The sequence below is a fragment of the Kitasatospora sp. NPDC127111 genome, assembly GCF_042677465.1.
Classification (GTDB): Bacteria; Actinomycetota; Actinomycetes; order Streptomycetales; family Streptomycetaceae; genus Kitasatospora.
The window spans coordinates 1-45,186 of record NZ_JBHXTG010000077.1; the positions used below are offsets into that span (position 1 = coordinate 1).

A 45,186-nucleotide genomic window follows, 5' to 3' on the forward strand; every position below is an offset into this window, starting at 1 on the left:
GCTGTTGAGTTCTCAAGGAACGGACACTTCCTTCGGACCGCCTTCCAGCGGGCCCTCCGGGCGCTTCGTTCTTTCGTGTTCCCAGCTTATCAGATCCTCGCGGCCGTTCTTACCGGCCTTTGTTTCTCTGAATTCCCGCTGGAGGGATTTCCTTCACTTCGCTCCGAAGCTTATCAAAGCTTTCGGTGTGCTCAGTTCCGGGGTTTTACCTCGTCGGAGGGTGCGCATTTCGTGAAACGCACTCGCCCTCGATTCGGCGGTGTCGTAGACACTAACGCCTGGGACCGGTCGTTGTCCAACCTGTCTCAACCGTTCAAACCTACTAGCCCACCCCTACCACGTCAATGGTTTGGCCGGGATGCGAGAAGAGTAGCAGGTCAGAGGCCTGTCGATCACATCGGCTCAGGCCGCGACCGGCTGCAGGTCCGCCCGGTCGGCCGCGTCCAGGTCGCCGGTTTCGCCGTCGGCCGCCGCCTTCCGGCCCAACACCAGGGCGTAGAGCAGAAAGGCCACCTCGGCCAGCACGCCGATCGAGATCCGGGCCCAGGTGGGCAGCCCGGACGGAGTCACGAAGGCTTCCAGTACGCCGGAGACGGCGAGGACCGTCGCGAGGCCGATGCCCATGCCGATGATGGCGCGGCCCTGTTCCGCGAGTGCGGTCCCGCGGGTGCGCGGGCCGGGATCGATGATCGTCCAGCCGAGGCGCAGGCCGAGGCCGCCGGCCACGAAGACGGCGGTCAGCTCCAGCAGGCCGTGCGGGATGAGCAGGCCGAGGAACACGTCCAACCGGCCTGCCGAGGCCATCAGACCCACGCCGAGGCCCAGATTGAGGACGTTGGTCCACAGCACGAAGAGGACGGGGATGCCCAGGGCGATGCCGTAGAGCAGGCACTGCACGGCGATCCAGGCGTTGTTCGTCCAGACCTGGGCCGCGAACGAGCTCGCCGGGCGGTCCGAGTAGTAGGCCTCGTAGTCACCGCCGGGCCTGGTCATCTCGCGGAGCGTCTCCGGCGTGGCGAGGCTGTTCCGGACCTCGGGGTGGGTCGCCACCCACCAGGCGATCAGGGCGGTGCCGAGCAGGGAGAGCACGGCGACCGGCAGCCACCAGCGGCGGGACCGGTAGAGCGCGGCCGGGAAGCTGACGGTGTAGTAGCGCCCGACGTCCCGCCAGCCGCTGGTCCGGCTACCGGTGACCGCGTCCCGGGCGCGGGACACCAGGCTGGTGAGCCGGCCCTCCAGCGTGGGGTCGGGGGCGGCGGCCTGGACCTTGGCGAGGTGACCGGTCACGCGCTGGTAGAGGGTGACCAGCTCGTCCGCCTCCTCGCCGCTGAGCCGGCGGTTCCGGGCGAGGGCGTCCAGCCGTGCCCACTCCCCCTGGTGGGTGGCGACGAAGACGTCCAGGTCCATTCGGCAGCTCCATGGTCGGCGCGGCGCGCGCGGGCAGGCGGGTGCGGACAGGTGGGCCCAGCATGCCAGGGGTACGAGGCGCCCGGGCGGTCGGGACCTCCCTTCCCGAGTGACGGCGCGGCCCCGTATGTTGACGACTGCAGATCACGGGATCGTGGGGGCCGATCCGACGGACGCTCCCGCCCTCGCGATGCGCGAACCACCACAACCACCGACGGAAACGGACGGGTGTCTTGAGCGACCTGGTGACGGGCGAGGCGGTCGTCCTCGGCCTGCGCACGGCGAAGCTTCCCAGCCGGGCACTGGCGATCGCGCTGGACCTGGCCGTGGAGAGCGCCGCGCTCGTGGTGTTCTCGCTGATGCTGAGTGTCGCCCTGGTCGACCTCGACCCCGCCGGCCTCGCCGCCCTCATGATCGGGCTGACGGTGTTCTTCCTGGTGGCCGTGCCCGTCATGGTCGAGACCTTCACCCGCGGCCGCTCGCTCGGAAAGGCCGCCCTCGGTCTGCGGGCGGTCCGCACCGACGGCGGTCCGATCCGGTTCCGGCACGCGCTGGTGCGCGGGCTGGTCGGCTTCTTCGAACTCATCGTGCTGAGCGGTGTGCCGGCGGCGATCTGCTCGGCGGTCTCCCCGGACGGCAAGCGGCTGGGTGACGTCTTCGCCGGGACGCTCGTGGTCCGCGAGCGCGTACCGGGTGGCGGCAGCGCCGCCAACGCGCTCCCGCCGGTGCACCCGCAGCTGCTGCAGGCGATCGGTGGCGAGCTGGTCGCGCTGGACCTCTCCGCCGTGCCGGAGCCGCTGTGGCTGGCGATCCGGCAGCTGCTCGGCCGGATCGGCCAGCTGGACCCGGCCGTGGCGCACCAGATGTCCGCCCGGCTCGCGGACGACCTCGCGGCCCGCACCGGCCACCCCGTCCCGTACGGGCTGCACCCGGCGGCGTACCTCGGGGCGGTGCTGACCGAGCGCCAGCGGCGCGAGTGGACCCGCGCCCAGAGCCACGCGTTCCAGCAGCAGCTCCAGGCGCCCCCGACGGCCCCCGCGGCCCCGTTCCAGGCGGCTCCGGCCGCTCCGGCTGCCCCGGCCGCCCCCGCAGCACCGCCGGCCGCGGCCCCCGCTCCGGCCCCGGCCCCGCAGCCGGCCCCCGGCACCGGCTTCGCCCCGCCCGCCTGACGCCGACCTCCCGACGCCGGACCCCGGACGCCGAACCCTCCAGCGGCGGACCGCCCGACCGACGACCGCCCGACCGGCGACCGCCCGGCCGCCCGGCCGCCGGAGACGGGCCCTACTCCCCGAACTCCGCCGGCCAGGCGTTCGGCGGCGACTCCAGCTCCTCCAGCTCCACCCCCGCCGCGGCCAGCACCACGTCCCCGGCGAGGTGCACCACCTGCTGCTCGCCCGTCTCCAGGTCCGCGACCTGGTACCGCTCGACCAGCAGCGGACCGGAGTCCGTCTCGTGGGTGTCCACGCCCTCCAGCAGCCACCCCTGGTCGAAGGTGCGCGGCGCCAGCACCGGCTCGGTGAACGCCACCAGTCGCACCTTCGCGCTCGCCCCCTCCCGCAGCCGCAGCAGCCGCGCGGTGGCGACCAGGAAGGCCGGCGAGCGCCCGGCGAAGCCGTGGGCCCGGTCGTACCCCTCCACCGCGTGCTCCCCGCCCGGGTCGGCGGCGTCGGTGCGCACCCACGCCACGCCGTCGACGGCGCCGCCCCGGACCTGCCAGCCGCCCGCCCGCAGCTCCATCCGCAGCGGCCGGGCGCGCGAGTCCAGCGTCAGGTCCACCGTGCCGAGGACGCGGCCGTCCGGCGCGTAGGTCTTGGAGACGTACCGCCAGCCGGCCGGGCCGGGCGCGCAGCTGAAGCGCTCCTCGCCGAGCAGCACGTGGTCATGGGCGTCGTGGAGCGAGTACCGGCCGTTGGGCATGCCCGAAAGCCTACGTCGGCGATCCACCGCGACCGGCGTGCAACGTTCGGGGCGGGTCCGCGCATTAGGGGGTGGACGGCGCCGAGCGGCGCCTCGGGTTCGAGGGGAAGGGGGCAGGGATGGCGAGGCACACGCGCGACGCGGAGTTCACCGAGTACGTGGCGTCCCGGAGCGGCTGGTTACGCAAGGTCGCCTATCTGCTGTGCGGCGACTGGCACCGCGCGGACGACCTGGTCCAGGAGAGCGTCACCAGGCTCTACGTGCACTGGTCGAGGGCCGGCCGGGTCGAGAACGTGGACGGCTACGCCCGCAAGGTGCTGGTCAACGTGTTCCTGGCCGAGCAGCGCTCGCCCTGGTGGCGGCGGACGACCCGCAGCGGCATCGAGACGGACGGGGTGAGCCCGAGCGTCGACCTCGACGCCTCGCTCGACCTGCGGCAGGCGCTGGCCGCGCTGCCGCCCCGCCAACGCGCCACCGTGGTGCTGCGCTACTACTGCGACCTGACGATCGACCAGGCCGCCGAGGCACTGGGCTGTTCGCCGGGCAACGTCAAGAGCCAGACCTCGCGCGGTCTGGACACCCTCCGCAGCAGCCTCACCGCCCGCCCCGTCGCCGCAGAGAGGACGTCATGACCAGCAACGAGTTCCGCGACCTCGCCGAGCAGCTGGCCGCCCTGGCGGAGGAGCCGGCACCACCGGCCGCCCTGGACACCGCCTGGGCGCTGCGGAAGGGGCGGGCCCGGCTGCGCCGCCGAAGGGGGGCCGTGGTCGGCGCGGTGGCGGCCGCGACCGCGGTGGTCCTGGCGGGCACCTCGCTGCTCCAGCCGGGCGGGGGTGCCGCCGCACCCGCCGTACTTCCCCCGCCGACGGTCACGGCGAGTCCGGCCCCGAGCGCCACCCCGACCCGGGCCGGAGTGGACCCGCTGACCACGGAGGTCCGGTTCGGCTGGCTGCCGGACTGGGTGGGCGGCCAGAGCGGCGTCGGCTACCACACCGGGTACCACGGCATCTTCGCCCAGGCCTTGGGCAGGGGCGAGAACGCCCCGCGGATCATCCTCACGCTGTACCCGGCCGGTCCCGAGCCGGAGGCCGAGGGGTTCAGCGGACGCCCGGAGAAGACTCCGGCACCCCCGGTCAACGGGCAGCCGGCCTTCTGGCTGACCGACTCGGACCCCACCACCCACGTGAACGACCGCCTGCTGCGCTGGCAGACCCCGTCGGGCCGGTGGGCCCAGATCCGGGCCTACGGCGGCCGCCCCGCCGACATCGCCGACGACGTGCTGGTCCGGGTGGCGAACGGCGCCGAGTACGGGAAGTGGAACGTTCCGCTGCCCGTGCGGTTCGCCCCCCTGCCCGAGGTGTTCAAGGCCAGCGACGTGAGCCTGTCGAAGCCGTCGCCGCTCGGGGGCGCCTGGGACCTGTGGCTGATGTTCCAGTTCGAGGGCAAGAACGTCTCGGTGACCATGGAGCCGGACGGCCGCGTGCCCAGCGCCTTCCCCACCGGCACGGACGGCGCGACCTACACCGACCCGAACGCGCCGACCTGTCAGGTGAAGAACGGTGTGAAGGTCTGCGTGGGCGTGGGCATGGGCATCGCGCCGTCGCTGGAGCAGATCGGTGGCCTGGAGGGCCTGCTCGCCCGGACCGAGGCGCTCGGCGTGGACGAGAGCCGCTGGACCACCGACGTCCTGAACTGAAGCCGGACGCGCCGGTGGCCGGCCCCCCGCCCGGGGCGCCGGCCACCGGCGTCAGCGTCGGCGTCTGCCTCCGCGTCCGCGTCCGCGGATCAGCGGATCAGTAGCGGTACTGCTCCGACTTGTACGGGCCCTCGACCGGGACGCCGATGTAGTCGGCCTGGTCCTGGGTCAGCGTGGTCAGCTTCACGCCCAGCGCGTCCAGGTGCAGGCGGGCGACCTTCTCGTCCAGGTGCTTGGGCAGCACGTAGACGCCGATCGGGTACTGCTCGGTCTTCGTGAACAGCTCGATCTGCGCGATCGTCTGGTTCGCGAAGGAGTTGGACATCACGAACGACGGGTGGCCGGTCGCGTTGCCCAGGTTCAGCAGGCGGCCCTCGGAGAGGACGATGATGGTGCGGCCGTCGGCCTTGCGCCACTCGTGGACCTGCGGCTTCACCTCGGTCTTCACGACACCCGGCAGCTGGGCCAGGCCGGCCATGTCGATCTCGTTGTCGAAGTGGCCGATGTTGCCGACGATGGCCTGGTGCTTCATCCGCTCCATGTGGGAGGCCAGGATGATGTCCTTGTTGCCGGTGGTGGTGATGAAGATGTCGGCCGTCTCGACGACCTCGTCCAGGGTGGTGACCTGGTAGCCGTCCATCGCCGCCTGGAGCGCGCAGATCGGGTCGATCTCGGTGACGATGACGCGGGCGCCCTGGCCGCGCAGCGACTCGGCGCAGCCCTTGCCGACGTCGCCGTAGCCGCAGACGACCGCGACCTTGCCGCCGATCAGCACGTCGGTGGCGCGGTTGATGCCGTCGATCAGCGAGTGGCGGCAGCCGTACTTGTTGTCGAACTTCGACTTGGTGACCGAGTCGTTGACGTTGATGGCCGGGAACAGCAGCTTGCCGTCACGGTGCATCTCGTACAGGCGGTGGACACCGGTGGTGGTCTCCTCGGTCACGCCCTTGATGGTGGCGGCGACCTCGGTCCACTTGTTCGGGGTGTCCTTCAGGGTGCGGTTGAGCAGCTCCAGGATGATCCGGAACTCGTCGTTGTCCGCGGTGGACGGGTCCGGAGCGGCACCGGCCTTCTCGAACTCGACGCCCTTGTGGATCAGCAGGGTGGCGTCACCGCCGTCGTCCAGGATCATGTTCGGGGTCTGGCCGTTCGGCCAGGTGAGCGCCTGCTCGGTGCACCACCAGTACTCCTCCAGGGTCTCGCCCTTCCAGGCGAAGACCGGCACGCCCTGGGGGTTCTCCGGGGTGCCCTCCGGGCCGACCGCGATGGCGGCGGCGGCGTGGTCCTGGGTGGAGAAGATGTTGCAGGAGCACCAGCGGACCTCGGCACCGAGGGCCGTCAGGGTCTCGATCAGGACGGCGGTCTGCACGGTCATGTGCAGCGAGCCGGTGATCCGGGCGCCGGCCAGCGGCTGGGAGGCGGCGTACTCGGCGCGGATCGCCATCAGGCCGGGCATCTCGTGCTCGGCCAGCTGGATCTCCTTGCGGCCGAACGGCGCCAGGGAAAGGTCGGCGACCTTGAAGTCACCGGTGATGTCGGTCGACATGCGTCTGCTCCTCGCGGATGGGGTGGGGCAATGGCCAAGGTCCTGTGGGTGCGTCGCAGCACGGCGAGGCGCACGGGTGCGCGGCAACGCCGGGTCGGTCCCGGTCCACGGGGTGGGCCGGCTCCCTGCTGCTCAGCACAAACCGTCGGAGGACCTCTCTCCCTCGACCGGCGCGCGCCCTCGTGGGCACGACCGCCGATCGACCGCCATCAGCAGCGACGTTCTGGCTCTGGTGACGAATCTACACCGGCGGCCCCGGGGGCCGGCTCGGTATGACCGATTTCGGCCGCGGCCGGTCGGCGCGCACGGGCCCGGTACGTGACGGGCCCGGCGCCCCGGCCTCAGTGCGCGCGCGGCACCGGACCGCCGGGGGTGGCGAACGGGTCGTCGCCCGCGGCCTCCTTCTCGGCGCTGTAGATGTCGGGCTCCAGGTAGATGACGCGGGCGATCGGGACGGCCCGGCGCACCCGCACCTCGGCGGCGTCGATCGCCTCGGCGACCTGCGCCGCGGTGTCCTCCGCGTTGACCGCGATCTTGGCGGCGACCAGCAGCTCCTCCGGGCCGAGGTGCATGGTCCGCATGTGGATGACGCGGGTGACGTTGTCGTGGTCCACCAGGGCGTCGCGGATCTCGGCGACCACCTCCAGGTGGGCGGATTCGCCGATCAGCAGCGACCTGGTCTCCATGGCCAGCACGAGCGCGATGGCGATCAGCAGCAGGCCGATCGCGAGGGTGCCGACGCCGTCCCAGACGCCGTCCCCGGTGATCGCGGTCAGGCCGACGCCGAACAGCGCCAGCACCAGGCCGATCAGCGCACCGGTGTCCTCCAGCAGGACGACCGGCAGCTCCGGCGCCTTGGCCCGGCGGATGTACGCGGGCCAGCCGTGCGCGCCCTTGTCCTTGACGGCCTCGCGGTAAGCCGTGAAGAAGGACCAGGCCTCCAGCACGATGGCGAAGACCAGCACGCCGATCGGCCAGTACCAGTTGTCCAGCTCGTGCGGGTGGGCGATCTTCTCGTAGCCCTCGTAGACGGCGAACATGCCGCCGACGCTGAACAGCACGATCGAGACCAGGAAGGCGTAGATGTAGCGCTCGCGCCCGTACCCGAAGGGGTGTTCGGGGGTGGCCTTCCGCTCGGAGCGCTTGCCGCCGACCAGCAGCAGCACCTGGTTGCCGGAGTCGGCCAGCGAGTGGACGCCCTCCGCCAGCATCGAGGACGACCCGGAGAACGCGAAGGCCACGAACTTGCTGGCCGCGATGCCCAGGTTCGCGGACAGAGCCGCGACCAGGGCCTTGGTACCGCCTTCGGTGCTCATGCTCGGGAGGGTCCCTCCGCCGGGGGCCGTACAGCCCGCGCTCAGTCCTTGTCGAGCGCATACGGTACCGGGCCGCCGCGGCGCGATCAGGACTGTGCGGCCGCGAGCCCCAGGTAGACGGCGGCGAAGTCGGTGAGCGCGACCAGGTCCGCGAGGGCGTGCAGCGGCTCGGTCCGGGTGCTGGCGTACTCGGTGAGCCGGACGTCGTGCGCGGCGGCCAGCCGGTGGGCCCGGGCGGCGCCGAAGCCGCGCGGGCCCTCGTCGGCCGGCACCTCGGCCGGGCCCGCGTCCTCCTCGGCGGGCGCGGGGCTGCCGGGCGTCGCCGGGGCGTGCCGCAGCAGCAGCACCTGGAGGTGCAGCGGGTCCGGCTCCTCGACCCGGTCGCGGAAGAAGTCGTCGGGGTCGGCGCCGGCGCCGAGCTGTCCGGGGAACATGCCCCGGTGCGCGGTGAGCACCTGGGGCAGCCGGCCGGCCAGCGCCGGGCGGCCGGCCCGGTCGGCGAGCTGGGCGGCGAACCGGACGGCGGCGGCCTCGGCCACCGGGCCCTCGGCCCAGAGCAGCGGGACGGTGCCGGCCAGCCGGGCGGCGAGGCCCTTGGCCGGATTGGTGTACGCGGCGGCGTCCGGCCGGCAGCGGACGGCGGTCGCGTCCAGCAGGTCGGCGGTGGCGGCCGGCGCGTCGTACGGCAACTGGGTGACGCCGAGCTTCTGGGTGAGGGCGAGCAGCGGGGTGAGGTGGGCCCAGAGGGCGGCCGGGTCCTCGGCCGGCAGGTCGGGCTCGGCAGCCCGGCCGGCCGGTGCCGTGCCGTCGTCGGGCAGGTTCGGCGGCACGTACGGCAGCGGCAGGGCGCGCACCTGGAGGGCGGCCTCGGCCAGCGGGCTGCCGGCCGGGGCGGTGACCACGATGGCGCAGCCGCGGGCGTACGCCTGCTCGGCGAGGGAGACCAGGCCCTGCTCGCCGCCGTCGGCGGAGCTGATCACCAGCAGGTCGAGCGGTCCGGCCCAGCCGGGGAGCTGCCAGGCCAGCCCGGCGGTGAAGGCGGGCGGGGCGGCGGCCCGGTCGGTGTGCGGGACGGCGGCGACGTCGGCCGGCGGCAGCGGGACGACCAGGACGGAGGTGCCGGCGAGGGCGGCGAGGATCTCGCCCGCCGTCAGGGCGCTGCCGTGGCCGGCGACCAGCACCGCGCGGGGGCGGCCGTCGGGGCGCAGCCGGTCGATCCCGGCCGCGTCGGCGAGCCGCAGGGCGGTGCGGACCCGGGCGCCGGCGCCCGCCAGGGCGAGCAGGGCACGGTCGTGGTCGGCGCGCTGGAGGGCGGCCGGGTCGTCGAGCAGGGTGTCGTCGAGCATGCGGCGGGCCTCCGGCTCCGGCTGGGCGCTGCGGACGGGGCGGGTGTCCGCGGGCGCGGTGTCCGCCCCCAAGGATCAGGCCGGGCGGCGGGCCTCGTCCACCAGCAGCACCGGAATGCCGTCCCGGACGGGGTAGGCGAGGCCGCAGCTCTCGCCGGAGCAGACCAGCTCGGGGTGGTCCTCGCTGCCGCCCTCGGTGAGCGCGGCCCGGCACTGCGGGCAGACCAGGATCTCCAGCAGGAAGGATTCGAGCTTCATGGTGTTCGGGCTCCCAGGTTCGGGTGGCAGGGGTCTCAGGGGTGACGCGGCGGTGCCCCGGCCGAGAGGAAACCCTACCGGCCGGGGCACCCCGGGCGTGCGTCAGGCGCAGGCGGTTCAGGCGCGCACGATGGCGAGGACGCCGTCGCGCAGCTCGGCCATCCTGGCCGGGTCCTTGGCCTCGACGTTGAGGCGCAGCAGCGGCTCGGTGTTGGAGGCGCGCAGGTTGAACCACCAGTCGGGGCCGGCCACGGTGAGGCCGTCCAGCTCGTCCACGGTGGTGCCCTCCAGGCCGGCGTAGGCGGCGCGGACGGCGGCGGAGCGGTCGGCCTGGTCGGCGACGGTGCTGTTGATCTCGCCGGAGGCGGCGTAGCGGTCGTACTCGGCGGTGAGCGCGGAGAGGGTGCCCTGCTGCCCGCCGAGGGCGGCCAGCACGTGCAGCGCGGCGAGCATGCCGGTGTCGGCGCGCCAGAAGTCGCGGAAGTAGTAGTGGGCGGAGTGCTCGCCGCCGAAGACCGCGTCGGTCTCGGCCATCTCCTGCTTGATGAAGGAGTGGCCGACCCGGGTGCGGACCGGCTTGCCGCCGAGCTCGCGGACCACCTCGGGGACGGTCCAGGAGGTGATCAGGTTGTGGATGACGGTCGGCTCGGCCTCGCCGGCGGCCCTGGCCCGGGCGATCTCGCGGGCGGCGACCAGCGCGGTGATGGCGGACGGGGAGACCGGCTCGCCGCGCTCGTCGACGACGAAGCAGCGGTCGGCGTCGCCGTCGAAGGCCAGGCCGAGGTCGGCGCCGGTCTCGCGGACCTTGGCCTGCAGGTCGACCAGGTTCTTCGGGTCGAGCGGGTTGGCCTCGTGGTTGGGGAAGGTGCCGTCCAGCTCGAAGTACATCGGGACGAGCTCGATCGGCAGTCCGTCGAAGACGGTCGGCACGGTGTGGCCGCCCATGCCGTTGCCGGCGTCGACGGCGACCTTGAGCGGGCGGATCGCGGTGAGGTCGACCAGGCCGAGCAGGTGGTCGGCGTAGCCGCGCAGGGTCTCCTGGGTGGAGAGGGCGCCGGGCTTCACGTCGCGGGCGGGGACGGTCACGGTGTCGTCCTCGGCGGTCCAGGACTCGACCAGCTCGCGGATCTCGGCGAGGCCGGTGTCCTGGCCGACGGGGGCGGCGCCGGCCCGGCAGAGCTTGATGCCGTTGTACTGGGCCGGGTTGTGGCTGGCGGTGAACATCGCGCCGGGCAGGTCGAGCTTGCCGCTGGCGTAGTACAGCTGGTCGGTCGAGCAGAGGCCGATCTCGACCACGTCGGAGCCGTAGGCCGCGGCGCCCTCGGCGAAGGCCCGGCTGAGCGACGGCGAGGAGGGCCGCATGTCGTGGCCGACCACGATCGCGGTCGCTCCGGTGACCTGCACGAACGCGGCGCCGAAGGCCCGCGCGAGGTTCTCGTCCCACTGGTCCGGGACCACGCCTCGTACGTCGTACGCCTTCACGAGCTGCTTGAGGTCGCGCACTGCGGCTCCACCCTGGTTCTCTGTCTGATCGGCGGGCTGGTCGCCCATGGTCACGATACGTCCGAGGACGGCACCTGTCGGTACCCGGACAGGGGGGCAGCGTACCGGGAGGCGGCGAAGGGGCGGATTCCGGTGCGGGCGGGCGCCGGATCAGTTGTCCGGCGAGCGCAGTACGCGCAGGTGCCCGCGGCGGCCGGCCTCGGTGGACTCGCCCTCGGGGCCGCGGCCCTGACGGGGGGTCTGCGGGCGGGCGGCCTCGCGGACGGCGTTGGCGAGCGCTTCGAGGTCGTCGCTGCTGCGGCGCAGCGGTCCGGCCTCGGCGGCGAGCCGGACGACCTCCCAGCCGCGCGGGGCGGTGAGGCGCTCGGCGTGTTCGGCGCACAGGTCGTAGCAGTGCGGCTCGGCGTAGGTCGCGAGCGGACCGAGGACGGCGGTGGAGTCCGCGTAGACGTACGTCAGCGTCGCGACGGCCGGTCGGCCGCACGCGGTCCGCGAACAACGACGTACAGAGCTCACGAGGGTGGACGGTACAGCACTCCTCGCCGGGGAGCGAAGACCGCCTGTACGGAGGGTGTGCCGTGTCGCGGTCCGCGCGCCTCGCACGCCCCCCGTCACCCGCTCGTGTGCGCCTGCCGCCCCGGGCGATTCGCGGCCGGAGTGGTCCACTTCCGACCGTCCAAGGACTACCCTCGGCAGTGATATGGACAGCTCTGCACCGCAGTCATCGACGGGACCTTCGCGCCGTCCCCGGCACCGCGACCGGCACGGCAGGGGGCTGCGCGGCCCGCTGGCGCCGCCGCAGGTGCCGATCTCGCTCACCCGCTCCGAACTGTTCGACGACTACGTGCGCGAGTCGGTGGAACGGCTCGAACGGCGTTGGCCGCAGTTGATCGAGGTGGAGTTCGCCGTCCAGGAGGTGCCGCTGCACGAGGCGGACGGACCGGACGCGGACGGCGGGGTGCCGCTGGGGCGGGTGTCGCCGGGGCGGCAGGGCCGGAAGAGCCAGATCGTGGTGTACCGGCGGCCGGTGGAGATCCGGGCGAAGTCGCGCGAGGACCGCGCGGCGCTGGTGCACGAGATCCTGATCGAGCAGGTGGCGGAGCTGCTGGGGCTGTCGCCGGACGCCATCGACCCGCGGTACGACGAGGACTGAATCCGGAACGTCGGGGTGCCCGGGGCGTCGGCCGCCGGAAGCGAACGGAAAGGGGCGGTACCCGGCCGGGTACCGCCCCTCGTCCCGTCGTCGGGGGTCAGCGCAGCACGACGCCCGGGTTCTGGGCGGCCTGCGGCACCTTGACGCTGCTGCGGTCGTCGCGCAGCCCCTGGATGGTGAACATCGGGACGTCCTTGGCGGGGAGGGCGAGCATCCGGGCGGCCGTCACGGGGCCGCCGGAGACGGTCTCCACGGTGAGCGCGTAGCTGCCGTTGAGCCCGCCGGGCTCGGGCGCCGGGAAGGCGACCGTGCCGCCGGCCGGCAGCTGGACCTCCTTGCTGACCGGGGTGCCGCCGCCGGTGCCGGCCGAGGCGGTGACCTTGACGGTGGCGGCCTCGCCGGCGGAGGTGAGGAACAGCGTGCTCGCGCCGCCGCCGCGGTTGTCGGCCACCGTGGCGCGGGCGCCGACCGGGACGGTCCCGGTCAGCCAGGCGGCGTCGGACTTGCCGTTCTGGCCGGCCCGGTCGACCCGCAGGCCGACCACCACCGGGGTGGGGTGCTTGTCGTCGCTGGGCGACAGCCGCAGGCCGGCCACCTCGTCGCGGGTGACCTTGCCGAGGTCGACGGCGGCCACCATGCCGGCCTTGACGTGGATGGACTCGTTGCCGGCCGGGGTGAACCAGCCGTTCTTGCCGGAGAGCTGGATCTTCAGGTCGGCGTCGTCCTCCGGCGGCGCCCAGACCACCAGGCGGGCGCCGGCGGTGTCGGCGGGCAGACCGGGCAGCACCTGGGTGGGCGCCGGGTCGGCCGAGGCGGGCACCCAGTCGGCGCCCTTGCTGCCGTCGGCCGCGTGCAGGGCGGCGCCGACCCGGCCGGTGCGGACGACGACGTGCACGGCGAGGTCGGTGACCTGGCCCTTGCTGATGGTCGGCAGCAGGACGGACTGGGAGCTGCCGGGGGCGACGGAGATGCCGTTGGCGGCGTCGTTCTCGATCAGGCCCTTGTCGCCGTACAGCTTGATGTCGACGACGGCGGCGGTGGCCTCGGTGTTGACCAGGCTGACGTAGTCGGTGCGGTCGCCGGCCGTGCTGGCCCCGGCGAACCAGAAGCTGGTGCCGGCCGGGGTGCAGGTGATGCCGGACAGGCCGATCCCGCGCTGCTCGGTGACGGTGGTGGTCTGGGAGACCGTGAAGCCGGGTGCCAGGGCGCCGGTGGCGACGGCCCCGGTGCCGGGGGCGGTGTCGCCGTTCGCGGCGGGGCCGGTGACCGGGGTGCCGGGCTTGGCCAGGGTCAGCCGGGCGTCGGCGGGCGCGCCGCTCTTGGCCGGGGCGGGCGCACCGGTGGCGGGCGCACCCGGGGCGGACGGCGCCGGGGTGGCCGGGGCCGACGGCGCGGCCGCGGAGGGCGTCGCCGAGGGCGCGGCGGTGGGCGGGGTGGCGGGGGCCGCCGCGTCGGAGATCCAGCCGGCGCCGCCGGCCGCGGCGCCGTCCCCGGCCGCACCGCCGGGCGGGGTGTACGCCGTGAGGATGGTCGAGCCGGTCAGGCTCTGCAACGGCTGCGGGCAGACCACCGCCGTCCGCTCGACCTGCGCCGTGGTGGCCGTGCCGGCGTCGCCGGCGGCCGGGGTGGCCGGCGGGCGCAGCTCGGCGATGCCGAACACCACCGCGAGCACCGCGGCGGCGGCCAGCAGCGACTGGGTGGTCTTCGTCCCGCCGCCGGAGGGGGCGGCGTCGGCGGCGAACCCGGTGGTGCCGTCCAGCGGCGCGGGAGCGTCCTGGGCCTTCGGCTTCTTCTTGAACGCGGGCTTCTTCATCGCGGGTCAGCTCCCCGATCCGTGGTGGTGCGGGTACCGGCCCGGCCCGTTGGGGTGGTTGGGATCATGCGGGTCATTCGGGTCGTAGTACGCCTCGCCCTGCGGCTGCCCCGGCACCCACGGCTGCTGCCCGTCCTGCTGGTAGGGGTCGAAGCCGTACTGCGGGTCCTGCGGGTACTGCTCGTAGCCCGGACCGCCGTCCTGCGGGTAGGCCGGCTGCTGGTAGCCGTCGGAACCGTAGCCCTGGCCGCCGCCGTAGGGCGCGGCCATCGGCTGCTGGGCGGTGTACGGGTCGTAGCTGTACGGGTCGGCCTGCTGGTAGCCCTGGTACGGGTCGGCGTACGGCTCGGCCTCCTGGACGGCGGCGGCCGCCCGGACCGCCTCCACCGGCGGCTCGCCGACGGGCTGCGCCGGGACGGGACCCGGCCGGCCCTCGTAGACGCCGCCGTCCGCGTCGCCGGCCTCGCCGCCCTCGCGCTCGGCCATCCGGCGGGCCCGGCGGCTGCCCGGGGCGGGCGCCTGCGCCTGGGCGGCGGCGGCCAGCGCGGCGGCGGCGACCACCTCCTCGGGCAGGTCGTCGTCGTTGTGGTTGCGGCGGCCGGGCAGGGCCAGCACCAGGACGGTCAGGCCGAGCAGCAGCTGCGCCCAGATCCAGCCGGTGTGCAGCAGGCTGCCCTCGCGGGTGACGACCAGCGTGCCGCCGCCGGCCGGGAGCTTGAAGCCCTGCGCCCAGCCGTCGACGGTGGTGGCCTCCAGCGCGGTGCCGTCCAGGGTGGCCTTCCACTCGGGGGCGGCGGCCTCGGCGAGGCGGAGCACCCGGCCCTCGGGGCCGGCCGGGACGGCCGTGTCGATGTCGCGCTCGCCGGACGGGACCACCACCGGGGCGGCGCCGGGGGCGGTGATCAGGGCGCGGGTCGCCGGGGTGCCGTTGACCTGCCAGAGCGCGGCGCCGCCGTCCTGGTTGGCCTTGACCAGGCCGGGGGTGGTGTCCAGGACGTCCTTGAAGGCGCCGATGGCCGGCTTGTCCACCAGGACGTAGGCGATGCCGTAGCCGGCCAGCGCGCCGGCCTGGTCCGCGCCGGAGCCGGCCAGCAGGCTGCCGACCACCTTGTTCAGGCCCTCGGTGGTGCCGGTGGCCGGGTCCACGGTGGACTCGGCCTGGCCGAGCGTCAGGCCGGCGCCGCGCACCAGGGTGTACGTGACCGAGCCGCCCTTCGGGTCGCCGGTGACGACCAGGGTGCGGGCCCGGTCGGTGGTCCCGGCCTCCTCGGCGATGAAGGCGGGCACCTGGGCGGAGCGGTCGCGGTGCAGCGGGCCGTCGGCGCCGGTGACGGCCCACCAGATCCCGGTGCCCAGCGGGGCCAGCACGGCGGCGGCCACCACCAGGGCGGCGACCGGCTGGCGCCAGCCGAAGGCGATGCCGGCCACGCGGGCGTTGGCGCCGTCGGCACCGATCGCGGCGGCGGCCAGCAGGGCGATGCCGGCGAGCAGCGAGGCCGGGCCGGCCCAGGCGGGCACGCCCGGGCCCCCGGAGGCCGGGGTCACCGTGGTGCCGGCCACCGCGACCGCGAAGACCATGCCGGCGCCGGCGGCGCCCCAGGCGGCGAGCACCGCGCGGCGGCGGTCGGCGCGCAGCAGGGCGGCCAGCGCGGCGAGCACCACGCCCGCCGAGAGCCAGACCGGCGGCACCCCGGCGCCGCCGGGGTTGACCAGCACCAGCCCGAGCGCGCTCGCACCGCCGCCGTGCAGGCCGGGCAGGCCGGCCTCCAGCAGCAGCCGCTGCGGGTGCGCGAGCACCTGCAGCGACCAGGGCGCGAGCACCCCCACCGGCACCGCGAGGATCACCAGGACGCGCAGCCCGAGCAGGCGCAGCGCCTCCCCGCCGGAGCCGAACGCCCCGCCGCGCACCACCGCGGCGGCCAGCGCGGCCAGGCAGAGCGGCACGGCCAGCGCCCAGACCAGCGGGACGAAGGCGGTGGCCAGGGTGAGCAGCAGGACGGTCATCCAGACCGGCCGCCAGCCGGGCCGGGCGCCCTTGGCCGCGCTCTCGGCGCGGATGCCGAGGCCGGCGCCGATCGCGGCGGCGCGGGCCAGCGGCGGCAGCAGCACGGCCAGCACGGCGGTGCCGATCCGGCCCTGGGCGAGCGCGCCGGTGGCGGCGGGCAGCAGCGCGTAGGTGGCGCTGGCCCAGGCGCGGACCAGCTTGGAGTCGATCAGCGGCCGGGAGACCAGGTAGGCGCTGACGGCGGAGAGCGGCACGGCGAGGACGACCAGCAGGGTGACCGCGAGGTCGGCGTGGTCGAACAGCATCCAGGAGAGCACCGACAGCACGCCGAGGTACGGCGGCGCGGCGGCGGTGGAGCCGGTGCCGACGGGGTGCCAGGCGTCCGCGTACATCGACCAGAGGCCGCCGGCGCCGTCGGTGGCGGGCAGCAGGGCACCGCCGAAGAGGTCGCCGCCGCCGAGCAGGCCGCGGCAGGCGGCCAGGGCGAAGAGCAGCAGGGCGGTGAAGAGCACCGGTGCCGGGCGCCGGGCCAGCTTCTTGATCAGCGCGAACTGCTCGACGACCAGGTCCTCGGCGTCCTCGTCGCCCGGACCGGCCTCGACCGAGCCGTGCCGGCCGGCGCCGGAGTCGTCGGCTCCCCCTATGCCGAGGGAGCTGATCGCGCCCTCGACGGCGAGCCGGGCGGTGGCGCCGGGTGCGGGGAAGAGCGTGCGGTCGTCCAGGGCGTCGGCGGCCCTGGTCCGGGCCCGGCGCTTGCGGGCGAGCAGCAGCCGGGGCAGCCGGACCAGCTCGTGGCCGAGGCCGGCGAGTTCGTCGAAGGCCTGCTTCGGGTCCTTGCCGAGCAGGTTGGTGACGACCCGCAGCAGGGTGCCGAGCACCAGGCGGAGCAGGACGTAGGGGAAGAGCGCGCCCTTGGAGTTGGCGAGCAGGGTGTAGACGGCGCCGGCCTTGTCCACCCGGTGCGGGTGGGACGAGGCGCAGTCGATCGAGCGGCGCTCGCGGCTGGCCGCCTCGGCGTGCCGCAGCACGGCGTCGGGGGCGACCACGACGCGGTGGCCGGCGGCGTTGACCCGCCAGCAGAAGTCGGTGTCGTCGCGCATCAGCGGCAGCGCCCGGTCGAAGCCGCCGAGCTCCTCGAAGACGTCGCGGCGCACCAGCATGCCGGCGGTGGAGACGGCGAGCACCGGGCGGACCTGGTCGTGCTGGCCCTGGTCCTGCTCGCGGCGGTCGAGGCCGGTCCAGCGGCGGCCGGAGCGGGCGATGGTGACGCCGACCTCCAGCAGCTGGCGGCGGTCGTACCAGCTGCGCAGCTTGGGGCCGACGACGGCGGCGCTGGGCGTGGAGTCGGCGACCTGGAGCAGCCGGCGCAGGGCGTCGGTCTGCGGTTCGCAGTCGTCGTGCAGCAGCCAGAGCCACTCGACCGGCTGGGTCTCGCGCGGGCCGCCGCGGCCGAGGTCGTCCTCGTGGCCGAGCGGGTCGCCGAAGTCGTCCCAGCCGCCGGTGACCGGGTCGTACCCGGAGGGGTCGAGCCGGTAGGGGAGGTCCTCCGGGCGCAGCGGCGGGCTGTTGAAGACGGCCTCGCCGACGGCGGTGCCGAAGCCGGCCCGGCGGCTCAGGATGGTCGGGCCGCTCTCGGGCAGCCAGTCGGCGAGGGTGTCGGCGAGCAGCTGCGGCGAGTTGTCGGTGGAGCCGGTGTCGACGGCGAGCACCCGCTGGACCTGGCGGTCCTGGCCGAGCAGGCCGGCCAGGGCCTGCGGCAGCCAGCGGGCGCCGTCGTGCGAGACGATCACGGCGGTGACCAGGTGGCGCGGGTAGGCGGGCGGCCTGGCAGCGGTGAAGCCGCTCTGGTGGCTGTAGACGGTCATCGAGTGCGCGGGCCCCAGTTCTCGGTGGACACAGCCGGTGAACGGCAACCGGATGGCGCACCACACTAACGGCTCCGGATGGCCTCTTCGTCCGCGGTGCCGTGGAGAGGCTGTGGACGGGGGACGCCCGGCGGGCCCGCCCCGGCCGCGGAATCACGAATGCGGCCGCGCGAACAGGAGAGCGGGCCGCAATCACGAGATCGGGCGCGGAAATGGCGGAAACGGGCCGGGAACACGAAAGCGCCCCACCACGGCGGTGAGGCGCCCGTACGAATGTGTGACTGTCGAAAGGTCGGCTGGGCCAGGGGCCGACCCGTTCAGACCGCGCTCTTCTTGAGCCGCCGGCGCTCACGCTCGGAGAGACCGCCCCAGATGCCGAAACGCTCGTCGTTGGCGAGGGCGTACTCCAGGCACTCGGAGCGGACCTCGCAGGCGAGGCAGACCTTCTTGGCCTCGCGGGTGGAGCCGCCCTTCTCCGGGAAGAAGGACTCGGGGTCGGTCTGGGCGCACAGTGCGCGCTCCTGCCAGCCGAGTTCCTCTTCGTCCTCCTCGATGCCGTCACCGATCAACAGCTCAAAGAGCTCGCTCATGTGGCGCGCCTCCTCTGCCCCTATTTGGCGTCCCCGTGGTTGCCGTTGCCTCGTGCGGCCGACGACACGAGTGAAATTACAGTTGCGTCACTCTGGCCCAGTCAAGCCGAGCTCTGGTATTGGGGTCGGGATTCACTCCCCGGCACCAAGCTGTTACGAATAGTGTACATATTCGGACAGATCGGACTTGTCGCCCGAACGCCGTCGAACCATCCGCAACCTTGCGCCGAGTGACACGCAGTCACCATCACAGGCCGGTCATCGGCCTCCTTCCCGGCGATCTTCTCATCGAAACATAGAGGGTGATTTATCACCCCATCGGGTACTTCTGACCCAAGTCGCCCGAATGCCCCAGATCCCCGCTTGACACCGGGCCGCCGGGTGCGGTCTCCTTTCTCCCATGTCAGAGTTCACCAGCCCCCGGAGCGGTTCCGCGCTCCGCCGTGCCGTGAACCCTTGTTGTCGCCTCTGTTCCTGCTGTAGCTAGGCGCCCGCGTCCCACCGCGCGCCGCCCAGGAAGCACAGAGGCCGCCCGCGATTCCCGCCCCAGGACATCCCGGATCCGGCTGATCCCCGACGAACCAGCCGTACTCCGAGGACGACCCCGTGCGAATGCCCCGCCTCCGCCACCGGAACCGCGACCGCAACAAGACCGCCCGCCGCACCCTCGCGCCGAGCACCCCTCCCCCGGCCACCGCCACCCCCGGCCGCACCTGGACCGACGGCCTGAGCGACGTCTCCATCGCCGGCGACCCGCTCGCCTTCCCGCACCTGGCCCGCACCGACCTGCCCACCCACCCCACCACCGTCGCCGACCACGCCCGGCTGGTCCGCGAGATCGCCGCGGACCGGGCGCGCTGGGAACCGCTGGTCCGCTACGACGCGCTCACCCGCTGGTACGCCCGACTGGAGACCGGGCCCGGCTACGAGGTCTGGCTGCTCAGCTGGCTGCCCGGCCAGAGCAGCGGCTTCCACGACCACGGCACCTCCTCCGGCGTGCTGACCGTCGTCCGGGGCGAGCTGATCGAGCGCTCCCTCACGCACGCGGGCGAGGGTGCGCGCACCCTGCGCCCCGGCGGCCAGCGGGTGTTCTCCCCCGGCTACCTGCACGAGGTGGTCAACGGCGCGCTGGAACCGGCCGTCTCCATCCACCTCTACACGCCGGGCCTGACCGAGATGAACCAGTACGGCGGCGGCGCCGTCCCCGAGCAGCACCCGCAGCAGCAGGCCGAGGTCCGCTGACGGCGGGCGGTGGCGGCACCGGTCGACGGCAGGTCGACGGTCGGGCCGACGACCTGACGGTCCGTGGCAGGATGGGCGCATGCGCATCGTGGCACTGGCAGGCGGGATCGGCGGAGCGCGTTTCCTGCGCGGACTCCGGGAGGCCATCGGTCCGGAGGACGAGATCACCGTCATCGGCAACACCGGTGACGACATCCACCTCTACGGCCTGAAGGTCTGCCCCGACCTCGACACCGTCATGTACACCCTCGGCGGCGGCATCCACGAGGAGCAGGGCTGGGGCCGCGCCGACGAGACCTGGTCGATCAAGGCCGAGATGAAGGAGTACGGCGTCGGGCCCGAGTGGTTCGGCCTCGGCGACCGCGACTTCGCCACCCACCTCGTCCGCAGCCAGATGCTCACCGCCGGGTACACCCTCAGCCAGGTCACCGAGGCGCTCTGCGTGCGCTGGCAGCCGGGTGTGCGGCTGCTGCCGATGAGCGACGACCGGGTCGAGACGCACGTGAGGATCACGGACGAGGCCGGCACCCGGGCGGTCCACTTCCAGGAGTACTGGGTCAGGCTGCACGCCGCCGTCGACGCCGAGGCGATCATCCCGGTCGGCGCGGACACCGCCAAGCCCGCGCCCGGCGTGTTGGAGGCCATCGCGGCCGCCGACGTGATCCTCTTCCCGCCGTCCAACCCGGTCGTCTCGATCGGCACCATCCTCGCTGTCCCCGGCATCCGGGCCGCGATCGCCGCGGCCTCCGCGCCGGTGGTCGGGCTCTCGCCGATCATCGGCGGGGCGCCGGTGCGCGGCATGGCCGACAAGGTGCTCGCCGCCGTCGGCGTCGAGGCCACCGCCGAGGCGGTCGCACTCGACTACGGCGGCAGGGCCGCGCTGCGGAGCAGCACGGGCGAGGACGGTGGCGGGCGACGGGAGGGCCTGCTGGACGGGTGGCTGGTGGACACCGCCGACGAGGCCGCGGTCGCCGCCGTCGAGGCCGGGGGGATCGCCTGCCGGGCCGTCCCGCTGCTGATGACCGACGTCGCGGCCACCGCCGAGATGGCCCGGGCCGCACTGGCGCTCGCCGAGCAGGTCCGGGCGTGAACCCGGCCGCCCTGCAGGTCATCCCGGTCGGCGGCCTGCCGGAGATCGACCCCGGCTCCGACCTCGGCGCGCTGATCGCCAAGGCCGGCGACTACCAGGACGGCGACATCCTGCTCGTCACCTCGAAGATCGTCAGCAAGGCCGAGGGCCGGGTGCTGCACGCCGTCGACCGCGAGGCCGCGATCGACGCCGAGACCGTCCGGGTGGTCGCCCGGCGCGGCCCGGCCCGGATCGTCGAGAACCGCAACGGCTTCGTCATGGCCTCCGCCGGCGTCGACGCCTCCAACACCGCCCCCGGCACCGTGCTGCTGCTGCCCGAGGACCCGGACGCCTCCGCGCGCGCCCTGCGCGCCCGCCTCCAGCAGCTCACCGGGCGCCGGCTCGCCGTCGTCGTCACCGACACCTTCGGCCGGCCCTGGCGCAACGGGCTCACCGACGTCGCCATCGGCGCCGCCGGACTCCCCGTCCTGGAGGACCACCGCGGCCGCAGCGACAGCCACGGCAACGAGCTGACGCTCACCGTCACCGCCACCGCCGACGAGCTGGCCGCCGCCGCCGACCTCGTCAAGGGCAAGGCCACCGGCACCCCGGTCGCCGTGGTCCGCGGCCTCGGCCACCTGGTCACCGCCGAGGACGGCGACGGCGCCCGGCCGCTGGTCCGCCCCGCCGCCGAGGACATGTTCCGGCTCGGCACCTCGGAGGCCCTGCGCCGGGCCGTCACGCTGCGGCGCACCATCCGCGCCTTCGGCCCCGACCCGGTCGACCCCGGTGCCGTCCGCCGCGCGGTCGCCGCCGCCGTCACCGCGCCCGCCCCGCACCACACCACGCCCTGGCGGTTCGTGCTGCTGGAGTCCCCCGGGACCCGGACCGCGCTGCTGGACGCGATGCTCGCCGCCTGGCAGCGCGACCTTCGCGAACTCGACGGCTGGGACGACGCCCGGATCGCCCGGCGCACCGCCCGCGGCGACGTCCTGCGCGCCGCGCCGTACCTGGTCGTCCCCTGCCTGGTGATGGACGGCTCGCACGACTACCCCGACGAGCGCCGCGCCACCGCCGAACGGGAGATGTTCACCGTCGCCATCGGCGCCGCCGTGCAGAACTTCCTGGTCGCCCTCACCGGCGAGGGCTACGGCTCCGCCTGGGTCTCCTCCACGATGTTCTGCCGCGACACCGTCCGCGCCGCCCTCGACCTCCCCGCCCACTGGGACCCGATGGGCGCCGTCGCGGTCGGCCGCCCCGCCGAGCCGCCCCGCGACCGCCCGGCCCGCAGCGCCGACGCCTTCATCGAGGTGCGGTAGGGCCCGCCCGGCGGCTCACCTGCCACGGTGGTCGTTGGGGGTGAGGCGGGGGCCGTAGCGGGGGGCGTGGGTGCCGGTGCTCAGCAGGAGGCGGCAGAGGCGGTGGCGGTGGGGGCGGTAGGGCTCCAGCAGGGCGAGCATCTGCGCGTCGTCGCTGCGGGGGCGGCCGGCCAGGGCCCAGCCGACCAGGTTGGGGAGGTGGTAGTCGCCGACCGAGACCGCGTCCGGGTCACCGTTGCTGCGCTGGAGCGTCTCGGCGGCCGTCCAGACGCCGACGCCCGGGACGGCGGTCAGCCGGGCGAAGGCCTCGGCCTGGTCCATCGCCGACGCCTCCTCCAGCCGGGGGGCCAGCCGGACGGCACGCTGGACGGTCGCCGAGCGCTTGGGGTCGACGCCCGCGCGGTGCCACTCCCAGCTGGGGATCAGCGACCACTCCCGGGCCGAGGGCGCCACCCGCATCCCCTCGGCCGGCCCGGGTGCCGGGGTGCCGAAGTCGCGCAGCAGGATCCGCCAGGCGCGGTACGCCTCGGAGGTGGTGACCTTCTGCTCCAGGATCGCGGGCACCAGTGACTCCAGGACCAGCCCGGTGCGGGTGAGCCGCACGCCGGCCGCACGCCGCTGGGCCTCCCGCAGCGGACCGGGCGGCAGCATCAGGCCCGCCGGGTCGTCGTCCGCGCCGAGCAGGGCCGGCAGCCGGTCCAGCAGCCACTCCGCGCCCGGGCCCCAGGCGCTCGCCTCGACCGTTCCCTCGGCCGGGCGGGCCAGCACCCGCAGCGTGCCGATGCCGGCCGGGGTCCGGGACGCCCGCCACACCGCGCCGTCGCCGGTGGTCCGGTACGCGGGGTCGGCGGGACCGCGGCGCAGCGGCAGCAGCGTCCGGCCCGCGTCCAGCGGGAAGCCCGGCCGCCACCGGCGGACCGTCGCAGGCCCGGTCGCAGCGTCGCCCGTCACCACCGCTCATCTCCTCCGCTGTCCGGCTCCACCGCCTTCGTCGACCATGGGGATATGAACGATACGCGGCTGCCGGAGCTGTCCCCCGCGGACGAGAGCGCCGTCCGCGCGCTCTACCACCGGGCGCTGGACGGCTGGAACCTGCGGGACGGCGCGGCCTTCGCCGGGCCGTTCGCCGAGGAGGGGGAGGTGATCGGCTTCGACGGCACCCGGTACGACGGGCGGTCGGTGATCGCCGCCGAGCTGGGGCGGGTCTTCGCCGACCACGCCACGCCCGAGTACGTCGCCAAGGTGCGCAAGGTCCGGGCGCTCGGGCCCGGGGTGGTGCAGCTGGACGCCGTCGCGGGGCTGGTGCCGGACGACGCCGAGGACCTCGATCCGGCACTCAACGCCCTGCAGACGGTGATCGCGGTCAACACGGGCGCGGGGTGGCGGATCGCGCTGATGCAGAACACCCCGGCCCGCTACGACCTCCGGCCGGACCTCGCCCGGGCGCTCACAGCGGAGCTGCGCGCCTTGATCGGGCGGGGTCCGGGGCCGGTGTAGCGGAGGTCCGGGGGAGGGGGCCGGGGTAGCGGAGGTCCGGGGGCGAGGGCCGGTGCAGCGGAGGTCCGGAGGCGGGGGTCAGCGCCCCTGGAGGTGGGCGGCCCAGGAGCGGATGTCGCCGAGCCGGTCGTAGAGGCCGCCGCCGGGGCATTCGGTGCTGAAGGCGTCCCGGTGGCCGGAGACGGTGGCGAAGGAGACGACCGTGCCCTTGGGGTAGCGGCTCTGCGAGGAGCCGGAGGTCAGGTCGGTCGCGCCGCCGGCGTCCTGGCCGGTCAGACCGAGCTTCCAGGCGGCGATCTTGCTGACGCCGTCGACCAGCGCCTGCTCCGGGCCGGTCGAGGTGAAGGTGCCGAGCGCGGCGACGCCCGTGGTGTCGGTGTTGAAGCCGAGGGTGTGCGCGCCGAACACGGGCTGGTCGACGCCGCCGGCCCGGCCCTCGTAGATGGTGCCGCAGCGGTCGACCAGGAAGTTGTAGCCGATGTCCCGCCAGCCGTTGCTCTGGACGTGGTACTGGTAGATCGCCCGGATCATCTGCGGTGCGTCGCTGCACGCGTAGTCGGTGGCGGTGGCGGTGTGGTGCACGAAGACCGCGCGGACCGGCCCGGTGTAGACGAAGCCCGGGTCGCGCAGCGACTCGTCGGCGCCCCAGCCGGCCCGGGTGACGATGCCCGGCCGCGGCGCCTCGTGGTCGGCCCGCCGGGCGGGTGACGATTCGGCCGGAAGGGTGCGCGGGGCGGTGGGTGCGGCGGTGGCGCCGTGTCCGGGGTCGACCAGCTCGGCCCGCAGCCCGGTGGGCAGGCCGCGCGGACCGGGGGTGACCTCGATGGCCACGCCGTCGCTCGGACCGGTCCACAGCGGCGTCGAGGCGCCCCGCGCACCGGCCCGGCCGTCCCGCTCGTCGGGCGCGTCCTCGCCGTCGATGTCCAGGTGCTGCCACTCGCTCCACGCGCCGGTGGCGATGCTGCGGGTCCGGACCCGGACCGAGCCGCCCTCCAGCGAGCCCCGCGGGTCGTCCCAGCTGACCCCGACGAGTGAGAAGGGCTTGGTGGTCCGCTTGGAGGACCCGTGCTCGCTGTGGGCGAGCGGCAGGGTCGTCACCGATCCGCCGCCGGCCGAGGTGCGCCGGGTCGGGGCCGGGTCGGTGACGGCGCCGACGGCCAGGGGCTGGAGGAGCAGGGCGGCGACGCAGCCGGCGGCGGCGCCCGCAAGAAGTGAGATACGCATAAAAAGGATATTGACGACAAACCGCTTCTGACGCCACGCCAGTTCACCCCCGTCCGGCACCCCTCCCGGTCGCCCGCCCGAAGGCCGTAGGCTGGGACGCACCATGACTGCGCCTTTCGCTGCCGATGCCCGCACCCCCGTCGAGCTGCTGCACGCATACCTGCGAGGTGGCACTCCCTCAGTCGACCCCGCGGCCCCGCTGGTCACGTTCTACGACGACGCCACCGGCGAACGGGTGGAGCTCTCCGCCCGGACCTTCGACAACTGGGTGGCCAAGACCGCCAACCTCCTCCAGGACGAGCTGAACGCCGGACCGGGCGACCGGGCCGCACTGCTGCTGCCCGCCCACTGGCAGAGCGCCGTCTGGCTGCTCGCCTGCTGGTCCGTCGGCGTGACGGCGGTGCCCGGCGGCGAGCCCGGCGAGGCCGACCTGGTGGTCAGCGGCCCGGACGGCCTGGAGGCCGCCCAGGCGTGCGGGGGCGAACGGGTGGCCCTCGCCCTGCGCCCGCTGGGCGGGCGCTTCCCGCAGCGCCCGGACGGGTTCCTGGACTACGCCGCCGAGGTGCCCGGCCAGGGCGACCGGTTCGCGCCGTACTCCCCCGTCACGCCGGACGCGCCCGCGCTGGAGACCGAGGTGGACGGCCTGCCGCTGAAGCTGACCGGCGAGCAGACCGTGCAGCTGGCCCGCGAGGGCGCGGTCCGGCTGGGCGTCAAGGCCGGCGACCGGGTGCTCTCCACCCTTTCGTACGACGACTGGGCGGGTCTGGAGGCCGGCCTGCTGGCCCCGCTCGCGGCCGGCGCCTCCGTGGTGCTCTGCCGCAACTCCGAGGGCCTGAGCGCCGAGCAGTGGGAGAAGCGGACCGAATCCGAACGGGTGACACTGCGCCTCGGGTAACCGCCCGCTCCGGCCCGGCGGGTAGGGATCCCTGCCATGGCCGAGGACGACACCGAGCACCCCCCGACCGACCCGCCCCCTCCCGGGGACGCCCCCGCGGACCCGGACTCCCCGACCGCACCCCGACGGCGGCGCCGGCGGTGGCTGATGATCACCGCCGGCGTGCTCGCCTTCCTGCTGGTCGCCTGCGGCACGCTGCTCTGGATCGCCTACCGCAAGCTCGACGGGAACATCCAGACCGACTCGGCCACCGACCGGCTGCTGGCCCGGCTGGAGGCCGAACGGCCCAGCCGCACCGCCGGGGCCAAGGGCGCCCAGAACATCCTGCTGATCGGCAGCGACGACCGGACCGGCACCAACGCCTCGTACGGCGCGGCGGGCGGCCAGCGCTCGGACACCACGATCCTGCTGCACCTGGCGGCGGACCGCCGGCACGCGACCGCCGTCTCCATCCCCCGCGACGTCATGGTCACCGTGCCGTCCTGCGAGAAGCCGGACGGCACCCGGACCAGGCCCGCGCTGATGCAGTTCAACGCGGCGTTCGAGACCGGCGGCCCGGCCTGCTCGATCCGCGCCGTCGAGCAGCTGAGCGGCATCCGGATCGACCACTACGTGATCCTCGACTTCACCGGGTTCAAGGCGATGGTGGACGCCGTCGACGGGGTCGAGGTCTGCGTGCCGCAGGCGATCCACGACAAGGACGCCAAGCTGGACCTCCCGGCCGGGCGGCAGACCCTGCACGGCGAGCAGGCGCTCGGCTACGTCCGGGCCCGGGAGACCCTCGGGGACGGCAGCGACACCCAGCGGATGGGCCGTCAGCAGCAGTTCCTGGCCGCGCTGATCCGCAAGGTGCAGTCGCAGGGCGTGCTGCTGAATCCGGCTAAGCTCTGGCCGCTGCTGGACGCGGCGACCTCTTCCGTCAAGGCCGACGGCGGGCTCTCCTCGCTGGGCGCGCTCTACGACCTGACCCAGGACCTGCGCGGCATCCCCTCCGCGGACGTGGTGTTCCTGACCGCGCCGCGCCGCCCGTACCGCTTCGACTCGGACCGGGACGAGTTCGTGCAGCCGCAGACCACCCAGCTGTTCACCGCCCTGCGCGACGACCGGCCGATCGCCGTCCACCCGCCGGCTGCGACCCCGGCCGCGACGCCGGGCGCGACCCCGGGGACGACGACGTCCGCGACGGCCTCCGGGCCGGCGTCCGCGGCGGTGTCCGCGACGACGTTCGCGAGCGCGTCCTCCGGGCGGACGCCGGACGCCGGACCGGACCGGACCGCCGGGACGTCCCCCTCCCCGACGGTGCCGCCCTCCTTCGAGGGGCGCACGGCCGACGTGGACGCCTGCGCGGGCCGTTGACCGCTGGTCGGGGTCACGGGTCACCCTTTTGTGTACAGATCATGATCTTCGCGGGCTTTCCCGGGGAATTCCCCGGACCCCCGATTACCCGCTGAATTGCCGTTTCCGGACATGGCGGAGATCACATCAGGAACAATTCCCTCACTCGGCTCGTCTAGTGTGTCCGGGTCGGTGCGCGGCTTGCTCACCGGCCCGTGGACGGTCGGAGGGAGGGAACCCCCGTGCAGCAGGACAGGCAGGAGGCGGCCCCCGCCGGCCGGGTGGACCCCGCCGCGGGCATCCCGGCGCAACACCGCCGGGCGGTCGCTCCCGGGCCCGCCGACGGAGCCGCACCCACGCCGGGGACCGCCCCCGGCCCCGCCCGCACCGGCGGCCGGGCGGGTCGCCGCCGCTTGGCCAACGCCAAGCGCGACCGCCGTCGGCGGGCGCTGAGGTGGACGGCCGGGGTCGGCGCCATGGTCCTGGCGGCCGGCTGCGGCGGCGCGTACTACCTGTACCAGCACTTCAACGACAACATCACCGCCGTCAAGGTGCAGTTGGGCAGTGAGGCGGAGCGGCCGAAGCCGGCCGGGGACGCGCTGAACATCCTGGTGATCGGCACCGACAGCCGGGAGGGCCTGGGCCGCCAGTACGGCGACGAGGGCAGCACCGGGCACGCCGACACCACCCTGCTCTTCCACGTCGCCAAGGACCGCAGCAACGCGACCGTGGTCAGCATCCCGCGCGACCTGATGGTGCCGATCCCGGACTGCGAGACCACGGCCGGGAAGAAGATCCCCGGCTCGGCGCGGGCGATGTTCAACGAGAGCCTCGGCCAGGAGGGCCGCGATCCGGGCTGCACCTGGAAGACCGTCGAGAAGACGACGGGCATCCGGGTCGACCACTTCGTGATGGTCAACTTCGAGGCCGTGAAGACGCTCTCCGCCGCCGTCGGCGGGGTCGAGGTGTGCGCGGCCAAGGACATCAACGATCCGGACTCGCACCTGCGGATGACCAAGGGCCGGCACGTGGTGCAGGGCGACGAGGCGCTGGCCTTCGTCCGCACCCGGCACGCCGTCGGCCTGGGCGGCGACCTCACCCGGATCCCGCTGCAGCAGCAGTTCATCAGCTCGATGATCCGCTCGATCAAGAGCAGTGACACCCTGACCAGCCCGACCAAGCTGTGGAAGCTCGCCGACGCCGCCACCAAGGCGCTCACCGTGGACGACGGGATCGGCAGCGTCGACAAGCTGAAGGACCTCGCGCTGGACGTCAGCAAGGTCGACACCAGGAACATCACCTTCACCACCGTGCCGGTGCTGGACGACCCGAAGGACGAGAACCGGCTGGTGCTCAAGCAGCCCGACGCCGGGCAGGTCTTCTCGCTGGTCGCCAACGACCGCTCCCTGACCGCGGCCACCGCCCCGGCCGCCCCGGCCTCGCCCGGTGCCTCCGCCCCGGCGGCCACCGTGCCCTCGCCGACGGCCACCGCCACCGCCACCGCGGTGGACGCCAAGGACGTCCGGGTGACGGTGCGCAACGGCAGCGGGACGCCCGGGCAGGCGCAGCAGACCGTCGACAAGCTCCGGGCGATGGGCTTCGCCAGGGCCGCGACCGCGCCCAACGTGCCCGCCACCCCGGCCACTTCGGTCTCCTACCCGGCCGGAAAGGCCGCCGAGGCGGCCGCGCTGGCCGCCGCACTCGGCCTGCCGGCCGACGCGGCCGAGGAGGACCCGAAGGCGGGCGCCAAGGACGGCCTGGTCCTGGTGCTCGGCAAGGACGCACCGGCGGCGCCGGCCACCCCGGCCACCCCGGCCGCCGCGCCCACCGAGGCGCCCAAGGACCTCCAGCGCGTCCAGGCGGACGACACCGACGTCTGCGCGAAGTAGGCGCCGCGGCGGGAAGCAGGCGCCGCACCAGGCCGGGGGTGCCGCCGGTCTCGCGGCACCGCTCGCCGGTCCGCGGGCGGCGCCGGCGGTCCGGGCCGTCCGGTTCCGGCGTCGTCCGACTCCGCGCCCGGTTCGACGTGGGCGCCGACGACGGACCCGCCCTCAACCCGCCCCGGGGCGCCCGACGATGGCGTCGACGGCGGGGACGGGAGGGCGGGTCGGCGGCATCGGCCGGACCGGGCCGGCGGGGCAGGCGGGGCCGGGGTCCGCGGGGCGGCGGCCCCGGCGCTCAGTGGACCTCGGACACCACGTTGGCCGGGGAGGGCGCGCGGCTGGCGATCACCCGGCGGGCCAGCGAGCGCGGCGAGGTGAGGAAGCCGAAGCCCCAGCTGAGGTGCATGGTCGCGAACGCCACCGGCAGCAGCGCCTTGGCCCTCGCCGCGAGACCGCGGCCCTCGACCACCGCGCCGCCGAGGATGCCCAGCAGGTAGGCGCCGGGCGCGGCGAGGAAGACCGGGTGGACGGCGGCGCCGAGCACCAGGCCGAGCGTGACGCCCAGGAAGGCGGCCGGCGGGGCGAGGTAGCGGAGGTTGACCGAGCCCTTGTGGTACCGGGTGACCACCCGGCGCCAACGGCCGTAGTCCTTGTACTGCTTGGCGAGCGCCCGCACGTTCGGCCGGGGCCGGTAGGTGACCCGCAGCTGCGGGGTGAACCAGATCAGCCCGCCGTCCTGGCGGATGCGGTAGTTGAGCTCCCAGTCCTGGGCGCGGATGAACTCCTCGTTGTAGCCGCCGAGCTTCTCCAGCACCTCGCGCCGGAACACCCCGAGGTAGACGGTGTCCGCCGGGCCGGCCAGGCCGCCGGTGTGGAAGGCCGCGTTGCCGACGCCGATCTTGGAGGTCATCGCGGCGGCGACCGCGTTCTCCCACTCGGTCTCGCCCTCGGCGTGCATGATGCCGCCGACGTTGGCCGCCTCCATCTCGCCCAGCAGCCGGACGGCCGTGGTGATGTAGCCGGGGGTCAGCAGGCCGTGCCCGTCGACGCGGACCACTATCGGGTGGCTGGAGCCGCGGATCGCGGCGTTCAGCCCGGCCGGGGTGCGACCGGTGGGGTTCTCCACGGTCCGGACCCGCGGGTCCTCGGCGGTCAGTTCGGCGGCGATCTGCGCGGTCCGGTCGGAGGACGGACCGAGGGCGATCACCACCTCCATCGGCCCGGCGTAGTCCTGTTCCAGGATGTGCCGGACGGCCGTGCGCAGGTGTCGTTCCTCGTTCAGCACCGGCATGATCACGGAGACCGCCGGCAGCTCCTCAGCAGCCTTGGTGTTCATCGGGGCCAACCGTACCGGTGCGGGCGGGTCTCCGTCCTGTCCCGGTCTGGGCGGCTCCGCGAAGCCTGCGCCGAAAGAACGTTTCGCCGGTCGCGCCCACCGTACGACCCGCCCCCGGCGCGCCCCCACCCGGCCCGGTACGGGCGCCCCTACCATCCGAGAGATGCCCGTCTCCCCCCTCCCCTTCCCGGCCGAGCGGCGCCGGGTGTGGCCGCGCCGGCTGGCCGCCGGCCTCGCCCTCGGCGTCCTGGCCACCTCCGGCGGCGGCTGGGCGGTCCTGCACGGTCTGGGCTCGATCGACCGGGTGGACGCCTTCAGCGGCGACCAGGCCCGGCCCGCCGACGACGGCGCCACCACCTTCCTGGTGGTCGGCACCGACGAACGGGACGGCATCCCGGAGCGGACGCTCAAGGACGTGCTGCACGCCGGGGGCGAGTCCTGCCACTGCACCGACACCATGATGATCGTCCGGCTCGCCGGGGACGGCGCCCGGGCCGGGGTGGTCAGCATCCCGCGCGACTCGTACGTGGACATCCCCGCGCACCGGGACCAGCTCACCCACCGGGAGGTCCCGGCCGGCAAGGGCAAGATCAACGCCGCGTACGGGATGGGCGGGCCGCAGCTCACCGTCGCCACCGTGGAGCAGAACACCGGGCTGCGGATCGACCACTACGTCCAGCTGAACTTCGCCGGGTTCGTCTCCGCCGTGGACGCCGTCGGCGGGGTGCGGGTGTGCACCGCCAAGCCGCTCAAGGACGAGTACTCCGGCCTCGACCTGCCGGCCGGCACCAGCACCCTGGACGGCGCCGGGGCACTCAAGTACGTCCGCGCCCGGCACGTCGACGGCAGCTCCGACCTGGGCCGGATGCACCGGCAGCAGAAGTTCGCCGCGCAGCTGCTGCACCAGGTGACCAGCAGCGGCACCCTGCTCAACCCGGTGCGGCTGGCCCGGGTGACGGACAGTCTGCTCGGCTCGGTCAAGGCCGACAAGGACCTCACCGCGGACGAGCTGATCACCCTGGCGACCCGGATGAAGGAGCTGTCCGCGGGCCGGGCGGACTTCGCCACCGTGCCCCTGGCGCAGGTGGACCACCCGGTGAGCGGGTGGGGCTCGACGGTGGTCTGGGACCAGGCCGGGGCGCGGGCGCTGTTCGACGCGGTCCGGGCCGGGCGGCCGCTGGGGGACGGTACGGCGGGCGCCGCGGCGAGCGGCGCGCCGTCGGCCGCGGCCGCGGTGACGCCCCCGGCGGCATCCCCCGCGACGCCCGTCGCGACGCCCCCGGCGACGCCTACGGCGGCACCCTCCGCGACGCCCGCCGTACCGCCCTCCGTGCCCCCGGAGCAGGTGCACGTCCAGGTGTTCAACGCGGCCGGGGTGGCCGGGCTCGGTGCCCGGGTCGACGCCGACCTGCGGCGGGCCGGCTTCGCCACCACCGGCGCGCCGTCCAACGCCCCGGCGGGCACGCCGCCCGGCCGGACGGTGCTCCGCTACGACCCGCGCTGGGCCGAGTCGGCCCGGACGCTGGCGGCCGCCCTGCCGGGCGCGGAGCAGACGGCCGTCCCGGGGCTCGGCCCGACCCTGCAGGTGTACGCGGGCACCGACCACCCGTCGGCGGCGCCGGGCCAGTCCGCCACCCCCGCTCCCCCGCCGCCCACCGCCACGGCGCCCCCCTCCGCTCCCCCGGTGACGGCCGAGACGGCGGCGGACATCATCTGCCCCTAGGCACGCGACGCGGCGGGGGCCGGGTGCGGTCGCGCACCCGGCCCCTGCCGTCCCCCGGTCCCCCGATCCGGGGGTCAGTCCGTCGCGATCGCCGCGAGGACGTTCATCCGCCCGGCCCGGAAGGCCGGGACGAGGGCCGCCACCAGGCCGATGACCACCGAGGCGATCAACGTGGCGACGATGGTGCCGGTCGGCACGGCCAGGCTCGCCAGCCCCTGGTCCTTCAGCACCTGCTGCCCGGTGACGCCCCAGGCCAGGCCGAGGGCGGTGCCGAGGAGGGCGCCGAACAGGGCGATGACCACGGACTCCAGCCGGATCATCCGGCGCAGCTGGCGGCGGGAGAGCCCGATCGCCCGCAGCAGGCCGATCTCGCGGGTCCGCTCGACCACCGACAGCGCCAGGGTGTTGACCACGCCGAGCACCGCGACCACGATCGCCAGGCCGAGCAGCCCGTAGATCATGTAGAGCAGGGTGTTGACCTGCTCCTGGACGAGGTCCTTGTAGCCGGCCTGGTCACGGACCTTCAGCTGCGGGTAGTCCTTGAGCGAGTCCTCCAGCGCGGCGAGCGTCTTGGCGACGTCCGCCCCGGGCGCGGCCTTGCCGTAGACCACCGCGTCGGCCGGGAGCTCGGGGACCGCCTTGGCCACGGTGTCGACGGCGATGAAGGTGGCGCCGTTGAAGAGCGAGTCGCCCTTGGACATCACGACCCCGACCGGCACGGACTGGGTCCGGCCCTGGCCGTAGTCGATCTTCACCGGGTCGCCGACCTTGAGGCCGTGCTCCTGGGCGAAGTCCTCGGCGACCACCAGCGAGCCCTGCTGCAGCGACTCCACCGCGCCGGCCTTGACCGGCAGCCGGAAGTCGTCGGTGAAGTGCGCCGAGACCGCGGAGAGCCGCGTCTTCACGGCCTTCCCGTCCGGCCCGGTGAGCACCCCGCGCAGCTCCTTCTGCTCGGTGACGTGCTCCACGCCCGGGGTGCGCTTCGCCGCCTGGACCATCGCGTCGCCGATGATCCCCTGGCTGCTGGAGACGACGTAGTCCGCGCCCACCGACTTGTCGATCTGCTCGTTGGTGGACTTGACCACCGAGGAGGTGAAGACCGAGGCGCCGATCACCAGCGCCAGCCCGATCATCAGCGCGGCGGCGGTGGCACCGGTCCGCCGCGGGTTGCGCATCGCGTTGCGCTGGGCGAGCCGGCCGGACGGGCCGAACACGGCCGGCAGCAGCGCGCCGAGCACCCGGACCACCGTGGTGGCCAGCAGCGGACCGAGGACGACGAAGCCGACCAGCGTGAGCAGCACGCCGAGGCCGAGGTACTGGCCGCCGGTGGCCGCCTTGTCGGCGCCCGCGGCGAGCACCAGCAGGCCGCCGCCGCCCGCGGTCAGGACGAGGCCGATCACGCTGCGGACCACGTTGGAGCGCGCCTCGGCCGGGGTGCCGTGGTCGCGCAGCGCGGCCATCGGCGCGATCCGGCTGGCCCGGCGGGCCGGGATCCAGGCGGCCAGCACGGTGATCACGATGCCGACCGCGTACGCGGCGATGGGCACGTTCAGCCCGATCTGCAGGTCGGCCGCGCTCAGGTTCATGCCGACGGCCTTCATCAGCTGGATCAGACCGGTCGCCAGGCCGAGGCCGGCGCCGAGGCCGAGGGTCGAGCCGAGCAGGCCGAGGATCAGCGCCTCCACCAGCACCGAGCGGTTCACCTGCCGCCGGCTGCCGCCGATGGCGCGGAGCAGACCGATCTCCCGGGTGCGCTGGGCGACCAGCATGGAGAAGGTGTTGATGATCAGGAAGCCGCCGACCAGCAGCGAGATGCCGGCGAAGCCGAGCATCGCGTACTTCATGAAGTTGAGGAAGGAGCCGACGCTCTTGTTGTTCTCCTCCTTCTGCTCGGCCGCGGTCTTCACCTGGTAGCCGCCGCCCAGCTTGCCCAGCGCGTCGGCCTTGAGCTGCTCGTTGCTGCGGCTGCCGTCGCCGAAGGCCTCGACCGAGGTGAACTCGGCCTTGCCGAGCAGGTCCCGCTGCGCGGTCGGGGTGTCCAGGAAGGCCAGCGCCGCACCCGGGTTGGTGGTCTTGAAGGTGGCGATGCCGGCGATCGAGAAGTCGTGGGTGCCGTTGGTGGCGGTGATGACGCGCAGCTTGTCACCGAGGCCGAGCTTCGCCCGCTTCGCCGTGTCGGCGTCCAGCACGATCTGGTCGGCGCCCTGCGGCACGTGACCGCTGGTGATCTCGACCGAGTTGCGCGGGGTGTCGGTCCAGTTGCCGGTCAGCGTCGGGGCACCGCCGGTCGGGCCGACCTGCTTGTTGGTGACCGGGTTGACCAGCACGGCGTTGGAGACGAAGACCTGCCCGAGGGCCTGCTTCACACCGGCGGTCGCGGCGACCTTCTCGACGGTTCCGGCCGGCACGGTCGGGACCGTGGCGTGCGGCTCGTCGTCCTCGTCGTCGAGGTCGGCCTTGGGCGGCTGGACGGAGATGTCGGAGGCGGTCGAGGCGAACAGCCGGTCGAAGGTGCTGGTGGCGGTGTTGGAGAACACCAGGGTGCCGGACACGAACGCGACCGAGAGCACGACCGCGATCAGCGAGAGCGCCATCCGCCCCTTGTGGGCGAAGAAGCTCCGCAGTGACGTCTTGAGCAGCATGATCCTGGGCCCGCCGCTCAGCTGGTGCGCTTGCCGTCGAAACGGCGCATGCGCTCGAGGACGGAGTCGGCGGTGGGGGCGTGCATCTCGTCGACGATCACGCCGTCGGCGAGGAAGAGCACGCGGTCCGCGTAGCCGGCGGCGACCGGGTCGTGGGTGACCATGACGATGGTCTGGCCCAGCTCGTCCACCGAGCGGCGCAGGAAGGTGAGCACCTCGGCGCCGGCCCGGGAGTCGAGGTTCCCGGTGGGCTCGTCCCCGAAGATGATCTCGGGGCGGGCGGCCAGCGCCCGGGCCACCGCGACGCGCTGCTGCTGGCCGCCGGAGAGCTGGGTCGGGCGGTGCTTGAGCCGGCCGGCGAGGCCGACGGTCTCCACCACCTGGTCGAGCCAGGCGGTGTCCGGCCTGCGGCCGGCGATGTCCATCGGGAGCGTGATGTTCTCCAGCGCGTTCAGCGTCGGGAGCAGGTTGAAGGCCTGGAAGATGAAGCCGATCTTGTCCCGGCGCAGCCTGGTGAGCTGCTTGTCCTTGAGACCGGTGATCTCGGTCTCACCGATCCAGATCCGGCCCTCGGTCACGGTGTCCAGGCCGGCCAGGCAGTGCATCAGGGTCGACTTGCCGGAGCCCGAGGGGCCCATGATCGCGGTGAACCGGCCGCGCTGGATGTCCACGTCCACCGCGTTCAGCGCGGTGACCCTGGTCTCGCCGCTGCCGTAGGCCTTGGTCACCTGTCGCGCCGAGGCGGCGACGGAACCGGCACCGCCGGGAAGCTGGGGGTCGTACACGGCTGCTGCTGCCGTCGTCACTGGAGTCTCCTAAGAAGTGGGCCCACCCGTTGGCCCCCGGACTCGTCGCCCGCTCCCGTGCCACGACAGGGTGCGGGAGGAGGTCCTCGACCGGGAGCCAGCCCCACCCTCTCCGGTGGACCGGGCTGCCGACCCGATGGAACCGGGCCCTCTTCGGACCGGCGGGGATGTGATCCACGGTAGGAGCGGCGCCGCGATCCCTCGTCATCCGCCGGGATGAAGCGCCTCAACCGTAGTTGTACGGGGCGCGGCACCCCTCCCCCTAGGGGTCGCCGCCACCCGCCTCGGGGTCGCCCCGTACGGGCCGCTCCCGAGGCCCCGTCAGCCGGTGAGCGCGGGCACGGCGAGGCGCTCCAGCGCGCTCGCGAACGCCTCGACCACCGGGGTCAGCAGCGCGTCCGTCTCGCGCTCGATCGCGGTGCCGCCGTCCTCGCGGACGGTGATGTGGCGGTCGAGCACGAACCAGCCCTGGGTGACGTGGCCGGCGCCCATCGAGCTGAGCACCGGGCGCAGCGCGTAGTCCACCGCCAGCACGTGCGCGGTGGAGCCGCCGGTGGCCAGCGGCAGGACGGCCTTGCCGGTCAGCGCGTGCTGCGGCAGCACGTCCAGCAGGGTCTTCAGCAGGCCCGAGTACGCGGCCTTGTAGACCGGGGTGCCGATGACGACGCCGTCCGCCCGGGCGAACAGGTCGGCGGCGGCGGCGATCGCGGGGTGGGAGAAGTCGGCCGAGAGCAGGGCGTGCGCGGGCAGGCTGCGGGCCTCGAACGGGACGACGTGGTGGCCGCGGGCCTCCAGCCGCGCGTCGACGTGGCGCAGCAGGCGGGTGGTGCGGGAGGTCGCGGACGGGGAGCCGGAAACGGACAGCACGATGGCCATGGGGTTCACCTCTGAACGGGAAGCGGGGACGGCGCTACGGCGGCAGGGGCGTCCGCGGTGCGGACGGCGGCGGTGGAGCCGGGTGGAGAGGAAGCGGATTCGGGCGCGCGTCAGCCACGACAGAGCGAACAGGACACACGCTGGAGGTCGACGTGCCGCCGACGCGTGAGGGTCCATCGCTGATCCATGGCGGTCATGCAAACACGCGGCGTTCCGGCCGGTCAAGGATCCTTCCGGCCGGTGAACACCGGGGGACGGGCGCCGGGGCGGCCACCGCCCCGCGGGTACCGCGCGAGGCGGCCGCGAACTTTCGCCGGAACGATCCGGCACGTGCATCAAAACTGCTACAAGCGGCCTGGTGGGGGCCCCGGGGGGAGTCACCGCACCCGGCGTCGGGCATCCTCTCCCACATGAACACGTGGCAGGAGGGCCGCCCGGGCGGCGGCGGGAACCCCCCGTACGGCGGCGGCAGCAACGGCGGCGGCGCGTACGGGCGCGGCGGGGGCGGTACGGCGGCCGAACCGCCGCTGCCGGCTTCGCTGAACCCGCGCGGACCGGGCGCCCCGGCGCCGCGCCGGCCCGATCCGCAGGAGCAGGGGTACGGGCCGTCCCAGCCGTCCGGGCAGCCGGGCTACGGAGCCCCGCAGGACCACGGCCAGCCGCAGGGCTACGGGCAGCCGCAGCCTTACGGGCAGCCGGGCCGGCCCGGGGTGCCGCCGCAGGGCGGTCCCGAGCGGTCCGGCGGCCCCGGCGCGCCGGGCGGTCCGATAGCCCCGGGCGGCACCGAGCCGCCCTCCGCCGCCGGCCCGTCGCGCTGGCCGAAGCGCCGGATCGCCAAGTGGTCGGTGTTCGGCGTCCTGATCGTGATGACGATCACCGCCGTCTCGACCTGGTTCTGGGCCGACTCCAAGCTCAACCACGAGAACGTGCTCGCCGACTACCCGGGCCGTCCGGCCGCCGGCAAGGGCACCAACTGGCTGATCGTCGGCTCCGACAGCCGCAACGGGCTCTCCGACGCGCAGGAGGAGGACCTGCACACCGGCCACGCGGGCGGCAAGCGCAGCGACTCGATGATGGTCCTGCACATCGGGGACAACGGGAACACCCTGATGAGCATCCCGCGCGACTCGTGGGTGCCGATCCCCGAGCACCCGGGCGACAACGGGAAGACCGTCAAGGCCACCACGTCGAAGATCAACTCGGCCTTCGCGGCGGGCGGCGGCAAGCTGCTCGCGCAGACCGTCGAGCTGAACACCGGCATCCGCATCGACCACTACGCGGAGATCGGCTTCGCCGGGTTCGTCGGCATCGTCGACTCGGTCGGCGGCGTGGACATGTGCATCGAGCAGGACGTCAAGGACAAGGACTCCGGCCTCGACCTCAAGGCCGGCTGCCAGACCCTCACCGGCACCCAGGCGCTGGCCTTCGTCCGCCAGCGGCACCAGATGGCCGACCAGGACCTCGGCCGGATGCGCAACCAGCAGAAGTTCCTCGGCGCGCTGGCCAAGCAGGCCGCCTCGCCGGCCACCGTGCTCAACCCGTTCACCTTCTACCCGCTGGTGGACTCCGGCCTCGGCACCCTGATCGTCGACGAGGACGCCGGCCTGACCGACCTGGGCTCGCTCTTCCTCGCCATGAAGGACGTCAACGGCGGCAGCGGCAAGAGCATCACCGTCCCGATCGCCAACCCGGACTTCCGGACCAACACCGGCGAGTCCGCGGTCAAGTGGGACGCCGCCAAGGCCAAGCAGGTCTTCGACGCGTTCAAGAACGACACCGCCGTTCCGGACACGAAGTAACGCCCACCGGCCGTACGTGACGGGGTGTGACGCCGCCGACACAATGGGTGGATGTCTCTCGTCACCGCACTGATCTACCGCCGCCGTCACCGCCTCCTGGGCCGCCTGGTCCAGGAGGCGCTCGCCCTGTACGGGATGGAGGTGCCGGCCGCCGCCGAGATCGGGCCCGGGCTGACGGTGTTCCACCGCGGCTTCGGCACCGTCCTGCACCCCTACACCACGCTCGGTGCCGGGGTGACGCTCTACAACGGCGTGACGATCGGGCGGGCCGACCCGTGGGTGCCGCAGGAGCTCAGCGCGATGCGGCGGGTGGTCGTGGAGGACGGCGCGGTGCTCTGCGCGGGCGCCAAGGTGGTGTGCAAGGAGGGCGTGCTCACGGTGGGCGCGGGCACGATCCTCGGCGCCAACGCCGTGCTCACCCGCTCGACCGGGCCCGGCGAGATCTGGGCCGGCGCCCCGGCCCGCAAGGTGGGCCTGCGCGAGGGCACCTGGGTGCCGGCCCCCGCCACCGCCGGACCCCCCGCGGCCGATCCGGCGGCCACCTGACGACGGGCCCCCGCCCGGCGGACGGCGCGTCCCCTCCCCGCGCAAACGCCGCGGAGCAGGAAGTCGGCCGGGCCGACTTCCTGCTCCGCGGTGCGCCGGAGGCGGTGGAATTACTCCACGGTGCCCGAGTCGGCGATGGTGATCTTCGCCGAGGTGCGGCCGCTCTGCGAGCCGAGCGCCTCGATCTTCTTCACCAGGTCCATGCCCTCGACGACCTCGCCGAAGACGACGTGCTTGCCGTCCAGCCAGTCGGTCACGATGGTGGTGATGAAGAACTGCGAGCCGTTGGTGTTGCGGCCGGCGTTGGCCATCGAGAGCTGGCCCGGCTTGGTGTGCTTGATCTGGAAGTTCTCGTCCGCGAACTTCTCGCCGTAGATGCTCTTGCCGCCGGTGCCGTCACCGCGGGTGAAGTCACCGCCCTGCAGCATGAAGTTCGGGATCACGCGGTGGAAGGACGAGCCCTTGTAGCCGAAGCCGTGCTGGCCGGTGGCCAGCTCGCGGAAGTTCTGCGCGGTCTTCGGAACGACGTCGTCGAACAGCGTGAAGACGATCCGGCCGGCCGGCTCGTCGTTGATGGTGATGTCGAAGTAAACGTTGGAACCCATGCAGGGATCATGGCATGCCGCACCGCCCGACGCGCGACAGGCCCGGACTTCCGTCACGCGCCGCTACCGGCGTCGAGCACGGAGTGCCGGAGCCCGCTCCGCGCGCCCGGGGTTCGCGGCCCGGGCGGGTGGTGACCTCCCGGCGCGGCGGCGCGGTCCGGCCGCCGGCGGCGCCACCACGGCCGAAGCCTAGGATCGGCCACGGCAACCGACTCAGGGGGAACGGGACATGAGTGCACGACGGGTCGGCGTCTACCTGGCGCACCCGAAGCCGGGGAGCTTCAACCACGCGCTGTTCGAGGCCGTGGTGGACGAACTGCGCAGGCGCGGCTGCGAGGTGCTCGCGCACGACCTGTACGCGGAGGGGTTCGCCCCGGCACTGACCGCCGGGGAGACCGGGACGGTCGACCCGGCCGACGAGTCCGCCGACCCGCAACTCGCCCTGCACCGGGCGGAGGTCGCCACCCTCGACGCGCTGGTCCTGGTCCACCCGAACTGGTGGGGCATGCCGCCGGCCGTCCTGGCCGGGTGGGTGCAGCGCGTCATGGCCCCCGGGGTCGCGTACAAGCTGGGCACCGCGGACGGCGAACCGGCCGGGCTGCTCCGGGCCGGCCGGGCGCTGGTGCTGAACACCTCCGACACCCCGGAGGCGCGCGAGCACGGCGAGTTCGGCGACCCGCTGCAACGGATCTGGGCGGCCTGCGTCCTGCCGTACGTGGGCGTGGACGACGTCCGCCGGGTCGTCTTCCGCACGGTGACGGACTCGGCGGCGGACACCCGCGCACAGTGGCTACGCCAGGCGCGGGAGGAGGCGGCCACGCTGATCGGCTGAGCCCGGCGTACGCCCGGCGCGGGCGCGAGTGGACGGCGGGCGCCGGGCCGACCGACCCGGCCGGTACTCCCGGGTGACGGGCCGCACGTTCGTGCTAGAACCGACGGCGGGCCGCCAACCACCGTTGCCCGCCCGCGTTCCCGTGCGACCTCAGGCCACCGATCACCCTTGGGAGACCCATGTCCGCCGCACGCACCGCCCGCACCGCCCGCCTCGCCCGCACCGCCCTGGCGGCAGCCGCCGCCCTCGCCCTGCCGGTCTCCGGCGCCACCGTGGCCACGGCCGCCACCAACGCCACCACCGGCCTGGACGGCACCTGGGCGTGCAGCGTCCCGAACGGGTACGTCTACGACGCGGTCCAGCAGACCCGCGGATGCGGCTCGGGCAGCTGGACGGGCCCGTCCTTCCGCCTGCGCACCCCCGTGGACGGACTGGTCGCGTGTAGCACCGCGCCCGGTTTCGTCTACGACTCGGTCACCGGCACCACCGCCTGCGACCAGCTGGGCCGCACCCCGACCACGACGTACCGGCTGCGCGTCCCGGTCGACGGGATGACCACCTGCACGACCAACCCGGGCTGGACGTACGACCTGGTCACCAGCACCTTCGGCTGCAGCCAGCTCTCCGGCGTCACGGCCACCACCTACCGCATCCGGGTGCCCTCCAGCGGCATGTGGGTCTGCAGCGTTCCCAACGGCTGGACGTTCAACGCCACCACCAGCAACACCGACTGCAGCGGCATGCGGGGCGTCACCGCCACCAAGTTCCGGCTCGCCTGACCTCCCGGCCCCCGTGGGGCGGCGGAGCAGGAAGTCGGCCGGGCCGACTTCCTGCTCCGGTGCCTCCGGGCGTCAGGCCTCGGGCGTCAGGCCTCGGGCCTCAGGCCTCGGGCCTCAGGTGTCAGCCCTCGCCCCCGAGGTCGAGCTCGGCGACCTCCTGGTCCCCGCTGAGCTCGCCGGTGGGGCGGAAGCCCAGGCGGGCGTAGAAGCCGGCCGGGCCGTCGTCACCGGGCACGTAGGTGACCGTCACCCGGCGGCCGCCGCGACGGCGGATCTCGGCGCAGACCTGCTCGACCGCGAAGCGGCCGTAGCCGCCGCCCTGCGCGTCGGCGGCGATGTTGAGACGCCAGAGACCGGAGCGGGGCCGGTCCCCCGGCCGCTCCGCGTGGAAGGTGACGTCGAAGAACGCCATGACGAAGCCGACCAGCCGGTCGCCGTCGAAGACCAGCCGGGGCCAGGCGGTCTCGCCGTACGCGTAGGCCTCGGCCAGCGACTTGACCACCGGGGCCACCAGCCGCTCCTGCTCCGGCCGGACCTTCAGGGCGAGCGCGGCGTCGATGGTGGCGGGGGTCACGGGCTCCAGGCGCAACGAGGTGGTCATGCCGGTCACCCTAGTCAGCCGGTGCGGGCCCGTCGCCCGGGTTTCGCCTGCTCACCCGGTCGGCACGGCGGGGGCGGTGCCCGCCCTCCCCGGTCCCGCCCGGCCTCCCCGCCCTCCCCGCCCTCCCCGCTCTCCCTGATCTCCCCGCCCTCCCCGGCCTCCCGGGCCGCCCCGGTCCTCCGGGTCTCACGGCGCCGGGGTGAAGACCAGGGACGCGTTGTGCCCGCCGAAGCCGAAGGAGTTGGTGAGGGCCGCGGTCAGCGCGCCGCGCCGCGGGGCGCCGGCCACCACGTCCAGCTTGACCGCCGGGTCGAGCGTCTCCAGGTTGCGGGTGGCCGGCACGACGCCGTCGCGCAGGGCGAGGACGGCGGCCAGCGCACCGACCGCGCCGGCGGCACCGAAGAGGTGGCCGGTCATCGACTTGGTGGCGGTCACGGCCGGGTGCGGGCCGATCGCCTCGGTGACGGACTCGGCCTCCACCAGGTCGCCCAGCTGGGTCGAGGTGGCGTGCGCGTGGACCAGGTCGATGTCGCGCGGGGCGAGCCCGGCCTCGGCCACCGCCCGGCGCATCGCCCGGACCTGGCCCTCGGCCGCGGCCGCCGTGATGTGGTACGCGTCCGAGGTGACGGCCGCACCCGCCAGGGTGGCGTGCGCCCGGGCCGACCGGGCGGCGGCGAACCCGGCGCGCTCCAGGACGACGACCACCGAGCCCTCGCCGATCACGAAGCCGTCCCGGTCGACGTCGAACGGCCGGGACGCCCGGCCGGGCTCGTCGTTGCGGGTCGAGTGGGCCTTGGCCTGGGCGAACCCGGCGAGCGGCAGCGGGCAGATGCACGCCTCGGCGCCGCCGGCCACCACCACGTCGGCCCGGCCGAGCCGGATCAGGTCCAGGCCCATCGCGATCGCCTCGGCGCCGGACGCGCAGGCGCTCACCGGGGTGTGCGCGCCGGCCCGCGCGCCCAGTTCGATGGAGACCCAGGCGGCGGGACCGTTCGCCATCAGCATCGGCACGGTGTGCGGGGAGACCTTCCGCACCCCGGACGCCTCCAGCACGTCGTCCTGGCCGAGCAGGGTGAGCGCTCCGCCGGTGCCGGTGCCGATCACCACGGCCAGCCGCTCCGGGTCCACCTCGGGCGCCCCCGCGTCGGCCCAGGCCTGGCGGGCGGCGATCAGCGCGACCTGTTCGCAGCGGTCCATCCGCCGGGCCCGCACCCGGTCCAGCACCTCGGACGGCTCGACCTTGAGCCGTCCCGCGATGCGGACCGGCAGCGCGCCCGCCCAGTCCTCCTCGATCGCGCGGATGCCCGACTCGCCGGCCAGCATCCCGGCCCAGGTGGAGGCGACGTCCCCGCCCAGCGGTGTGGTCGCGCCGAGGCCGGTGACCAGCACGCGGTTGTTGTCGACACTCATCGAAGAAACCCCCTGGCTGTTGTGGAGATTGTGGGAGAGGGACAACCCCCCGTGCCGGTGGGCACGGGGAGCCGTCGCCCCCTCTGCCACTCTGCCAGGGCAGTGACGGTCAATCAGGTGTGTAAGCCAACCGATTCCAGGAGCGCATCCTTGTGGAGTTCCGCCAGGTCCCGCAGGTCACTCGGCGTCGAGGTCGGTGCTCCGGCCGACCTTCTCCCACTCCCGGAGTTCCCGGCCGGCGGCGTCGAGGTTGCCGAGGATCGCGTCGACGGCGTCGTTCCCGAGGGCGAGCCGCAGCGGGGTCCGCTCGGCGTCCAGGGCGGCCAGGATCGCGGCGGCGGCCTTGGCCGGGTCACCGGGCTGCTTGCCGTCGCTCTCCGGCAGCCCGGTGCGGACCGGGCCGACCACCGAGTCGTACGCCGGGATGACGGCCGCCTGGGCCAGCGCGCCGGCACCGGCGAAGGAGGTGCGGAAGGCGCCGGGCTCGACGATCAGCACCTTGATGCCGAACTGGGCGACCTCCAGGGCCAGCGCCTCGGAGAGCCCCTCCAGCGCGAACTTGGTGGCCGAGTACGCGCCCACGCCGGGGAAGGAGAACCGCCCGCCCATGCTGCTCAGTTGGACGACGGCACCCGAACCCTGCGCCCGCATGTGCGGCAGGACGGCGCGGGTCAGCGCGGCCGGGCCGAAGAAGTGCAGCTCCATCAAGTCCCGCAGCTCGCGGTCGGTGTACTCCTCGACGGCGCCGATCAGCCCGCGGCCGGCGTTGTTCACCAGGACGTCGATCCGCCCGTACCAGAGCAGGGTGTCCGCCACCACGGCGGCGATCCCGGCCTGGTCGGTGACGTCCAGCCGGACCGGGACGACCCGGTCGGGGTGGGCCGCGGCCAGGTCGTCCAGGGTCTCGGGGCGCCGGGCGGCCGCCACCACGGTGTCGCCCGCGGCCAGCGCGGCCTCGGCGATGGCCCGGCCGAAGCCGGAGTTGGCGCCGGTGATCAGCCAGACCCGGCCGGTCGCGCGCTTCTGCTCAGAGGTGCCGGTCATGCGAGGTTCCCCCGTTTTTCCGTGAAGGGTTCTTCCGTGCAGGGCTTCTCCCTGAAGACCTTGAAGGCCCTGAAGGCCCTGAAGGCCTTGGAAGTTGACGCCCCCCATGCTTCCTCCGCCGCGCCGGGAACGTCCAAGACAGAACCCTGGTCGATCGATAGAGGCGCTTTATGATCACCGCATGGAGCTGCGCCAGCTGCACTACCTGATCGCGATCGCCGACGAGGGCAACCTCGGCCGGGCCGCCACCCGCCTGTACGTCAGCCAGCCCGCCCTCTCCTACGCCCTGCGGAACCTGGAGACCGAACTGGGCGTCCGCCTCTTCGACCGCCACTCGGGCGGGGTGACCGCCACCGCGGCCGGGCTCGACGTGGTCGCCGAGGCGCGTCGCACCGTCGCCCAGGCCGAACGGATCACGGCCGCCGCCGAACGGCACCGTCGGGCGGCGAGCGGGGTGCTGCGGGTCGGCTTCGAGGCCAGCGGCGCGGGCGAGTTGACCACCCGGGCGCGTGCCGAGTTCACCCGCCGCCACCCCGGCGTACGGGTCGAGCCGAAGCGGTTCGACTGGGGCCAGGAGGCCGAGGCGCTGCGCGACGGCCGGGTGGACGTCGCCTTCGTCTGGCTGCCCGCCGACCTCACCGGGCTGCACGCCGAGACCGTCCACACCGAGCCGCGGATCGCCGGGCTGCCGACCGGCCACCGGCTGGCCGGGCGGGCGGGCATCTCCGTCCTGGAGGTCAACGACGAGCCGCTGATGTGGACCGAACGGGCGCCCCGCGCCTGGGTCGACTGGTGGGCGGTCAACCCCAGGCCGGACGGCTCGACACCGCGCTGGGGGCCGACCAACGACAACGTCGAGGAGATGCTGGAGCAGGTCGCCGAGGGCGCCGCCATCTGCTTCGCCCCGGCCAGCATGGCCCGCTACTACGCCCGCCCGGACCTCACCTGGGTCCCGCTGACCGACGTCGAGCCGCTGCGGGTCGCGCTCGCCTGGCCGGCCGGTGCCGACAACCCGCTGGTGCACGGGTTCGCCGCCGTGGTCCGCGAGTTGGCGGGCTGAGCGAACGGAAGGCCGAGCGAGTTGGCGGGCCGAGCGAGTTGGCGGGCTGAGCACTTGGCGGGCTGAGCTCTTGGCGGCCGGGCGACCGGCCGGCCGGGGCCGGACACGGAACCGCCCCCGGCCACGTGGCTGGCCGGGGGCGGTCCGGGGCGCACTACGGCAGGTTGCGGGCCATCACGATGCGCTGGACCTGGTTGGTGCCCTCGTAGATCTGCGTGATCTTCGCGTCCCGCATCATCCGCTCCACC

At 74.2% G+C, this 45,186-nt stretch carries 40 protein-coding genes; 17 read left to right on the forward strand and 23 right to left on the reverse strand.

Features of this window, described 5'->3' with window-relative positions; genetic code table 11:
- Positions 1–402: 402 nt before the first annotated feature.
- Positions 403–1,407, reverse strand: coding sequence for a stage II sporulation protein M (locus ACFVHB_RS33095; protein ID WP_380329590.1), 1,005 nt, complete (start codon positions 1,405–1,407; stop codon positions 403–405).
- Between the two features lie 233 nt (positions 1,408–1,640).
- Between ACFVHB_RS33095 and ACFVHB_RS33100 the strand changes: the two genes are divergently transcribed.
- On the forward strand, positions 1,641–2,576 hold the full coding sequence (locus ACFVHB_RS33100; RefSeq protein ID WP_380329592.1) for an RDD family protein: 936 nt from the start codon (positions 1,641–1,643) through the stop codon (positions 2,574–2,576).
- A 112-nt stretch (positions 2,577–2,688) separates the two neighbouring features.
- Here ACFVHB_RS33100 and ACFVHB_RS33105 read toward each other — a convergent pair whose 3' ends face one another.
- Positions 2,689–3,324: a hypothetical protein gene (locus tag ACFVHB_RS33105; RefSeq protein ID WP_380329594.1), complete on the reverse strand. Its 636-nt coding sequence runs from the start codon at positions 3,322–3,324 to the stop codon at positions 2,689–2,691.
- 119 nt (positions 3,325–3,443) lie between these two features.
- Between ACFVHB_RS33105 and ACFVHB_RS33110 the strand changes: the two genes are divergently transcribed.
- Together ACFVHB_RS33110 and ACFVHB_RS33115 are read left to right on the forward strand one after the other, a co-directional pair.
- Positions 3,444–3,956: a SigE family RNA polymerase sigma factor gene (locus ACFVHB_RS33110; protein ID WP_380329596.1), complete on the forward strand. Its 513-nt coding sequence runs from the start codon at positions 3,444–3,446 to the stop codon at positions 3,954–3,956.
- Positions 3,953–5,020, forward strand: a complete 1,068-nt coding sequence (locus tag ACFVHB_RS33115; RefSeq protein WP_380329598.1) for a hypothetical protein — start codon at positions 3,953–3,955, stop codon at positions 5,018–5,020. The genes ACFVHB_RS33110 and ACFVHB_RS33115 overlap by 4 nt, the downstream gene beginning before the upstream one ends.
- Positions 5,021–5,117: 97 nt before the next feature.
- Here ACFVHB_RS33115 and ahcY read toward each other — a convergent pair whose 3' ends face one another.
- The 6 genes from ahcY to ACFVHB_RS33145 all read right to left on the reverse strand — a co-directional run bounded on the left by ahcY (position 5,118) and on the right by ACFVHB_RS33145 (position 11,592).
- Complete coding sequence (ahcY, locus tag ACFVHB_RS33120; RefSeq protein ID WP_380329600.1) at positions 5,118–6,566, reverse strand: adenosylhomocysteinase; 1,449 nt, start codon at positions 6,564–6,566, stop codon at positions 5,118–5,120.
- 341 nt (positions 6,567–6,907) lie between these two features.
- Positions 6,908–7,882, reverse strand: coding sequence for a cation diffusion facilitator family transporter (locus ACFVHB_RS33125; protein WP_380329602.1), 975 nt, complete (start codon positions 7,880–7,882; stop codon positions 6,908–6,910).
- Between the two features lie 86 nt (positions 7,883–7,968).
- Positions 7,969–9,228, reverse strand: coding sequence for an SIS domain-containing protein (locus tag ACFVHB_RS33130; RefSeq protein ID WP_380329604.1), 1,260 nt, complete (start codon positions 9,226–9,228; stop codon positions 7,969–7,971).
- Between the two features lie 75 nt (positions 9,229–9,303).
- Positions 9,304–9,486: a Trm112 family protein gene (locus ACFVHB_RS33135; protein WP_380329606.1), complete on the reverse strand. Its 183-nt coding sequence runs from the start codon at positions 9,484–9,486 to the stop codon at positions 9,304–9,306.
- A 117-nt stretch (positions 9,487–9,603) separates the two neighbouring features.
- Positions 9,604–11,037, reverse strand: coding sequence for a phosphomannomutase/phosphoglucomutase (locus tag ACFVHB_RS33140; RefSeq protein ID WP_380329608.1), 1,434 nt, complete (start codon positions 11,035–11,037; stop codon positions 9,604–9,606).
- A 102-nt stretch (positions 11,038–11,139) separates the two neighbouring features.
- Positions 11,140–11,592, reverse strand: a complete 453-nt coding sequence (locus ACFVHB_RS33145) for a DUF3499 domain-containing protein (protein ID WP_380329654.1) — start codon at positions 11,590–11,592, stop codon at positions 11,140–11,142.
- A 97-nt stretch (positions 11,593–11,689) separates the two neighbouring features.
- On the opposite strand from ACFVHB_RS33145, the gene ACFVHB_RS33150 reads away from it, so the two are divergent.
- Positions 11,690–12,142: a metallopeptidase family protein gene (locus ACFVHB_RS33150; RefSeq protein WP_313764027.1), complete on the forward strand. Its 453-nt coding sequence runs from the start codon at positions 11,690–11,692 to the stop codon at positions 12,140–12,142.
- A 97-nt stretch (positions 12,143–12,239) separates the two neighbouring features.
- Here the strand turns inward: ACFVHB_RS33150 and ACFVHB_RS33155 are convergent, their stop codons facing one another.
- The 3 genes from ACFVHB_RS33155 to ACFVHB_RS33165 all read right to left on the reverse strand — a co-directional run bounded on the left by ACFVHB_RS33155 (position 12,240) and on the right by ACFVHB_RS33165 (position 18,415).
- Entirely contained in the window at positions 12,240–13,955 is a 1,716-nt protein-coding gene (locus ACFVHB_RS33155; RefSeq protein WP_380329610.1) for a DUF5719 family protein, read from the reverse strand.
- Between the two features lie 6 nt (positions 13,956–13,961).
- Positions 13,962–17,825: a glycosyltransferase gene (locus tag ACFVHB_RS33160; protein WP_380329612.1), complete on the reverse strand. Its 3,864-nt coding sequence runs from the start codon at positions 17,823–17,825 to the stop codon at positions 13,962–13,964.
- Positions 17,826–18,142: 317 nt separating this feature from the next.
- Positions 18,143–18,415 (reverse strand): WhiB family transcriptional regulator, encoded by a 273-nt coding sequence (locus ACFVHB_RS33165; RefSeq protein WP_238862849.1) that lies wholly within the window; start codon positions 18,413–18,415, stop codon positions 18,143–18,145.
- 612 nt (positions 18,416–19,027) lie between these two features.
- On the opposite strand from ACFVHB_RS33165, the gene ACFVHB_RS33170 reads away from it, so the two are divergent.
- The 3 genes from ACFVHB_RS33170 to ACFVHB_RS33180 all read left to right on the forward strand — a co-directional run bounded on the left by ACFVHB_RS33170 (position 19,028) and on the right by ACFVHB_RS33180 (position 22,045).
- Positions 19,028–19,657, forward strand: a complete 630-nt coding sequence (locus tag ACFVHB_RS33170) for a cysteine dioxygenase (protein WP_380329655.1) — start codon at positions 19,028–19,030, stop codon at positions 19,655–19,657.
- Between the two features lie 79 nt (positions 19,658–19,736).
- Positions 19,737–20,747: a 2-phospho-L-lactate transferase gene (gene cofD / locus ACFVHB_RS33175; RefSeq protein ID WP_380329615.1), complete on the forward strand. Its 1,011-nt coding sequence runs from the start codon at positions 19,737–19,739 to the stop codon at positions 20,745–20,747.
- Positions 20,744–22,045: a coenzyme F420-0:L-glutamate ligase gene (locus tag ACFVHB_RS33180; RefSeq protein WP_380329616.1), complete on the forward strand. Its 1,302-nt coding sequence runs from the start codon at positions 20,744–20,746 to the stop codon at positions 22,043–22,045. The genes cofD and ACFVHB_RS33180 overlap by 4 nt, the downstream gene beginning before the upstream one ends.
- A gap of 15 nt (positions 22,046–22,060) precedes the next feature.
- Here the strand turns inward: ACFVHB_RS33180 and ACFVHB_RS33185 are convergent, their stop codons facing one another.
- Entirely contained in the window at positions 22,061–22,996 is a 936-nt protein-coding gene (locus tag ACFVHB_RS33185) for a DNA-3-methyladenine glycosylase family protein (RefSeq protein WP_380329618.1), read from the reverse strand.
- Between the two features lie 54 nt (positions 22,997–23,050).
- Between ACFVHB_RS33185 and ACFVHB_RS33190 the strand changes: the two genes are divergently transcribed.
- Positions 23,051–23,542, forward strand: coding sequence for an SgcJ/EcaC family oxidoreductase (locus tag ACFVHB_RS33190; RefSeq protein ID WP_380329620.1), 492 nt, complete (start codon positions 23,051–23,053; stop codon positions 23,540–23,542).
- A 78-nt stretch (positions 23,543–23,620) separates the two neighbouring features.
- Here the strand turns inward: ACFVHB_RS33190 and ACFVHB_RS33195 are convergent, their stop codons facing one another.
- Positions 23,621–24,766, reverse strand: a complete 1,146-nt coding sequence (locus ACFVHB_RS33195; protein ID WP_380329622.1) for a peptidoglycan recognition protein — start codon at positions 24,764–24,766, stop codon at positions 23,621–23,623.
- Between the two features lie 103 nt (positions 24,767–24,869).
- On the opposite strand from ACFVHB_RS33195, the gene ACFVHB_RS33200 reads away from it, so the two are divergent.
- From ACFVHB_RS33200 to ACFVHB_RS33210, 3 genes are all read left to right on the forward strand, one after another.
- A complete protein-coding gene (locus tag ACFVHB_RS33200) occupies positions 24,870–25,661 on the forward strand; it encodes a TIGR03089 family protein (RefSeq protein ID WP_380329623.1) in 792 nt (263 codons plus the stop codon).
- Positions 25,662–25,697: 36 nt separating this feature from the next.
- Positions 25,698–27,017 carry an LCP family protein gene (locus ACFVHB_RS33205; protein WP_380329625.1) on the forward strand — a complete coding sequence of 440 codons (1,320 nt, stop codon included), beginning with the start codon at positions 25,698–25,700 and terminating at the stop codon, positions 27,015–27,017.
- Between the two features lie 221 nt (positions 27,018–27,238).
- Positions 27,239–28,885 carry an LCP family protein gene (locus ACFVHB_RS33210; RefSeq protein ID WP_380329627.1) on the forward strand — a complete coding sequence of 549 codons (1,647 nt, stop codon included), beginning with the start codon at positions 27,239–27,241 and terminating at the stop codon, positions 28,883–28,885.
- A 289-nt stretch (positions 28,886–29,174) separates the two neighbouring features.
- On the opposite strand, the gene ACFVHB_RS33215 is transcribed toward ACFVHB_RS33210, so the two are convergent.
- Entirely contained in the window at positions 29,175–30,215 is a 1,041-nt protein-coding gene (locus ACFVHB_RS33215) for a glycosyltransferase family 2 protein (protein ID WP_380329629.1), read from the reverse strand.
- A gap of 163 nt (positions 30,216–30,378) precedes the next feature.
- Here ACFVHB_RS33215 and ACFVHB_RS33220 point away from each other — a divergent pair, with 163 nt between their 5' ends.
- Positions 30,379–31,938, forward strand: a complete 1,560-nt coding sequence (locus ACFVHB_RS33220; protein WP_380329631.1) for an LCP family protein — start codon at positions 30,379–30,381, stop codon at positions 31,936–31,938.
- Between the two features lie 74 nt (positions 31,939–32,012).
- Here the strand turns inward: ACFVHB_RS33220 and ACFVHB_RS33225 are convergent, their stop codons facing one another.
- From ACFVHB_RS33225 to ACFVHB_RS33240, 4 genes are all read right to left on the reverse strand, one after another.
- Positions 32,013–34,583 (reverse strand): ABC transporter permease, encoded by a 2,571-nt coding sequence (locus ACFVHB_RS33225; RefSeq protein ID WP_380329657.1) that lies wholly within the window; start codon positions 34,581–34,583, stop codon positions 32,013–32,015.
- A gap of 14 nt (positions 34,584–34,597) precedes the next feature.
- Positions 34,598–35,386: an ABC transporter ATP-binding protein gene (locus ACFVHB_RS33230; protein ID WP_380329633.1), complete on the reverse strand. Its 789-nt coding sequence runs from the start codon at positions 35,384–35,386 to the stop codon at positions 34,598–34,600.
- Between the two features lie 321 nt (positions 35,387–35,707).
- Complete coding sequence (gene ssuE, locus ACFVHB_RS33235) at positions 35,708–36,262, reverse strand: NADPH-dependent FMN reductase (RefSeq protein ID WP_380329635.1); 555 nt, start codon at positions 36,260–36,262, stop codon at positions 35,708–35,710.
- Positions 36,263–36,372: 110 nt separating this feature from the next.
- Positions 36,373–36,459 carry a putative leader peptide gene (locus tag ACFVHB_RS33240; RefSeq protein WP_352297720.1) on the reverse strand — a complete coding sequence of 29 codons (87 nt, stop codon included), beginning with the start codon at positions 36,457–36,459 and terminating at the stop codon, positions 36,373–36,375.
- Positions 36,460–36,672: 213 nt separating this feature from the next.
- Here ACFVHB_RS33240 and ACFVHB_RS33245 point away from each other — a divergent pair, with 213 nt between their 5' ends.
- Both ACFVHB_RS33245 and ACFVHB_RS33250 read left to right on the forward strand, forming a co-directional pair.
- Entirely contained in the window at positions 36,673–38,061 is a 1,389-nt protein-coding gene (locus tag ACFVHB_RS33245) for an LCP family protein (RefSeq protein ID WP_380329637.1), read from the forward strand.
- A gap of 51 nt (positions 38,062–38,112) precedes the next feature.
- Complete coding sequence (locus ACFVHB_RS33250) at positions 38,113–38,607, forward strand: hypothetical protein (RefSeq protein ID WP_380329639.1); 495 nt, start codon at positions 38,113–38,115, stop codon at positions 38,605–38,607.
- A gap of 110 nt (positions 38,608–38,717) precedes the next feature.
- On the opposite strand, the gene ACFVHB_RS33255 is transcribed toward ACFVHB_RS33250, so the two are convergent.
- On the reverse strand, positions 38,718–39,212 hold the full coding sequence (locus ACFVHB_RS33255) for a peptidylprolyl isomerase (protein WP_380329641.1): 495 nt from the start codon (positions 39,210–39,212) through the stop codon (positions 38,718–38,720).
- A 229-nt stretch (positions 39,213–39,441) separates the two neighbouring features.
- Here ACFVHB_RS33255 and ACFVHB_RS33260 point away from each other — a divergent pair, with 229 nt between their 5' ends.
- Positions 39,442–40,044, forward strand: coding sequence for an NAD(P)H-dependent oxidoreductase (locus tag ACFVHB_RS33260; RefSeq protein WP_380329643.1), 603 nt, complete (start codon positions 39,442–39,444; stop codon positions 40,042–40,044).
- 179 nt (positions 40,045–40,223) lie between these two features.
- Positions 40,224–40,823: a hypothetical protein gene (locus ACFVHB_RS33265; protein ID WP_380329645.1), complete on the forward strand. Its 600-nt coding sequence runs from the start codon at positions 40,224–40,226 to the stop codon at positions 40,821–40,823.
- Between the two features lie 121 nt (positions 40,824–40,944).
- On the opposite strand, the gene ACFVHB_RS33270 is transcribed toward ACFVHB_RS33265, so the two are convergent.
- The 3 genes from ACFVHB_RS33270 to ACFVHB_RS33280 all read right to left on the reverse strand — a co-directional run bounded on the left by ACFVHB_RS33270 (position 40,945) and on the right by ACFVHB_RS33280 (position 43,878).
- Positions 40,945–41,424: a GNAT family N-acetyltransferase gene (locus tag ACFVHB_RS33270; protein WP_380329647.1), complete on the reverse strand. Its 480-nt coding sequence runs from the start codon at positions 41,422–41,424 to the stop codon at positions 40,945–40,947.
- Between the two features lie 186 nt (positions 41,425–41,610).
- Positions 41,611–42,834 carry a beta-ketoacyl-[acyl-carrier-protein] synthase family protein gene (locus tag ACFVHB_RS33275; RefSeq protein ID WP_380329648.1) on the reverse strand — a complete coding sequence of 408 codons (1,224 nt, stop codon included), beginning with the start codon at positions 42,832–42,834 and terminating at the stop codon, positions 41,611–41,613.
- Between the two features lie 177 nt (positions 42,835–43,011).
- Positions 43,012–43,878 (reverse strand): oxidoreductase, encoded by an 867-nt coding sequence (locus ACFVHB_RS33280; RefSeq protein ID WP_380329650.1) that lies wholly within the window; start codon positions 43,876–43,878, stop codon positions 43,012–43,014.
- Between the two features lie 181 nt (positions 43,879–44,059).
- Between ACFVHB_RS33280 and ACFVHB_RS33285 the strand changes: the two genes are divergently transcribed.
- On the forward strand, positions 44,060–44,938 hold the full coding sequence (locus tag ACFVHB_RS33285; protein ID WP_380329652.1) for a LysR family transcriptional regulator: 879 nt from the start codon (positions 44,060–44,062) through the stop codon (positions 44,936–44,938).
- 154 nt (positions 44,939–45,092) lie between these two features.
- On the opposite strand, the gene ACFVHB_RS33290 is transcribed toward ACFVHB_RS33285, so the two are convergent.
- On the reverse strand, positions 45,093–45,186 hold a 94-nt coding region (locus tag ACFVHB_RS33290; protein WP_132919430.1), incomplete at its 5' end, for an acyl-CoA dehydrogenase family protein.

Bases quoted from the DNA above. Each gene is read 5' to 3' on its own strand.
- ACFVHB_RS33095 (WP_380329590.1), bottom strand. From the start codon at position 1,407: ATGGACCTGGACGTCTTCGTCGCCACCCACCAGGGGGAGTGGGCACGG.
- ACFVHB_RS33105 (WP_380329594.1), bottom strand. From the start codon at position 3,324: ATGCCCAACGGCCGGTACTCGCTCCACGACGCCCATGACCACGTGCTG.
- ACFVHB_RS33110 (WP_380329596.1), top strand. From the start codon at position 3,444: ATGGCGAGGCACACGCGCGACGCGGAGTTCACCGAGTACGTGGCGTCC.
- ACFVHB_RS33115 (WP_380329598.1), top strand. From the start codon at position 3,953: ATGACCAGCAACGAGTTCCGCGACCTCGCCGAGCAGCTGGCCGCCCTG.
- ahcY (WP_380329600.1), bottom strand. From the start codon at position 6,566: ATGTCGACCGACATCACCGGTGACTTCAAGGTCGCCGACCTTTCCCTG.
- ACFVHB_RS33125 (WP_380329602.1), bottom strand. From the start codon at position 7,882: ATGAGCACCGAAGGCGGTACCAAGGCCCTGGTCGCGGCTCTGTCCGCG.
- ACFVHB_RS33130 (WP_380329604.1), bottom strand. From the start codon at position 9,228: ATGCTCGACGACACCCTGCTCGACGACCCGGCCGCCCTCCAGCGCGCC.
- ACFVHB_RS33135 (WP_380329606.1), bottom strand. From the start codon at position 9,486: ATGAAGCTCGAATCCTTCCTGCTGGAGATCCTGGTCTGCCCGCAGTGC.
- ACFVHB_RS33140 (WP_380329608.1), bottom strand. From the start codon at position 11,037: ATGGGCGACCAGCCCGCCGATCAGACAGAGAACCAGGGTGGAGCCGCA.
- ACFVHB_RS33150 (WP_313764027.1), top strand. From the start codon at position 11,690: ATGGACAGCTCTGCACCGCAGTCATCGACGGGACCTTCGCGCCGTCCC.
- ACFVHB_RS33155 (WP_380329610.1), bottom strand. From the start codon at position 13,955: ATGAAGAAGCCCGCGTTCAAGAAGAAGCCGAAGGCCCAGGACGCTCCC.
- ACFVHB_RS33160 (WP_380329612.1), bottom strand. From the start codon at position 17,825: ATGACCGTCTACAGCCACCAGAGCGGCTTCACCGCTGCCAGGCCGCCC.
- ACFVHB_RS33165 (WP_238862849.1), bottom strand. From the start codon at position 18,415: ATGAGCGAGCTCTTTGAGCTGTTGATCGGTGACGGCATCGAGGAGGAC.
- ACFVHB_RS33170 (WP_380329655.1), top strand. From the start codon at position 19,028: ATGCCCCGCCTCCGCCACCGGAACCGCGACCGCAACAAGACCGCCCGC.
- cofD (WP_380329615.1), top strand. From the start codon at position 19,737: ATGCGCATCGTGGCACTGGCAGGCGGGATCGGCGGAGCGCGTTTCCTG.
- ACFVHB_RS33190 (WP_380329620.1), top strand. From the start codon at position 23,051: ATGAACGATACGCGGCTGCCGGAGCTGTCCCCCGCGGACGAGAGCGCC.
- ACFVHB_RS33195 (WP_380329622.1), bottom strand. From the start codon at position 24,766: ATGCGTATCTCACTTCTTGCGGGCGCCGCCGCCGGCTGCGTCGCCGCC.
- ACFVHB_RS33200 (WP_380329623.1), top strand. From the start codon at position 24,870: ATGACTGCGCCTTTCGCTGCCGATGCCCGCACCCCCGTCGAGCTGCTG.
- ACFVHB_RS33205 (WP_380329625.1), top strand. From the start codon at position 25,698: ATGGCCGAGGACGACACCGAGCACCCCCCGACCGACCCGCCCCCTCCC.
- ACFVHB_RS33215 (WP_380329629.1), bottom strand. From the start codon at position 30,215: ATGAACACCAAGGCTGCTGAGGAGCTGCCGGCGGTCTCCGTGATCATG.
- ACFVHB_RS33220 (WP_380329631.1), top strand. From the start codon at position 30,379: ATGCCCGTCTCCCCCCTCCCCTTCCCGGCCGAGCGGCGCCGGGTGTGG.
- ssuE (WP_380329635.1), bottom strand. From the start codon at position 36,262: ATGGCCATCGTGCTGTCCGTTTCCGGCTCCCCGTCCGCGACCTCCCGC.
- ACFVHB_RS33240 (WP_352297720.1), bottom strand. From the start codon at position 36,459: ATGACCGCCATGGATCAGCGATGGACCCTCACGCGTCGGCGGCACGTC.
- ACFVHB_RS33245 (WP_380329637.1), top strand. From the start codon at position 36,673: ATGAACACGTGGCAGGAGGGCCGCCCGGGCGGCGGCGGGAACCCCCCG.
- ACFVHB_RS33250 (WP_380329639.1), top strand. From the start codon at position 38,113: ATGTCTCTCGTCACCGCACTGATCTACCGCCGCCGTCACCGCCTCCTG.
- ACFVHB_RS33255 (WP_380329641.1), bottom strand. From the start codon at position 39,212: ATGGGTTCCAACGTTTACTTCGACATCACCATCAACGACGAGCCGGCC.
- ACFVHB_RS33260 (WP_380329643.1), top strand. From the start codon at position 39,442: ATGAGTGCACGACGGGTCGGCGTCTACCTGGCGCACCCGAAGCCGGGG.
- ACFVHB_RS33265 (WP_380329645.1), top strand. From the start codon at position 40,224: ATGTCCGCCGCACGCACCGCCCGCACCGCCCGCCTCGCCCGCACCGCC.
- ACFVHB_RS33270 (WP_380329647.1), bottom strand. From the start codon at position 41,424: ATGACCACCTCGTTGCGCCTGGAGCCCGTGACCCCCGCCACCATCGAC.
- ACFVHB_RS33275 (WP_380329648.1), bottom strand. From the start codon at position 42,834: ATGAGTGTCGACAACAACCGCGTGCTGGTCACCGGCCTCGGCGCGACC.
- ACFVHB_RS33280 (WP_380329650.1), bottom strand. From the start codon at position 43,878: ATGACCGGCACCTCTGAGCAGAAGCGCGCGACCGGCCGGGTCTGGCTG.
- ACFVHB_RS33285 (WP_380329652.1), top strand. From the start codon at position 44,060: ATGGAGCTGCGCCAGCTGCACTACCTGATCGCGATCGCCGACGAGGGC.